Here is a 57,032-nt window from a genome sequence, read left to right as displayed (position 1 = left end):
TGCATGGCGATGTCCAGCGCCGACTGCGCCACGCCGATGGCACGGGCGGCAGTCTGGATTCGGGCCGATTCAAAGGTCTCCATCAGCTGTTTGAAGCCCTTGTTCTCCGCGCCGCCCAGCAGGTTTTCCTGCTTCACGTGGAAATTGTCGAAGCCCAGCTCGTATTCCTTCATGCCGCGGTAGCCCAGCACCTCGATCTCACCGCCGGTCATGCCGGGGGTGGGGAAGGGGGCCTCGTCGGTGCCCGGGGTCTTCTCCGCCAAAAACATCGACAGCCCGCGGTGGTCGGTGGTGTTTGGATCGGTGCGCGCCAGCAGCGTCATCACATGGGTGCGGGCGGCATGGGTGATCCAGGTCTTGTTGCCGGTGATCTTGTAATCGCCGTTCTCGTCCTTGACCGCGCGGGTCCGCAAAGAGCCGAGGTCGGAGCCGGTGTTCGGCTCGGTGAAAACGGCAGTGGGCAGGATTTCGGCGCTGGCCAGTTTCGGCAGCCAGTTGGCCTTCTGCTCCTCGGTGCCGCCGCAGAGGATCAGCTCCGCCGCAATCTCAGAGCGGGTGCCCAGCGAGCCGACACCGATATAGCCGCGCGACAGCTCCTCGGAGACCACAACCATCGAGGCCTTGGACAGGCCGAACCCGCCGTATTCCTCCGGGATGGTCAGCCCGAAGACGCCCATCTCTGCCAGCTCTTCGATCACTTCCATCGGGATCAGCTCATCCTTCAGGTGCCACTCATGGGCATTCGGCTCGACCTTCTCCACCGCGTAGCGGCGGAACTGGTCGCGGATCATTTCCAGCTCTTCCTCCAGGCCGGAGGCGCCGAACATGGTGGAACCGGCCTGTTCCTCCATCAGCTGTACCAGACGGGTGCGGGCGGCCTGGCTGTTGCCCCGCTCGCACAGCGTCATAACAGCAGGCACCATCAGCCCACGCTGGGCGTCCTGGCTCAGGCCCAGGTCCTGCAGGCGGATGATCTCGCCCTGGTTCATCTGGATGCCGCCGTAGACCTGCCACAGGTATTCGCCAAATCCGATCTGGTGCAGCAACTGCTCCATCTCGCCGAACTTGCCCTCGCCCTGCAGCTTTTCGGCCCATTTCTGCATCTGACGCAGCGAGTAGACATAAGTGGCCAGCCAGGACAGACCATGCGCCGCCACCTGGTTTTCCTCGATCAGCTTGCCGGAGACACGGCCGTCGCTGCTCACCATGTCCTTGACGGAGGCGCGCGCGGCCTCAAGCAGCTGGTCCAGCGGTTCCAGCGCGGCGCCGGTCAGCGCCAGCAGGTCGGGAATGAGAGTCGGTTTCATATGCAAGTCCTGTCCGTCGTGGGCCATGAATCAGATCCTTCTTCGGTCGCCCGGTGGTAAATCATTTTGCAGGTGCAGCGCAACAAAAATACTCACGGGTGCGTCATTTGGATCAAATCTTGCGTGTTGATTTTGCCCGTGCAGCACGCTGCGGATGTGGTAGAGCGGAGGTATGACCGCATTGTTTTCGCTTCTTTCCCCGGCAGAGCTGGCAGCGGCCTTTGGCATCGCGCTGCTGGCGGGCACGGTCAAAGGCCTGGTGGGCTTTGCCATGCCGATGATCTTCATCTCCGGCCTCAGCATGTTCCTGGCACCGGACCTGGCGCTGGCCGGGCTCATTCTTCCCACGCTGGTGACAAACGGCATGCAGGCGCTGCGCCAGGGGCCTGCGGCGGCCCTGGCCTCGATCCGCAAGTTCCACGTGTTTTTGCTGATCGGCCTTGTTTGCCTGCTGCTCAGCGCCCAGTCCGTGCGGCTGCTGCCGCAACAGGCGCTGCTCTTGGTCATTGGCCTGCCGGTTACCGTTTTTGCCTGCATCCAGCTGATGGGCAAGACATTCACCATAACCAATCCTTCCCGCCGCAGCGAGGCTGTTGTCGGCGGCATTGCGGGCCTGATTGGTGGGGTTTCCGGCGTTTGGGGACCGCCAACCGTTGCCTATCTGACTGCCTTGAATACTGAAAAGACAGAACAGATCCGGGTGCAGGGGGTGATCTACGGCCTTGGCGCGGTGGCGCTGCTGGTGGCGCATATCGGCTCCGGCGTGATCCGCACTGAGACCGCGCCCTTTTCGCTGGCGCTTGTTGTGCCGGCGGTGGCGGGCATGTGGATCGGCGGGCAGCTGCATGACCGGATCGATCAGGTGCTGTTCCGCCGCGCAACGCTGGTGGTGCTGCTGATCGCCGGTTTGAACCTGCTGCGCCGCGGCGTGCTGATGTAGCAGGGGGGCAGGGCACCATGAAGCAAAGGCTCAGCGCAGAACAACTTGCAACCGGCTCCATCCTGGTCGCGCTGGCGGTCATGGCGCTCAAGGTGGCCGCCTGGCAAATGACCGGCTCCGTGGCGCTTTTGTCGGACGCGCTGGAATCGCTTGTTAACATCGGCGGTGCGGTAATGGCATGGTTCGCGGTGCGCTATGCCCAGCGGCCCCCCGATGCAGGCCACCCCTACGGCCACCACAAGGCGGAATACTTCTCGGCGGTGATCGAGGGCATCCTGATCGTGATCGCTGCCCTGGTGATCCTGCACGAGGCGTTCACTGCGCTGTCCCGCGCAAGCGATCCCGCCTGGGGCGCTGCCGGCATGGGAGTGAACGCGCTGGCGATGCTGGTGAACCTCGCTTGGGCGCGGGTTCTGCTGCGCACGGGCACACGGTTGAAGTCCCCGGCCTTGTCCGCCGGCGGCCGCCACCTGATGAGCGATGTCTGGACCTCTGCCGGGGTGCTGGCCGGGCTGCTTCTGGCGCTTGCCACCGGCTGGGCAGTGCTTGACCCTCTCTTGGCGCTGCTGGTTGGTGTCAACATCCTGCGCGAGGGCTGGCTGGTGATCGCGGCCTCCGTGAATGGCCTGATGGACACCGCCGCCCCGGCGGAGGAGCGCATCCGGATCGAGAAGATCATTCACCGCACCGCAAACGGCGCAATGCAGGTGCATGGTCTGAAAACCCGCCGTGCAGGCCGCGCCTTGTTTGTCGAGTTCCACATGGTGGTCGACGGTGCCATGTCTGTGCGCGCTGCCCATGAAATCTGCGACCGGGTCGAGGCCGCCCTTCGTGACGCCATTCCTGATGTGCAGGCGGTGATTCACGTGGAGCCGGAGCACAAGCTGGAGCCGGCCGGGATCGAGCCGCGCTGAAGCGTTTGCATTTCCCCGCTGCCTCCCGTTTAACCGCTCTCAAACTGGCAAAGGAGCAGGCACATGGCGATGGAGTGGAACAGGCTGCTGAACCCGGGGCGGCTGTGCCGGCCGGACTTCCCCGAGGCCCCTGGGCGCGAGGCCTATCTGCAGGATTATGACCGCATCCTGTTTTCCGAGCCGTTCCGGCGGCTGGCGCAGAAGACCCAGGTGCACCCGCTCTACAGTCACGACCACGTGCATCACCGGATGATCCACAGCATGGAGACCTGCAGCGTCGGCCGCTCGCTGGGTTCCGGCGTCGGCCAGGCGCTGCTGGCCGCAGACCGCATCACTCCCGATCAGGTGCTGCGCATAGCGGGCCACGTTCAGGCCGCCTGCCTGCTGCATGACATCGGCAACCCGCCCTTTGGCCATTCCGGCGAAGACAGCATTGGCGGCTGGTTCGCCGCGCAGTTCAAGGCAGGCGCAGGGCTGGCCGCCCGGATCCCGGCAGACCGCCAGGCCGAGTTCGCGCATTTCGAAGGCAACGCCCAGGGTTTGCGTATCGCCGGCCGCCTGGAAATGGCCCGGCGCGAGGGCGGAATGCGGCTCAGTTACGCGACGCTGGGCGCCTTTTTGAAATACCCCTGCACCCGCCAGGTGCGCGATGCCGTTTGCGGCGATGGCCCGGCGCCTTATGCAGGCCTCAAGAAATTCGGCGTCTTTGCTTCCGATACCGCTTTACTCGACGAAATCTGCGCCGCCACCGGCATGATCCGCGAAAGCGCCGGCTGGTACCGCCGCCACCCGCTCGCCTTTCTGGTCGAGGCCGCGGATGACATCTGCTACCGCATCATGGATATCGAGGACGCAGGTGCAGTGGGCGATCTGGACCGCGCGGACGTGGCGGCGGTGCTGGAAGACATCACCGGCAAACCCAACCGCGAGGAAGACGCCGCTATGCCGCTGGGCGAGCGTGTCGCCCTGCTGCGCGCGCTCTCCATCGGTGCCGCCACCAGCGCTGCGGTGCAGGCCTTCCTCGACAATTACGACGCCATCATGAGCGGCGAGTTCGACGGCGACCTGATCGGCGCCTCCTCCAAGGCAGACGCCTTTGCCGAACTGCAACGCCTGTCGGTGGAACGAATCTTTGCCGCACGCCGCAAGACAGAGCTGGAGGTCGCGGGCCGCCAGGTGCTGCACCATATCCTCGGCCACTTCCAGGGGCTCTACACCGATCTGGCCGCCTGCGGCTGGGACCAGCCCGCTTTCGCAAAGCAGCACCCCCACTGGGCGCAGCTGATCCGCGCCGTCGACCTGGACCTGCGCGGGGTGGAGGACCCATATACCGCCATGCATTCGCTGGCGGATTTCGTCTCCGGCATGACCGACCGCTACGCGGTCAAGGTGCGGGACATGGTGACCGGCAGCCTGACCGTCTGACCGGCTTTCAGCACCTCAAACAAAAAAACCCGGCCACTGGCCGGGTTTTCTGTTTCCAAAGGGGAAAGCATCAGCCGATGGCTGCGGCCTTCACGTCCTCGTCGATGAACGGCAGGTACTGCTCGAAGTTGTCGGAGAACATCTGCACCAGCTTGGCCGCCTGTGCGTCATAGGCCGACTTGTCGTCCCAGGTGCGGCGCGGATCCAGCAGCAGTTCCGGCACGCCGGGCACGTTGACCGGCACGTCAAAGCCGAAGTTCACGTCCTTGCGGAATTCCGCATCCGCCAGCGAGCCGTCCAGCGCCGCGGTCAGCAGCGCGCGGGTGGCCTTGATCGGCATGCGCGAGCCGGTGCCATAGGCGCCGCCGGTCCAGCCGGTGTTCACCAGCCAGCAGGTCGCGCCATGCTGGGCGATCTTCTCGCGCAGCAGGTTGCCGTAGACCTCGGGGCGGCGCGGCATGAAGGGGGCGCCGAAGCAGGTGGAGAAGGTCGGCTCCGGCTCGGTCACGCCGCGCTCGGTCCCTGCTACCTTGGAGGTGAAGCCGGACAGGAAGTGGTACATCGCCTGCGCCGGGGTCAGCCGCGCGATCGGAGGCAGCACGCCGAAGGCATCACAGGTCAGCATGATGATGTTCTTCGGATGGCCGCCGCGGGCGCTGGACGATGCATTGGAGATGTAATGCAGCGGGTAGGCGCAGCGCATGTTGGCGGTCAGGCTGTCGTCGTTGAAATCCAGCTCTTTGGTTTCCGGGTCGAACACCATGTTCTCGATCACGGTGCCGAACTTGGAGGTGGTGGCGTAGATTTCCGGCTCAGCCTCGGCATTCAGGTTGATGGTCTTGGCATAGCAGCCGCCTTCGAAGTTGAAGGTGCCGTTGTCGGCCCAGCCGTGCTCGTCATCGCCGATCAGCACGCGGTCGGGGTCGGCGGACAGGGTGGTCTTGCCGGTGCCCGAGAGGCCAAAGAACACGGCGGTGTCGACCGGGTTGCCCTTGGCGTGGTTGGCGGAGCAGTGCATCGGCATGATGCCTTTTTCCGGCAGCAGGTAGTTCAGCAGGGTGAACACCGATTTCTTGTTTTCGCCTGCATATTCGGTGCCGCCGATCAGGATCATCTTGCGGTCGAAGTTCATCGCGATGATGGTTTCGCTGCGGCAGTCGTGCTTCTTGGGGTCGGCCTGGAAGCTGGGGCAGTTGATGACGGTGAAGTCGGCGATGAAATCATCCAGGTCTTCGCGGTCGGGACGGCGCAGCATGGTGCGGATGAACAGGTTGTGCCAGGCCAGCTCGGTCACCATGCGGACGTTGATTGCATGCGCCGGGTCGGCACCGCCCACCAGGTCCTGGACGTAGTAGTCCTTGCCCTTCATGTGCTCCAGCATGTCCGCGTAGAGCGCATCAAAGCCTTCTGCGCTCATTGCGGCGTTGTTGTCCCACCAGATGGTGTCGCGCACGCTGTCGGTTTTCACGACATGTTTATCCTTGGGCGACCGGCCGGTGAATTTGCCGGTGGTGACCAGGAAGGCGCCGCCATTGCCCAGCGTGCCTTCGCCGCGCTTCAGCGCGGCTTCGATCAGCGCCGGCTCCATGAAGTTGTAATAGACATTGCCCAGACCCTCGATGCCCTGATCCTCGAGGCGGAATTGCGGGTTAACCCGTCCAGATGTCATGCGTTTTTTCTCCTGTGGCGGCGCGGGCGGCACGCAGGCTGCGCGGCTGCGCCAGTGGGGCAATAGAAACGGCATCGCTGCCGGTGGCGCGGTCTTAACATGGCGTTTCGGGGGCTGAACAGGCCGGTTTCAGCCAGTTAGCGCCATCAAGGCGATGTTTAGCGCAACCATTGTTCTGCACCGCGGCAAGTGCCCGTCTGTTCAGCGAACGCTAAGGTATTTTTGCCCCAATTGTGTCCAAAGATCGTCCCGATTCTTCAAATGGGATTGATTCGGCGCACCAGAACGGCGATGAACATGGTAAAAACAAAACATAACAGAGCAGATTAGGGGCAAATCCGATGTCAAAGATTGCTTTGGTTGACGATGACAGGAACATCCTGACATCGGTTTCCATGACGCTTGAGGCCGAGGGCTTCGAGGTCGAAACATATAATGACGGCCAGGCCGCGCTGGATGCCTTCAACAAGAAGCTTCCGGATATGGCGGTGCTGGATATCAAGATGCCGCGCATGGATGGCATGGACCTGTTGCAGCGGCTGCGCCAGAAATCGCAGATGCCGGTGATCTTCCTCACCTCCAAGGATGATGAGATCGACGAGGTTCTGGGCCTGCGCATGGGCGCCGACGACTACGTCAAGAAGCCGTTTTCGCAGCGCCTGCTGGTGGAACGCATCCGGGCGCTCTTGCGCCGCCAGGAGGCGATCAGCAGCGACGCCGAGGGCACCGCGTCGCCGGAGGCCAAGGTGATGGAGCGCGGCAACCTGCGGATGGACCCGCTGCGCCACGCGGTCAGCTGGAAGGGCAAGGACGTGTCGCTGACGGTGACCGAATTCCTGCTGCTGCAGGCGCTGGCTCAGCGGCCCGGCTTCGTCAAAAGCCGCGACCAGCTGATGGATGTGGCCTATGACGATCAGGTCTATGTGGACGACCGCACCATCGACAGCCACATCAAGCGCCTGCGCAAGAAGATGCGCAGCGCGGATTCGGATTTCGCGGCGATCGAAACCCTCTATGGTATCGGTTACCGCTACAACGAAGAGTAAGCGGCCTATCCAAGCGGGGCCTTGTGCCCCCGGCCAGGGGAGTGGCGCGGATGCGCGATACCAGTGTTATGCAACGCCAGCAGGACGGCGATGTGGTCTTGGGCGAGGACTGGGTCACCCCGGACCAGTCGGTCACGCGGGAGATGCAGGTCAAGCGCGCCCGCCGGGGGTTCCTGCCGCTCAAGGGGTCGCCGCTGACCCGCAGGATCATCACCTTCAACCTGATCGCGCTGACCATCATGGTTGCGGGTATCCTGTACCTGAACTCGACGCGCCACAGCCTGGTGCAGCAGCGCGCCGGCGCGCTGGTGTCCGAGGCGATGCTGGCCGCCGACGTGTTCGAGGCAGAGATGCCTGCCGCCGGCGCCGTCAGCTTTGCCGCTGGTGACGGCATCCAGGTCGAGGACACGCTGGCCCGTCTCAGCCTGCGCGGCGGGGTTGAGGCTTTTGTGTTCGACACCACCGGAAATCTGATTTCCAGCATCAAGGGCGTCAATCGCAGCGATGCGCTGAACGTGCTGAATGACAGCGGTGAGCGCCGCACCCTGATCAGCGATGCGCTGTCCAGGCTCTGGGGACTGGCCGGCGGGGCTGAGCAGCAGGCGGCTGTTTCCGGCCCGGCGCTGGAGGACCGTCTCGGCGGGCTGGTGGACCGGGCGATGAACGGCGGCACCGGCGTGGAAACCGTGGTGGATACCAGCGGCAGCCGGGTGATCTCCGCCGCGACCCCGATCATGCACAACGGCACCGCCGTGGGGGTGATCGCCCTGGCCTCGCCCACCGGCGAAGTGGACGCGCTGGTGCGCAGCGAACAGGAACGGGTGCTGCAGATGTTCATCGTGGCGCTCCTGGTCTCTGTCGGCCTCAGCCTGGTGCTGGCCTCGACAATCGCGAACCCGCTGGCCGACCTGGCAGAGGCGGCTGAACTGGGCCGCGACCGCGGCAGCCGCAAATCCAATCCGGGCCGGATCCGCATCCCCGACCTGTCCGCCCGCCCCGATGAGATCGGCCGCCTCAGCCGCGCCCTGCGCGGCATGGTCAAGGCGCTCTACTCCCGCATCGACAGCAACGAGCAGTTCGCCGCGGATGTGGCGCATGAGATCAAGAACCCGCTCGCCAGCCTGCAATCCGCGGTTGGCACCCTGCGCATGGTCAAACGCGACGACCAGCGGCAAAAGCTGCTGGAGGTGATTGAACACGACGTGCGCCGCCTTGACCGGCTGGTCAGCGACATCTCCAACGCCTCGCGGCTGGATGCCGAACTGGTCAAGGAGGAAGAGGAAGAGTTCAATCTTCTGACCATGCTCGGCAACCTCAACCAGTACTTGGGAGAGGACGCGCGCGCCAAGGGCATCGACTACATCACCGATCTGCCCGCCCAGCCGGTCCTGCTGCAGGGGCTGGAGGCACGTCTGGCGCAGGTTTTTGTCAACCTGATCACCAACGCGATTTCCTTCTGCGAGGAAGGCGACGCCATCCGCGTCTGGGCGCGCCGCCGCGCCAACCGGGTGCTGATCGTGGTCGAGGATACCGGCCCCGGGATCCCCGACCAGGCGCTTTCCAAGATATTCAAACGCTTCTACTCGCAGCGCCCGGTAGAGCATTTCGGCAATAACTCCGGCCTTGGCCTGGCAATCTCCAAGCAGATCGTCGAGGCGCATGGCGGCGTGATCTGGGCTGAAAACATCCGCCCGACAGAGGCGGACGTCACTTCCGAACCGCTTGGCGCGCGATTTGTGGTAGGCTTGCCTGTCTGAAGCCGGTTTAGGTTTATCCCATGCCTGAAACACAAAGCTTGATCCTGCATGCCTCCTGCGTTGCGCTGGAGGGGCAGGGGCTTTTGATCACCGGCACCTCCGGCCAGGGCAAATCCGCGCTGGCGCTGCAGCTGATGGCCTTCGGCGCCCAGCTGGTGGCCGACGACCGGGTGCTGGTGCAGCTCTTGCACGGCGAGCTGGTTGCCAGCGCGCCGGAGCCGATCCGCGGGTTGATCGAGGCCCGCTACATGGGGCTGTTGCAGGCGCAGATCCGCAGCCCGGTGCCGGTGACGGCGCTGGTGGACCTGGACGAGGCGGAGACCGAGCGCCTGCCGGTGCGCCACACCACCCTGCTTCTGGGGCGGGAGGTGGCGCGCGTGAAACGGGTGGATGGCGCCCATTTTGCCCCGGCGCTGATGCAATACCTCAGATGCGGGGCACTGGACCCGGATGCCTGACCAGAACCAACAGGCGGTCCCGGCGGTGCTGGTCACTGGCCCGTCCGGTGCGGGCCGCACCACCGCGATCAACGTGCTGGAGGATCTCGGGTTCGAGGCGATCGACAACCTGCCGCTGCGGCTCTTGCCCGGCCTGTTCGACGCCGCCGCCGCACCGCGTCCGATGGCGCTGGGACTGGACAGCCGCAACCGGGACTTCTCGCCGCGCGCGCTTTTGGACGTGATCGACATGCTGTCAGGACGCCGCGAGCTGGAGCTGACCGTGCTCTACCTCGACGCCCAGGCCGACGTGCTGCTGCGCCGCTACTCTGAAACCCGCCGCCGCCACCCGCTGGCCCCGGCAGAATCCCCGGGCGAGGGCGTGCGCCGCGAGCTGGACCTGATGGCGCCGATCCGCGACCGGGCTGACATCCTGCTGGAAACCTCGGACATGAACGTCCACCAGCTGAAGGCCGAGATCGAGCGCTGGTTTGCCCCGGGCGGCCGCACCCTGGCGCTGTCGGTGCAAAGCTTCTCCTACAAACGCGGCATGCCGCATGGCATCGACATGGTGTTCGACTGCCGCTTTCTGGCCAATCCCTACTGGGATACGGACCTGCGCGCATTGAACGGCCAGGACCCGGCAGTGCAGGACTACGTCCGTGCCGATCCCCGGTTCCAGCCGTTCTTCGACCGGGTGCTGGACCTCACCCGGCTGCTGCTGCCGGCCTACCGGGAGGAGGGCAAATCGCATTTTTCCATCGCCTTCGGCTGCACCGGCGGCCAGCACAGATCGGTGACAATGGCACAAACCCTGGCCAAGGCCCTTGCAGAGGACGGCCTGCAAGTGTCAATTAGACACCGCGAGCTGCAAGGCCAGCAAAAGAAGTGAGAGGCCGGGTTGATCGGGATAGTGATCGTAGCGCATGGCGGACTGGCACGGGAATACCTTGCCGCGGTGGAACACGTAGTGGGTCCGCAGCCCAGCCTGATGGCCATCGCCATCGGTCCGGAGGATGACCGCGCCGCCAAGCAGGACGAGATCTGCGCCGCGGCCAACAAAGTCGACAGCGGCGGCGGCGTTGTGGTGGTGACCGACCTCTTCGGCGGCTCGCCCTCGAACCTCAGCCTCAAGGCCTGCGCGCCTGCGGACCGGCGGATTCTCTATGGCGCCAACCTTCCGATGCTGATCAAACTGGCAAAATCCCGCCACCTTCCGGTTGCCGATGCGGTTCGGCAGGCGATGGAGGCAGGGCGCAAGTACATCAACGCCCAGAACGTAAACCCTGACGGGGAGCAGGCACATTAAATGGCTCTGAAGACGCTGAAAATCATCAATGAAAAAGGGCTGCACGCCCGCGCCTCCGCCAAACTGGTGGAGGTGGTCGAAGCGTTTGACGCCACGGCAGAGGTGCTGAAGGACGGAATGTCGGCCTCCGGCGACAGTATTATGGGCCTTTTGATGTTGGCAGCCTCGAAAGGAACGACTATTGACGTCGAGACTTCGGGGCCCGATGCTGACGCGCTTGCGCATGCGCTGGAGGCTTTGGTGGCCGACAAGTTCGGCGAGGGCTACTAGGCTCCGCGCCGGCCGCGGAACGGGAAGAAGCACATTGGCGGACACCGCACAAGACAGGAAGACCGGCATCGCGCCGGACACCGCTGAGCAGACAACGGGCGAGGTCTATGACCGCCGCACCCTGACCTATGCCAACTCCTTTGACGACCGCTGGACCTCGCTGGCGATCAAGACCATCGAATGGCTGACCGGCAAGCTGAAAATCCTGCGCATGGTCAACAAGTTCGAGAAGAACAACGCCGAATACCGCGGCCAGAAGTTCTGGCGCGGCGCGCTCAACACCATGGGTATCGACCTGCAGACCCCGCAGGAGCAGATCGACAACATTCCTGCAGAGGGCCCGGTGGTGATCGTCGCCAACCATCCGCACGGCATGGTCGACGGCATGATCTTTGCCGACCTGATCGGCCGCCGCCGCCTCGATTACCGCATCCTGACCCGCTCGGTTCTGACCGGCCTGGATGAGGCCGCGACCTCCTTCATGATCCCGGTGCCCTTCCCGCATGACCCCGAAGCGCAGCGCAAGATGGTCGACATGCGCGCCAAGACCATGGCCTACCTCAAGGAGGGCGGTGCGGTGGCTCTGTTCCCCTCAGGCGTGGTGATGTCGTCAGACAGCTGGTTCGGCCCCGCGGTCGAGCGTGAATGGAATGTCTTCACCGCCCAGCTGATCCGCCGCTCCGGCGCCCGGGTGGTGCCGATCTTTTATCCCGGCTCGAACTCGCGCTGGTACCAGATCGCCTGCCAGATCTCCCCGATCCTGCGCCAGGGCCTGCTGCTGCATGAAATCGTCCGCTCCTGCAACAAGCCGCAGGCGCCGGTGGTTGGCAAGCCGCTGACCGATGAGCAGATGGAGCAGCTGCAAACCGATCCGCGCGGGTTCATGGCCTGGCTGCGCGAGCACACGCTGAGCCTTGGCAAACAGGGCTGAGCCTGCCTGATCTCACTGCTGGAAAACGAAAAAGCGCCCTGCGGGGCGCTTTCTTGTTCAGTCCAGGCTGATTACCGGGTCGGGACCGGCACCTCACCGCGGTAGTCATAGAACCCGCGCTGGGTCTTGCGGCCCAGCCAGCCGGCCTCGACGTATTTGGTCAAGAGCGGGCAGGGGCGGTACTTGGTATCCGCCAGTCCGTCGTGCAGCACGTTCATGATCGCCAGGCAAGTGTCCAGCCCGATGAAATCCGCCAGCTCCAGCGGCCCCATCGGGTGGTTCGCGCCCAGCTTCATCGATTCGTCGATCGATTTCACCGACCCGACACCCTCATACAGCGTATAGACCGCCTCGTTGATCATCGGCATCAGGATGCGGTTGACAATAAAGGCCGGGAAATCCTCGGCACTGGCTGAGGTCTTGCCAAGCCGCGCCACCACCTCCTGGCACGCGCTGAATGTCGGCTCATCGGTGGCGATGCCGCGGATCAGCTCCACCAGCTGCATCACCGGCACCGGGTTCATGAAATGGAACCCCATGAACCGCTCAGGCCGGTCAGTGCGGCTGGCCAGCCGGGTGATCGAGATCGAGGAGGTGTTGGAGGTCAGGATGGTATGCGGCTGCAGATGCGGCTGCAGGTCTTCAAAGATCGCCTGCTTCACGGTCTCCCGCTCGGTCGCTGCCTCGATCACCAGATCGGTTGCGCCCACATCCGCCAGCTTCAGCGACGGCACGATGCGCGCCAGCGCCGCCTTCACGTCAGCGTCGGAAATCTTGCCCTTGCTGGCCTGGCGCTCCATGTTCTTGTGGATGAGGCTCAGCGCGCTGTCCAGCGCCTGCTGGCTGACGTCATTCAGCACGACCTCGTACCCGGCCAGCGCCATGACATGGGCAATCCCATTGCCCATCTGACCCGCGCCGATCACTCCAACCTTCTGAATTTCCATGCCTCAGGCTCCTGAAATAGCTGCGGCAACCATACTGGCCGGGCGCGGGCAGGCACAAGGGCAGCTAGGCGGGATTTGAGGCAAATTCTCACTTTAGGGAAATTGCAATGGTTGCCCGCCAAGGTGAGTCTCGGGTGAAAAATTGGTGGTATTTATGAGCTATGAACTCAAAAGCCCGGGGGGGCTTGCGGGGGAACCAGTCCGATATGGTCAATCCAGACTGCTGGTACGGGGGCCGCGGCGGTCCCTGGACGACCCTTACGTCGCCTTCCTGGGCGGAACCGAAGTCTATGGGCGATTCGTTGAATTTCCGTTTGTGGAGTCTCTGCAGGCGCGTCTCGGCGTGGATTGCGTCAACCTGGGCAGCGTGAACGCGGGCCTCGACAGCTTTGCCTTTGATGACAGCCTGACACGCATTGCCCGCAACGCCCGGCTCACCGTGGTGCAGATGCTGGGCGCGCAGAATATTTCCAATCCCTACTACCGGGTGCATCCGCGCCGCAATGACCGGTTTCTGGCAGCCCAGCCCGCGCTCAAGACCCTGTACCCCGAGATCGATTTCACCGAATTCCACTTCAACAAGCACCTGCTGTGCTCGCTGCGGGATATCTCCGCGCAGCGGTTTGAACAGGTGCGCGAACAGCTGCAGCGCAGCTGGGTCGACCGGATGAGTAAGCTGGTGGAGGAACTGGAGGGCCGCGTCCTGCTGCTGTGGCTGCGCTATGCCCTCGATGCCGAAGCCGGCTTCCTGGAGGAGCCGGTGCTGGTCAACCGCGCCATGGCTGAGGCGCTGCGCCCCAAGGTGCAGGGTATCCTGGAGATCAAGGCCGCCTCCGCCGCCGCGGCGCAGGACATTTCCGGTATGATCTTCGGCCCGATGGAGCTGCCCGCTGCACGCCACATGATCGGCCCCAAGGAGCATATGAAAATCGCAGAGGCCCTGGCCTGCGATCTGGAACCGCTGCTGCGCGCCTGAGCCGTCAAGGTCCCGCCCCAGCCATCCGCCACCCGCAGAACGGAAAAAGGCCCGCCAATTGGCGGGCCTTCCTATTGGTCAGCTGTCCGGCTGGGCTCAGCCCAGTTTCTCGGTCAGGGCCGGGACGGCTTCGAACAGGTCGGCAACCAGGCCAAAGTCCGCAACCTGGAAGATCGGTGCTTCCTCGTCCTTGTTGATCGCCACGATGACCTTGGAGTCCTTCATGCCGGCCAGGTGCTGAATGGCGCCGGAGATGCCGACAGCGACATACAGGTCCGGTGCAACAACCTTGCCGGTCTGACCCACCTGCCAGTCGTTCGGGGCATAGCCCGAGTCGACCGCCGCGCGGGACGCGCCAACGGCGGCGCCCAGCTTGTCGGCCAGGTTCTCGATCAGTTTGAAGTCTTCCTCGGAGCCAACGCCGCGGCCGCCGGAGACAACGATGCCGGCCGAGGTCAGCTCGGGACGGTCGCTTGCGGCAACCTTGTCTTCGACCCACTCGGACAGGCCCGGGTTTGCCGCAGCCGAGATCGTTTCCACGGAAGCGGAACCGCCTTCGCCAGCAGCGTCAAACGACGCGGTGCGGAAGGAGACGACTTTCTTGGCGTCGTTCGACTTCACGGTCTGGATCGCGTTGCCGGCATAGATCGGGCGCTCGAAGGTGTTGCCGTCGACAACGCCGGACACGTCCGAGATCACCATCACGTCCAGCAGGGCTGCAACGCGCGGCAGAACGTTTTTGGCGTCGGTGGTGGCGGGCGCAACGATGTGCTCGAAGTCGGACGCCAGGCCAGCGATCAGCGCCGCGGTCGGCTCCGCCAGGCGGTGGCCCAGGGATGCGTCCTCAGCAACCAGAACCTTGGCAACGCCTGCGATCTTGGCAGCTTCTTCGCCAGCTGCGGCAGCAGAGGCGCCAGCGGCCAGAACGGTCACGTCGCCCAGCGGTGCGGCAGCGGCAACGGCTTTTGCGGTCGCGTCCAGCGCCAGCGCGCCGTCGGTCACTTCAGCAAGGAGAAGAACAGCCATTACACAGCCCCCGCTTCTTTGAGTTTCTCAACCAGCTCGTCGACAGAGCCGACGATGATGCCTGCGGCGCGTGCCGGCGGCTCTTCGGTCTTGACGATTTCCAGGCGCGGGGTGACGTCGACGCCGTAGTCGGCGGCGGTCTTCTCGTCCAGCGGCTTTTTCTTCGCCTTCATGATGTTCGGCAGCGACGCATAGCGCGGCTCGTTCAGGCGCAGGTCCACGGTGATGATGGCGGGCATCTTCACGGAGATGGTCTGCAGGCCGCCGTCAACCTCACGGGTCACCTTGGCGTTGCCGCCTTCGATGTCCAGTTCCGAGGCAAAGGTGCCCTGGGACCAGCCCAGCAGCGCCGACAGCATCTGGCCGGTTGCGTTCATGTCGTTGTCGATTGCCTGCTTGCCGCAGAGCACGACGCCGGGCTGCTCTTCCTCGACCACTTTGGCCAGGATTTTTGCAACGGCCAGCGGCTCGATGTCGGTGTGCACGTCGTCGGCAGCAACCACCAGGATGGCGCGGTCCGCACCCATCGCCAGGGCGGTGCGCAGGGTTTCCTGAGCCTGCTTGACGCCGATGGAAACCGCAACCACCTCATCAGCCTTGCCGGCTTCTTTCAGGCGGATGGCTTCTTCGACAGCGATTTCGTCGAAGGGGTTCATCGACATTTTCACGTTGGCGAGATCGACACCGCTGCCGTCCGCTTTGACGCGGACCTTCACGTTGTAGTCAATCACGCGTTTGACAGGCACGAGTACCTTCATTTTGCGTTCTCTCCTTAACAAACGGCAAGCCGCCCCAGGGCGACTCCCCCTCTATGCTCTCGCAGCGTTGATACCGGCTGGTGCGGGCTCGCAACAGGGCAAAATCGTCACGTTAGCGCACGGCGACGTCGCGTTTGCGCATTTGGAACATCATTTCCGCATGAATGTTTCCGGTGGGAAATCCGCCTGCCGCAGCGGCAGGGCGCCGGCGGCCCGGGTGACGCGTTTGGCGCCGGATTCGCAGGAATCCGGCGCCAGAGGGCGAATCAGACCGGGGCCGGATCGGGGCAGGGGGCCTCAGCGGTTGGCGCCGGGCACCCACAAAACGTCGTCCTTGCCGCCATTGTTGGCGGTGCGGGCAGCAACAAAGAACCAGTCGCTGAGGCGGTTCAGGTATTTCACGGCGGCCGGGTTCACGTCCTCGGTTGTGCTGAGGTCGGTGGCCAGCCGCTCGGCACGCCGCGCCACGGTGCGGCAGACATGCAGATGCGCGGCCAGCTTGGATCCGCCCGGCAGGATGAAGCTGCGCAGCGCTTCCAGATCCTTGTTCATCACGTCGATCTCGGCTTCCAGCCGCTCAACCTGCGCCACGGCCACCCGCAGCGGCGGGTATTCCGCAGTGGCGTCCTTTTCCATTTCCGGCCGGCACAGGTCGGCGCCCAGATCGAACAGATCGTTCTGAATGCGTGCCAGGGCGGCATCCATCTCGCCCTCCGCTTCCAGCCGTGCAACGCCGACAAAAGAGTTCAGCTCATCCGAGGTGCCATAGGCATTGACCCGCGCCGAATGCTTGGCCACCCGCTCGCCGTTCCCCAGCGCGGTCTCGCCCTTGTCGCCGGTGCGGGTGTAAATCTTGTTCAGAACGACCATCGCCCCTTATCCTCCCTGGTTGCGCAGGTAGACGTAGGTCAGCACCAGCACCACCGCAATGAATTGAAACAGGATGCGCAGCCGCATCATCTTGTTTGCGTTGCGGCGGTTGAACTCGCCGCCCTTGCCAAAGCCGCCAATGCCGATGACCAGCGCCACAACCACAGCCGCCACGGCTGCCAGTGCCAGATAATACAGCGGATCGAACATCCTGTCCCCCAAGCGCGTTTATTCCGTTGCACCCCATCTAACCCGAGCAGAGGCGGATGGCGACCCTATCCAAGCCTGACCAGGATGCGGTCAATTGCCCGGGTCGGCAGGATGCGCCGCAGGAAGCCTGCGATATGGGTGGGGGTGGTCACGTAGTAGCGCGGACGCGGCCGCCGGGATTCGCAGGCATGCGCCAGCTTGGCGGTGACGGCAGAGGCCGGCAGCTCGAACCGGTCCGGGCCGCTGCTTTCATACAGCCGCTTCAGCAGCCGCGATTCATAAAGCTCGCGCAGCGGCGAGGCCTTCCAGTCGATGAAGCGCTCGAAATGCGGGATCGACTTTTCGCGGATTTTCGACGTCACCGGCCCCGGCTCGATCAGCACCATGTGGATGCCGGTGCCCTGCAGCTCCACCCGCAGCGTATCCGTCAGCCCCTCCAGCGCGTATTTCGTCGCCACATAGGCGCCGCGCCAGGGGAAGGTCACAAACCCCAGAATCGAGGAGTTCTGCACGATCCGCCCGTGGCCCTGCCTGCGCATCACCGGAATCACCTGCCGGGTCAGCTCATGCCAGCCAAAGAAATTCGCCTCGAAGATGGAGCGCAGACCCTCGGTCGGCAGATCCTCCACCGCGCCCGGCAGCCCGTGCGCGCCATTGTTGAACAGCGCATCCAGGGTGCCGCCGGTGGCCTCCAGCACCTCCGCCAGGCCAGCGGTGATGGTTTCGGGATCGGTGTAGTCTATCCGCGGGCTCTCAAAACCTTCCGCCCGCATCCGGTCGCAGTCGCGCTGCTGCCGGCAGGAGGCAAACACCCGCCATCCCCGCTCCCGCATGCCGCGGGCCGCATCCAGGCCGATCCCGGAGGAACAGCCTGTGATCAGAATCGTTTTTTTCAAGAGAGTGCCCCTCTGCCCGGATGTCTCCGGGGCCAGTTATGGGCGTTTCTTGCTCACCAGGGAAGCGGCAATCCAGCCGACCTTGCCTTTGCCGGGTGCGCGCAGGTGCAGCCAGCCGGTGCCGCTGTCCTCGAACACGATCACCTCATCCCCGCCCAAGAGGCGGGTAATCACCGGGTAATTGGTGCCCGGCCCCTGCCGCATGTTCACGCGGGAGGCCCTGATCTGGCGGATGTCCGGCTCCGGTGCAGGCTGCGGCTCTGCCAGCGCGGCTCCCGCCGGTTCCGGCGAATCGTTTTGCGCGTCAGCCGTGGCAGAGGCCTGCTGAATAGCGGCAAGACCGCCCTCCAGCGACGCCAGCTGCAGCGGCGCACCCTCGTCCGCCACCGCCGGGAATACACTGGTGCTGTCGCCGATCGCCAGCCGGGCCTGGGTGATCTGCCGCAGCGCCACCCGCGACCGCAGTTGCGGGTCGGCAGCAGGGCGCACTGGCCGTCCGGCCTCCTGCGTGCCGGAGGCCGGGCGGAAAGTCACGTTTCTGATCAGGGATTTGGCATCCTCGCTGGCGCTGCTGCTGCGGCTGCCCTGGCGGGTCTCCTCCGGCGCGGCAAACGCGGCCTTGGCGATCTCCAGCGCGTCAGAGCGTTCCTTGCGCGGCTCGAAATCCGCACCCCCGCTGAGCTCATAGAACCCCCAGCCCAGAAATGCGAAAGAAACTAAAACAAAACGCGACATAACCCAGTCCCCCCTAGTACCACCACACATGGCGGCTGCACGAAATAGCATTGGTTTGAAAAAGAAACGCACGGCGCAGCTGCCTGGTTCCCTTCTATCTAGGGCAAGTTAACGGCGGGGAAACAGGGGAGAGTCCGCAATCTTCTCCCCCAAAACGTTGGCGCGGCGCTGCATCCGCGCGAAATTCGCGCGCGCCCGCTTTACCAATTCCGGCGGCGGCAGTATCACGATTTCATGACCGACCTGGTAGAAGATCCCGACATGCCGTCTGCCCCTGAACAGGGTGAAATCCTGGAACCGCTGCGCCGCGCCATTGGCGAGCGCTATCTGACCTATGCGCTCAGCACCATCATGCACCGGGCGCTGCCCGACGCGCGTGACGGGCTGAAGCCGGTGCACCGGCGCATTCTCTATGCGATGAACCGCCTGCGCCTCAGCTCCACCGGCGGCTTCCTCAAGTCGGCCAAGATCTCCGGCGACACCATGGGTGATTTCCACCCCCACGGCGACGCCGCGATCTATGACGCGATGGCGCGCCTGGCGCAGGACTTCAACGTCCGCTACCCGCTGGTCGACGGCCAGGGCAACTTCGGCAACATCGACGGCGACAACCCGGCGGCCTCCCGCTACACCGAGGCGCGGATGACCTTCGTGGCCGAGGCGATGCTGGAAGGGCTGAACGAGGATTCGGTCGATTTCCGCGACAACTACGATGGCCGCCTGACCGAGCCGGCGGTGCTGCCCGCGACCTTCCCGAACATTCTGGCCAACGGCGCGGCCGGCATCGCGGTCGGCATGGCGACCAACATCCCGCCGCACAACATTGCAGAGCTGATCGACGCCTGCCTGCATCTGATCAAGACGCCGGATGCCCGCGACGACACGCTCTTGAATTATGTGCCGGGCCCGGATTTCCCCACCGGCGGCATCATTGTTGAGCCCAAGGAGAACATCGCCAAGGCCTACAGCACCGGGCGCGGCTCCTTCCGCCTGCGCTGCAAGCATGAGGTCGAGGACCTGGGCCGCGGCCAATGGCAGATCGTCGTCACCGAAATCCCCTACCAGGTCCAGAAGTCCAAGCTGATCGAGAAGATCGCCGAGCTGATCCAGACCAAGAAGGTGCCGATCCTCGCCGATGTGCGCGACGAATCGGCGGATGACATCCGCATCATCCTGGAACCCAAGTCCAAGAACGTGGACCCGGAGGTTCTGATGAACATGATGTTCCGCAACTCGGACCTGGAAATCCGCTTCAGCCTCAACATGAACGTGCTGATTGACGGCGTGACCCCCAAGGTCTGCTCGATGAAGGAGGTGCTGCGCGCCTTCCTTGATCACCGCCGCGACGTGCTTCAGCGCCGCTCGCGCCACCGGATGGAAAAGATCGACCACCGGCTGGAGGTGCTCGAAGGCTTCATCATCGCCTTCCTGAACCTCGACCGGGTGATTGACATCATCCGCTATGACGAGGATCCCAAGGCCGCCCTGATCCGCGAGGACTGGAGCAAGGACCACCCGCGCGCCCTCACCGAGGCCGATTACATCACCCCGGCGCAAGGCGCGGGCGAGCTGACAGAGGTGCAGGCCGAGGCGATCCTCAACATGCGCCTGCGGTCTTTGCGCAAACTGGAAGAGATCGAACTGACCCGCGAACGCGACGCCCTGCGCGAGGAACGCGCCGGGCTGGTTGAACTGCTGGCCTCCGAGGACCTCCAGTGGTCCCGCATCTCCGAACAGCTGAAGGACACCAAGAAGCAGTTCGGCAAGGATTACGCCGGCGGCGCCCGCCGCACGCTGTTTGCCGAGGCCGGCGAGGTTGAGGACGTGCCGCTGGAGGCAATGATCGACCGCGAGCCGATCACCGTGGTCTGCTCCCAGATGGGCTGGATCCGGGCGATGACCGGCCACATCGACCTGAACCGCGAGCTGAAGTTCAAGGACGGCGACGGCCCGCGCTTCATCTTCCACGCCGAAACCACTGACCGCCTGCTGGTGTTCGGCTCCAACGGCCGTTTCTACACCCTGTCCGCTGCCAGCCTGCCGGGCGGGCGCGGCATGGGCGAACCGCTGCGCCTGATGGTGGACCTGCCGAACGAGGCAGAGATTGTCGACCTGATGATCCACAACCCCGACGGCCGCCTGCTGGTTGCTTCGGATGCGGGCAACGGCTTCATCTGCGCGGAGAAGGAAATCGTCGCCCAGACCCGCAGCGGCAAGCAGGTGCTGAACGTCAAGGACGACGAACGCGCCAGGATCTGTATCCCGGTGGAGGGCGACCATGTCGCCATCGTCTCCGAAAACGGCAAGTTCCTGGTCTTCGCGGTCGAGGAAATGCCCGAGCTGACCCGCGGCAAGGGCGTGCGCCTGCAGAAATACAACATGGCCCGCGGCAAGCAGGGCTCGCTGGAATTGGACGGCGGCCTCTCCGACATCACCACGTTCAACTGGGAAGAGGGCCTCAAGTGGGAAATGGGCGGCGGCAAGACCCGCCACGAGGCCGACCTCAGCCAGTGGCTCGGCAAGCGGGCCGGGGTGGGCAAACGCCCGCCGCACGGCTTCCCGCGCAACTACAAGTTCAGGTAAGGCAGCAGAAACCTGCCGCCTGCCTGTGCCCCCCGCGCCACCCGCGCGGGGGTTGCTGTTTCCGGGCCTTTACCCTGCCCGCTGCCCCCGGCTATCTGGGCGGGACAGACTTTTTCTTGGGGGATTTCCATGATCCGCGTTCTTTCCATGCTGGCTGCGCTGGCCCTGCTCACCGCCTGCGGCGAAACCCAGCTGAACGAGGCACCGGAGGATCTGGGCGCCTTCCAGGCCCGGGTGACCCACGTCTACACCGACAAGGCGCTGCAATGGCCGCTGTCTCGCGATGCCGAGCACAGCGAATGGACCGCGCCGATCGAAAACGCGCTGAACACCCGCCTGCGCCGCTACCAGGGGGCTCAGGAATACGACGTCGCAGTGACGCTCGAGGGGTTCATGCTGGCGCCGCCGGGCGTGCCGGTGCTGTTCTCCCCCAAAAGCGCGGTGGTGGTGAACGTCTTTGTCTATGACGTCGCGCAGAAGAAATTCCTGGCGAAGAAACACCAGATGGAAATCTTCGAAAGCACCACCGGCGAAAGCGCCCTCCTGGGATCCGGCCATGCCCGCACCAAGGAGGAGCAGATCCAGGGCCTCGCCATCAATATCGCCGACAAGGTCGAGGAATGGATGGCCGAGCAGCATGAAGCGGAAGGCTGGTTTGCCCCGCGTGCGGCGGCGGATTCCAGCGCCGGCACAGGCGCGGCTGCGGCAGAGGCGCAACCGGCTGGCTGAGGCTCGGGAAAACCGCCCCTGTCAAGCAGGAACGGGTTGATTTTTGCCGGCAAACCAAATAATCCGCCGGCGCAGAGGAAACCGGGTCGGCAAGCGACCCCTCATTTCAAAAGGGCGCCTAAGCAATGGCTAAGGAAAAGTTTGAACGCAATAAACCGCACGTCAACATCGGCACCATCGGCCACGTTGACCACGGCAAGACCACTCTGACCGCGGCTATCACCAAATACTTCGGTGACTTCAAAGCCTACGACCAGATCGACGGCGCACCGGAAGAAAAAGCCCGCGGCATCACCATCTCGACCGCGCACGTCGAGTATGAGACCGAGAACCGCCACTACGCGCACGTCGACTGCCCCGGCCACGCCGACTATGTCAAGAACATGATCACCGGCGCGGCGCAGATGGACGGCGCGATCCTGGTTGTGAACGCAGCCGACGGCCCGATGCCGCAGACCCGCGAGCACATCCTGCTGGGCCGCCAGGTTGGCATCCCGAAGATGGTCGTGTTCATGAACAAGGTTGACCAGGTCGACGACGAAGAGCTGCTGGAGCTGGTGGAAATGGAAATCCGCGAGCTGCTGTCCTCCTACGACTACCCGGGCGACGATATCCCGATCATCGCAGGCTCCGCGCTGGCGGCGATGGAAGGCCGCGACGACGCGATCGGCTCCGAGAAAATCAAAGAGCTGATGGCGGCTGTCGACGAGTACATCGACACCCCGGCGCGTGCGGTTGACCAGCCGTTCCTGATGCCGATCGAAGACGTGTTCTCGATCTCCGGCCGCGGCACCGTTGTGACCGGCCGTGTCGAGCGCGGCGTGATCAACGTCGGCGACTCGATCGAGATCGTCGGCATCCGCGACACCCAGACCACCACCTGCACCGGCGTGGAAATGTTCCGCAAGCTGCTGGACCGCGGTGAAGCGGGCGACAACATCGGCGCGCTGCTGCGCGGCATCGACCGTGAAGGCGTTGAGCGCGGCCAGGTTCTGTGCGCGCCGAAATCGGTGAAGCCGCACACCAAGTTCGAAGCCGAGGCCTATATCCTGACCAAGGAAGAAGGCGGTCGCCACACCCCGTTCTTCGCGAACTACCGTCCGCAGTTCTACTTCCGCACCACCGACGTCACTGGCACCGTGACCCTGCCGGAAGGCACCGAGATGGTGATGCCGGGCGACAACCTGAAGTTCGGCGTTGAGCTGATCGCGCCGATCGCGATGGAAGACGGCCTGCGCTTCGCCATCCGCGAAGGCGGCCGCACCGTCGGCGCTGGCGTTGTGTCGAAGATCATCGAGTAATTCGCATCAGCGAATGTTCGAACGGAAAGGGCGCCCTTGCGGCGCCCTTTTTGTTTGAACGCGATGATCCCGAGACGCGCGCACTAAGACTGTGTCGAAAATCATTGAATAATGATTTTGAAACGGTGGGCGGCAGGCGGTTTTCGTTAGAAAACCGCTGAGAGCCCACACGGTTCTGATCTAAGAAAGGGCCTCCTCCGGGAGGCCCTTTTTCCATGCGGCAACCCGGAAACCGGCGCGGTTTCCGGCCATGAAAAATCGGTTTTTCATGGCCGTTTTTCGCGGCGAAAAACGGCGGAGACCTACGGATAGAGCAGGGGCCGGCCTGGGGCCGGAGGCCGTCTTGCAAAAGTTCCAGCGGAGCTTTTGAGGCCGCAGGGAGCGCCAGCTCCGGGTGCGATGCAATCGCGCCCGCCCGTTTTGCCTGAGGCAAACCTCAAGTTAGGCGCAGGTCGACCGCGCCCGAACGCGGGGCGTCCGGGCGGAAAAAAGTTTCCCTCAATGGCAAAGGGGTGATGGACCGGCAGGAACAAGCATCTACAGTGTAATAAATTGCAGTCCGATCAATCCAAATTTACTGGTCGCAATCTGTGATCTTCGTGCAAGATACTTGAGGTGCTCTTGCACAGATCACGTCGACGACGTGGTCTGTGCAAACTACGGCGAAATGCTGCAGTGGAGCGTCTTGAACCTGCATTGCAATTGTTGACTCAGTAATAAACCTGAGAAACGCGGAGCTGGTGTATGTTCTTAATTTTCTGGAGAAGTCTTCTCCTGGTTCCGGGTCGACATAACCTGCATCCCTTATTGAAAATCCAATATAGTTTTGAAAAATGACCGTGAAAGAAGAATAATCGGGCAAACTGACAACGGAGCGGGCTTCTCCAAGAATGGAATCCAAGCGTTCGTTTCCAGTGTCAAATTTGGACGGGGTGGTTTCAGCCCGCGCTTCCTGAACTACCAGCTTGAGATCCAGAGTGTCAGGTGCCTCTTCGTAACGTGTCAATTGAAGGTGCTGACACGCGTCCAGTGCAGCAATCTGTTCTTCTTGTGTCATCAGAAATCCTCCCTCAAAGCGTGAAGTTTGAGTTGAAACGCGTCTTGTTCCAAGGGGGGCAAGCCCTGAACGCTCGGAAGGCCGTAAATGCAACCGTTTCTTGGCGGCGTGTGATCAGGATTTGGCGGACTTCTGACTTGCACCGCCCCGCCCGGCTGCCGCGTCCGCCGCGTCCGTTATCGCATCCAGCGATGCCTCCAGGCTTTGCCGCAGCATCTCCACCTGTTCGTCGCTCGGCTTTTTCGGCACTTCGTCCGTCCATTCCCGGCACATCAGCACGCCGTGGGAAAACGGCATCGGCAGCATCTGCTGGTCCCAGGTCGGCAGTTTCACCACTTTTTTCTCGGCAAAGGCGACGGTGAACACCCGGCAGCCGGTCATCCGGGCCCAGACCACCGGCACGGTGGAGGAGACCCGTGCAGGCCCGCGCGGACCGTCGGCGGCAATGCCGATGGAGCAGCCGTCTTTGGTGCGGCGCAGCACCTCGCGGGACAGGGCGACGTGGCGCTTGTGGCTCGACATCGGGATGGTCTCAAACCCCAGCCGCACCAGGATCTGCCCCGCCAGCCGCCCGGCGCGCGCAGCCGAGGTCAGGGCGCAGATGCGGCCCAGCGAGGTGTCGAACAGATAGGGCGCCATGATCAGCCGCTGGTGCCAGAGCACGAAAATAACCGGCTCGCCGCGGCGCACGCAGGCGTCCATTTCCTCGAACCCGGTGCGGGTCCAGCGGGAGGTGCGGAAGGCGAATCGCACATAGGCGGCAAACAGCCCCTCCACGGCGCGGTTGACCTTTGGGCTGTCGGCGATTTTCTTTCTGAGGCTCACGGGGCTCGGGCTCATTCCTGCAGGGGGCACAGGGGCTTGGCCCCGGTATTTGCACCGTCATACTGCATGGCTGCGCCGGGGCAAAGCCCGCCGCTTGCAAACCATCCGGGACGCGCAAGAAAATGCGCTTTTCCCTCTTGCCTCTGCAGCGCGCCTGCCGTAGGACATGCCGCACCACAGGGGTATAGCTCAGTTGGTAGAGCGACGGTCTCCAAAACCGTAGGTCGCGGGTTCGAACCCTGCTGCCCCTGCCATTTCCCAGCACATTGCCGGTTCAGCGCTGCCCGTTCGGGCAGGCCGTGTCGCGTGTCCGGTTACTCCAGATCCAGATGGGCCGGTGCCAGCCCCTGCTGCTGGCGGCCGCAAGCCGCGTCCAAGGCGCGCTCCACCCCGCGGGCCAGACGCTCGGGGCTGAACAGCGCGGCGGTCTGCTGCTGGGTACGGAGCTTGCCGCGCAGGCTGGCCGCGGCAGCGCTGTCTGCCGCCAGTTCCGCGGCCTTGGCCTCATAGTCCTGCATGCTTTCGGCAATCATTTCCGGCAGTCCGGCGGATTGCAGCAGGCTGGCGGAGGTGCGGGCGGCGGATTGCTGGCCGGGCAGGGTGAGGACCGGCAGGCCGGCGGCCAGGGCGTCGCGGGCCGGGGCGGCGGCGTTCACGGTGAAGCTGTCCAGGAACAGATCCGCCAGCGGCTGGCGGGCCAGATGGTCCGCACGGCTGGCCGCCGGGGCAAAGACCAGACGGTCCGGATCAACCCCGCGGGCCGCGGCGGCGCGGCGCAGGTTGGACGTGGAGTGATCGCCGTTATCTGCCAGCCAAAGCACGCTGTCCGGGGCGCCGTGCAGCAGGCGCATCCAGATATCGAATTCCTGCGGCGTGATGCGGCTGCCGCTGGCAAAGCTGCAGAACACGAAGCCTTGCGCGGGCAGGCCGCAGGCGGCGCGGTCCGGCGTTGCGGAGGCCGCAGACGGGGGCACGGCCTGGTGGCCGCCGGACAGGCGCAGCAGGTGTTCGTTGTGATAGCGCTCGCTGCCGGGCGGGCAGGCGGCGGCATCGCTGATCAGGTAATCATAGGCAGCGGTGCCCATGGTGCCGGGATAACCGGGGAACAGGATGTGCAGCGGCGCCAGGCGGGCGGCAAACAGCGGCAGCGCACCGCCGCCTGAATAGCCGGAGAGATCCACCGCGGCGTCCAATTGGTCTGCCTTCACTGCCTCGGCCATCTGATCCGGAGCGCTGGCGTCCAGTATCCTCAGACCGTCGAATTTCTGCGCCGCGCTGTCCGGCAGGCCGGCGCCAACCGCATAGATACGGATGTCAAAGCGCCCCTGGTCGTGGGCGGCAAGCATCGCGCCGTGCTGGTCCAGCACCGCCGCGGCGTCGCGGGCGGCGAAGAAATAGCCGATCCGCAGCCGCGCGGGGCGCTGGCCTGCGGGCGGGGTGCTGTTCAGCTCTGCCGCACCGAACAACTCGCTGGCATAGGACTGGGCGCGGGCGCGCAGGAGGTCGGGGTTGTCCTCCATCAGCATCAGGGCGCTGGGGTCGCAGCCCGGACCGCGCAGGCCCAGCTGGCGGCGGTAATCGCCGTATTCCGGCAGCCATTTCCAGTCGCACAATTCCGCCAGCACATGCAGCCGCTGGGTGCGGGCGCGGTCATCGGCAGGATTGGCCAGCAGCACCTTGTCGAAACAGGGCAGGGCCGCGGCAAAGGCGCCCTCGGCCTTCAAGAGCAGGCCAAGCTGGTAGCGGGCCTCTGTCAGGGCGGGGTTCAGGCGGACGGCCTGGGTATAGTGTTCCTTGGCATCCTGGGCATTGCCCTGCTGGTTCAGCAGCCCGGCCAGCGTGACATGCAATGCGGCGTCATGCGGCGCCAGCTTCACCGCCTTGCGCAGCATGGTTGCGGCCCGCTGGCTCTGGCCTTGTTTGATCAGCACCTCTGCCTTGCCGTGCAGCGCCTGCAGGCTGCCGGCGGTCAGCATCAGCGCCTTGTCAAACAGCGCCATGGCATTGTCCAACTCGCCGCGGGCGGCCTTCACCCGGCCCATGGCGGCATAGCTGCCGGCCGCGCGGGGATTGATCCCGATCGCCTTGTTGAGGCAGGTGGCGGCATTGTCCAGATGGCCGGCAGCCAGGTGGCAGCGGCCCAGGAAATCCCACAGGAAATGCGATTCGCGGAAGGTCTTGAGCAGTGCGCCGCAGTTTTCGGCGGCCTCGAAATGGCGGCCCTGCGCCAGCGCCTCCTCCAGCCCGGCCTGATGCACCGGCGACGGATCGGTCTGCGAGTCCAGCCGTTTGCGCAGCCCCTCCAGCGCCGATTGGGCGCGCTTGTTGCGGGGGTTGCGGGACAGGATGCCGGCATAGGCCATGGCGGCATCTTCAAACTTGGCTTCGCGTTCGAACTGTTCGGCCTCGGACAGGGAATTGGCTGGTGTCATGGTGGTCTGCCTCAATCAATCACACAGTCCGGCCCCCTGGCAGCCGGGAGGCCGCAGGGAACCGCTTTCGAGTCATTTTAGCCATTAGTGGATTAAAATTAGATTGACCGGGCGTTCGCTGCCCGCGCAACAGCCGCAACAGGCCGGGCAGGAGGGCCGCAGGGCTTGAATTCACGGGCCGCTCCGGTTACATCGCCCTGACTGCTAGCAGAGAGACACCCCCAGTATGGCAACTATCAACCCCGTTCAGTTCATCCAGCAGGTCCGCGCCGAAGTCTCCAAGGTCGTTTGGCCGACCCGCCGCGAAGTGCTGCTGACCACGGTCATGGTGTTCATCATGGCGGCGCTGACGGCGCTGTTCTTTGCACTGGTGGACCTGCTGATCCGCTTTGGCCTGCAAGGGCTTCTGGGGATGTTCGGCTAAGCCCGCAGCGGTACTGAGGCTCCCTTCGCGGATGCCGCGCAGGCCTTGATCTTGGCGGCGATGGGCGGTAGGTGAGCCGGAACTATTGAGGCGGGCGTGCAGCGATTCGGTTTGCACGCCGCTTTTTGTTGGAGAGCGCAGCATTTAGCTGTATCGGGATGATGAAGCAGAGGCGCGGCACTGGCCCGCCCGGCAGAACAAGGACAACGGTTCATGGCGAAACGGTGGTATTCGGTCAGCGTTCTTTCGAACTTCGAAAAGAAAATCGCAGAGCAGATCCGCACCTCGGTCGCAGAACAGGGCCTTGAGGACGAGATCGACGAGGTTCTGGTCCCCACCGAAGAGGTGATCGAGATCCGCCGCGGCAAGAAGGTCTCGACCGAGCGCCGCTTCATGCCCGGCTACGTGCTGGTGCATATGGAAATGTCCGACCGCGGCTATCACCTGATTTCCTCGATCAACCGGGTCACCGGCTTCCTGGGCCCGCAGGGCCGCCCGATGCCGATGCGCGACGCAGAGGTGCAGGGCATCCTGGGCCGCGTCGAGGAGGGCGTCGAGGCACCGCGCACCCTGATCCACTACGAGATCGGCGAGAAGGTGAAAGTGAACGACGGCCCGTTCGAGGATTTCGACGGCATGGTCGAAGAGGTCGACGAGGACAATCAGAAGCTCAAGGTCACCGTGTCGATCTTCGGCCGCGAGACCCCGGTGGAGCTGGACTTTACCCAGGTGACCAAGCAGGGGTGATAGGCTCCGTTGGTGGAATTCATGGCGCCGCGTTGGGTTCAACGCGGCGTTTTTTGTTTGGGGGCTTAGGAGGAAACTGCCTTATAGTCTTATTCCGCTTCGACCGTTGTAAGCACCGGAAGCGCAGCATAGAGCATCCTGGTTTCCTTCTCGGCTCTGCTTGAAAAATCGCGATAAACTGACCGAGTGCTGTTCAAGATGTATCCAGCCAGATCCACTAGTTCATTCACCGTTTCGGTTAATCCCACAAGATCGTTTAGGGTTGCTCTCTCCGGCTTGGTCTCGGGAACAATGTTGTGGGCCAGGGTGTAATCGCGCAATGATCTCAGTTTGTCTTGTGTTTTGTTACCCTTCAATGCTCGTCTGACTTCCACAAATCTCGATCTGGCGGAGAAGTAAGCTTCAAGCTCGCAGCGTACTCCCTCCTCTTTCATTCGAGTGTTGTGGTACGTCTCAATCTCTTGCTCAGTCGGAAGTTTGCGGGCCAACTTGTGTATTGTAACGGTATCGGGCTGTGAATCGAACATCCGTGTATTGAACAAAATTAGGGCATTTGTGATTTCACTATTGCCTAGCAACAAAACCCGCCCTGACATTGAGCCGTCAACGACCCTAATCCAGTCGTCATTTTCGATCAGTCCTTTCAGATGGCCAAGGTGCCTACAGTAGTAGCGGCACTGCTTGTCGAGCTCGTTATGTATGCGAGAAAATTCCTCCATTTTATGGTCTTCTCCTCAGTTCATGGGAAATGTATTTCGAGGCCACTCGATCGAAAAGCGCGGTGCGGTGCAAGGTGAATGGTGTAAGCGGTGGGCTCGAAGCAACCAACCCGGTTTGCGAAGTTCACCCACTTGCCAACCCCCGCATTCCCCTGTAAACGCCGCCTCTATCGTCTTCGGGCGAGATTCTCTCGTGGGAGATCAAGGGATCGCGATCCTGAAATCGGACCACGCAACATTCTCCGGGCGGAACGCGTTCCGTCCTCGTTGAAAGGAAAACCAAATGGCTAAGAAGCTTGTTGGTTCGATGAAGCTGCAGGTTCCTGCAGGTCAGGCAAACCCCTCTCCGCCCGTCGGCCCGGCCCTGGGTCAGCGCGGCATCAACATCATGGAATTCTGCAAGGCGTTCAACGCCAAGACCGCAGACATGGAGCCCGGCGCGCCGTGCCCGACCGTGATCACCTACTATCAGGACAAGTCCTTCACCATGGACATCAAGACGCCGCCCGCGTCTTACTACCTGAAGAAGGCGGCCAAGGTGAAATCCGGCGCGAACAACCCGAGCCGGGAAACCGTCGGCACCGTGACCGTGGCCCAGGTGAAAGAAATCGCCGAAGCCAAGATGAAAGATCTGAACGCCAACGACATCGACGGCGCAATGCAGATCATCCTGGGCTCCGCCCGCTCCATGGGCATCGAGGTGAAGTAAGATGGCAAAGCTCGGTAAACGCACCCGCGCCGCGCGCGAAGCTTTCGCTGGCAAGGAAAACCTGTCCGTGGAAGAAGCAGTTGCCCTGGTGAAAGCCAACGCAACCTCGAAGTTCGACGAAACCGTCGAGATCGCCCTGAACCTGGGCGTTGACACCCGCCACGCAGACCAGATGGTCCGCGGCGTGGTCGGCCTGCCGAACGGCACCGGCAAAGACATGCGCGTTGCAGTCTTCGCCCGCGGCCCGAAAGCGGACGAAGCCACCGCGGCTGGCGCAGACATCGTCGGCGCAGAAGACCTGATGGAAGCGATCCAGGGCGGCAAGATCGACTTTGACCGCTGCATCGCCACCCCGGACATGATGCCGGTCGTCGGCCGTCTGGGCAAAATCCTGGGCCCGCGCAACCTGATGCCGAACCCGAAAGTCGGCACCGTGACCATGGACGTGAAAGCGGCCGTGGAAGCAGCCAAGGGCGGCGAAGTCCAGTTCAAAGCGGAAAAAGGCGGTGTCGTGCACGCCGGCGTCGGCAAAGCGTCCTTTGACGAAGCCAAGCTGGTCGAGAACGTCCGTGCCTTCGTGTCGGCCGTGGCCAAAGCCAAGCCGTCGGGCGCAAAAGGCGCCTACATGAAAAAGATCAACCTGTCCTCGACCATGGGTCCGGGCATCACGGTTGACGTGGACAACGCTGTCACCGAGTAATCGGACGCACAGCTGATGTCAGGAGGCCCGGCGGATCCGATCCTGCCGGGCCTTCTTTTTTGTTTTGCTTCTTACTTTGATGTCATTTTGACCTCTTCCAGCCTGGAGGAGGGTCGGGTGGGGATCTGATGGCTGGGCTTGTAATAATCTTGTCGGTTGCGGCCCTGTGCGCCGGAACCATTCTGGGCATTGCCGCGCTCAGCAGGCGGCAATTTCTGAAGGCCGCTGAACCGGCGCTGGTGCATGTTGCGCAAGTGCGTGTCCGGTGGGCTGAGAGGGCAGATAGCGAGGGGGACTTGGAGCGCTACCGGCAGTATCAGCCGGTGCTGCAGGTGCATGGTGCTGAGGGGGCTTCGCAAAGCTATGCTTCGCATGCCTGGCGGAACTCTTGCCCGCACCGTGCGGGTGATGTGGTTCCGGGGTATATCTGCAGGGTGACGGGGCGGATCGAGACCGAAGAGCTGCTGAACAGCGGCGGAGGGTTCCGCCTGATCTGCCGCGTGATCCTGGCTGCGGCGCTGGCGGGTCTGGCTGCCTGTGCGCTCTCGCCCTTGTGGCTGTGACCGCAGGCATCCGGGACCGCAGGTGCCGGCCGCCGCCTGGACGCGCGGGAAATTGCCGGCTGAGGCGGATTTGCCCCTTGGAAATCTCCGTCAATGGGGCTAACTACGGCCTTGAGATAAAGCGTGCGATTCGTCGTGCGCTTTATTTCATTTCGTCCAAGATGGTGGGTGGCCTCCGATCGGCCTTAATTTCCCTCCTGAGACGGGTACAGACCAAGAAAGATCGGGGGTTTTCAATCCCTCGGGCGGATTTGGCTCATCCCGTAAAACGGACCTGAACGCCGGGCCATCTGGTTCGGCAAATATGAGCCGGGGTGTGCAAGCATCCCTAACTTGGAGAGAACTGTGGATAGAGCCCAGAAAGAGAAAGTGGTCGAGGAACTCGGCCAGATCTTCGAAAGCTCTGGCGTCGTGGTGGTAGCTCACTACGCCGGTCTGACAGTTGCTGAGATGCAGGATCTGCGCGCACGTGCCCGTGACGCGAACAGCTCCGTGCGTGTTGCCAAGAACAGGCTCGCCAAAATCGCCCTCGAGGGTAAGCCGTGTGCAAGCATGGCCGACCTGCTGACAGGGATGACCGTTCTGACCTACTCCGAAGATCCCGTGTCCGCTGCTAAAGTGGCCGAGGATTTCGCCAAGGAAAACAAAAAGTTTGAGATCCTTGGCGGCGCAATGGGTGAGAACGCTCTGGACCGCGCAGGCGTCGAAGCTGTGTCCAAAATGCCGTCCCGCGACGAGCTTATCGCTCAGATCGCAAGCTGCATTGGCGCACCTGCTTCCAACATCGCCGGCGCAATTGGCGCACCTGCAAGCAACATCGCAAGCATCCTTTCGACCATCGAAGAGAAGGCGGAAGCTGCGTAAGCGGTTGGCACTGAACGGCCGGCGTGGGGCAAAAGCCCGCACGTTGGAACACACATACTGTAAACGGAAAGAGCTGATAAAATGGCTGATCTGAAAGCACTCGCAGAAAGCATCGTGGGTCTGACCCTGCTGGAAGCACAAGAACTGAAAACCATCCTGAAAGACGAATACGGCATCGAGCCCGCAGCAGGCGGCGCAGTTGTCATGGCAGCTGGCGGCGACGCCGGCGGTGCAGCTGAAGAAGAAAAGACCGAATTCGACGTCGTTCTGAAGAACGCCGGCGCTTCCAAGATCAACGTGATCAAAGAAGTCCGCGGCATCACCGGCCTGGGCCTGAAAGAAGCCAAAGAGCTGGTCGAAGCTGGCGGCAAGATCAAAGAAGGCGTGTCCAAGGACGAAGCAGAAGACATCAAAGGCAAGCTGGAAGCAGCTGGCGCCGAAGTCGAGCTGGCCTAAGCACTGCCTCTGGTGCATTTCTGATGCATCGGAAATTTGGCTGGGTCCGGAATTTTCCGGGCCCAGCCGAACCTGTCTTAGAAAGGGCCTCATCCAAGAGGCGTTTTCTCAGGCGGAGTTCAAGGGATCGGGAGGCTGCCTTCGGGACGGTGGCCATGAATTGATCCGAACGCGCTGTCTCGTATGGGCAAGGAGCCGGGGCCCGGCGGCTTCCTTGACCGGTGAGAACTCGAAAGGTGACATCTGACATGGCTCAATCGTTCCTTGGCCAGAAACGTCTACGCAAATACTACGGCAAAATCCGCGAAGTGCTGGAGATGCCGAACCTCATCGAGGTGCAGAAATCTTCTTATGACCTTTTCCTGCGCTCCGGCGATGCAGCTGAGCCGCTGGACGGCGAAGGCATCAAGGGTGTGTTCCAGTCGGTGTTTCCGATCAAGGATTTCAACGAAACCTCCGTTCTGGAGTTCGTGAAATACTCGTTCGAGAAGCCGAAGTACGACGTCGAAGAATGCATGCAGCGCGACATGACCTACAGCGCGCCGCTGAAGGTCACCCTGCGCCTGATCGTGTTCGATGTCGATGAGGACACCGGCGCGAAGTCGGTGAAGGACATCAAGGAACAGGACGTCTTCATGGGCGACATGCCCCTGATGACCCCGAACGGCACCTTCATCGTGAACGGCACCGAGCGTGTGATCGTGTCCCAGATGCACCGCTCGCCCGGCGTGTTCTTCGACCACGACAAAGGCAAGACCCACTCCTCGGGCAAGCTGCTGTTTGCCTGCCGCATCATCCCGTACCGCGGCTCCTGGCTGGACTTCGAGTTCGACGCCAAGGACATCGTCTTTGCCCGTATCGACCGCCGCCGCAAGCTGCCGGTGACCACCCTGCTCTATGCCCTGGGCCTGGACCAGGAAGGCATCATGGATGCCTATTACAACACCGTCTCCTTCAAGCTGGAGAAATCCCGCGGCTGGGTTGCCCCGTTCTTCCCGGAACGCGTGCGCGGCACCCGCCCGACCTATGACCTGGTGGACGCTGCCACCGGCGAGATCATCTGCGAAGCCGGCAAAAAGGTCACCCCGCGCGCCGTCAAGAAGATGATCGAGGAAGGCTCCATCACCGAGCTGCTGGTTCCGTTCGAGCACATCGTCGGCAAATATGTCTCCAAGGACATCATCAACGAAGACAACGGCGCGATCTATGTCGAGGCCGGTGATGAGCTGACCCTGGAATACGACAAGGACGGCGAGCTGATCGGCGGTTCCCTGAAGGAGCTGCTGGACGCGGGCATCACCGACATTCCGGTTCTGGACATCGACAACGTCAACGTCGGCCCGTACATGCGCAACACCATGGCGGCTGACAAGAACCTGGACCGCAACGGCGCGCTGATGGACATCTACCGCGTGATGCGCCCGGGCGAGCCGCCCACCGTCGAGGCAGCGTCGGCGCTGTTCGACACGCTGTTCTTCGATTCCGAGCGTTACGACCTGTCCGCTGTGGGCCGCGTGAAGATGAACATGCGCCTGGCGCTGGACGCCGAGGACACCCAGCGCACCCTGCGCAAGGAAGACATCGTCGCCTGTATCAAGGCGCTGGTCGACCTGCGCGACGGCCGCGGCGATGTCGACGACATCGACCACCTGGGCAACCGCCGCGTGCGTTCCGTCGGCGAGCTGATGGAAAACCAGTACCGCGTCGGCCTCTTGCGCATGGAGCGTGCGATCAAGGAGCGGATGTCCTCCGTCGAGATCGACACCGTGATGCCGCAGGATCTGATCAACGCGAAACCGGCTGCTGCCGCGGTGCGTGAATTCTTCGGCTCCTCGCAGCTGTCGCAGTTCATGGACCAGACCAACCCGCTGTCGGAAGTCACCCACAAACGCCGCCTGTCGGCGCTTGGCCCGGGCGGCCTGACCCGCGAGCGCGCCGGCTTTGAGGTCCGCGACGTGCACCCGACCCACTATGGCCGGATGTGCCCGATTGAGACCCCGGAAGGCCCGAACATCGGTCTGATCAACTCACTGGCGACTTTTGCGCGCGTCAACAAATACGGCTTCATCGAAACCCCCTACCGGGTGGTGAACGAAGGCCAGGTGACCGACGAAGTGCACTATATGTCGGCAACCGAAGAGATGCGCCATACCGTGGCGCAGGCGAACGCGACCCTGGATGAGAACGGGAAGTTCATCAACGATCTGGTCTCGACCCGTCAGTCCGGCGACTACACCCTGGCGCCGCGCGAAAGCGTGGACCTGATCGACGTGTCGCCGAAACAGCTGGTCTCCGTTGCGGCCTCGCTGATCCCGTTCCTGGAAAACGACGACGCCAACCGCGCTCTGATGGGCTCGAACATGCAGCGTCAGGCGGTTCCGCTGCTGCGTGCAGAGGCGCCGCTGGTCGGCACCGGCATCGAGGAAAAGGTTGCGATCGACTCCGGCGCGGCGATCCAGGCGAAACGCGCAGGCATCATCGACCAGGTCGATGCGCAGCGTATCGTTATCCGGGCCACCGAGGACCTGGAACTGGGCGATGCGGGCGTCGACATCTACCGTCTGCGTAAGTTCCAGCGTTCCAACCAGAACACCACCATCAACCAGAAGCCTCTGGTCAAGGTGGGCGACACCGTTGCCAAGGGCGAGGTTATCGCTGACGGCCCGTCGACCGATATGGGCGAACTGGCACTGGGCAAGAACGTGGTCGTCGCGTTCATGCCGTGGAACGGCTACAACTACGAAGACTCCATCCTGATCTCCGAGCGCATCGCGCGTGACGACGTCTTTACCTCGGTCCACATCGAGGAATTCGAAGTCGCCGCCCGTGACACCAAACTGGGGCCGGAAGAGATCACCCGCGACATCCCCAACGTCGGCGAGGAAGCCCTGCGCAACCTCGACGAGGCGGGCATCGTCTACATCGGTGCCGATGTGGAGCCGGGCGACATTCTGGTCGGCAAGATCACTCCGAAGGGCGAAAGCCCGATGACCCCGGAAGAAAAGCTGCTGCGCGCCATCTTTGGTGAAAAAGCATCTGACGTGCGCGACACCTCGCTGCGCGTGAAGCCGGGCGATTACGGTACTGTGGTCGAGGTGCGCGTCTTCAACCGCCACGGCGTGGAGAAAGACGAGCGCGCGCTGCAGATCGAGCGTGAGGAAGTCGAGCGTCTGGCCCGTGACCGGGACGACGAGCTGGCGATCCTGGACCGCAACATCTATGCCCGTCTGCACGGCATGCTGCTGGGTAAAGTGGCGGTCAAGGGCCCGAAAGGCGTGCGCGCGGGGTCCCCGATCGACCAGGACCTGCTGGACAGCCTGTCCCGCGGCCAGTGGTGGATGCTTGCCCTTGAGGATGAGCAGGACGCCCAGGTTGTGGAGGCCCTGAACGAGCAGTACGAGGCGCAGAAGCGCGCCCTGGACGCCCGTTTCGAGGACAAGGTCGAGAAGGTCCGCCGCGGCGACGACCTGCCGCCGGGTGTGATGAAGATGGTCAAGGTCTTCATCGCGGTGAAGCGCAAGCTGCAGCCGGGCGACAAGATGGCCGGCCGTCACGGCAACAAAGGTGTGATCTCGAAAGTGGTGCCGATGGAGGACATGCCGTTCCTCGCCGACGGTACCCCGGTCGACTTCTGCCTCAACCCGCTGGGCGTGCCGTCGCGTATGAACGTCGGTCAGATCCTGGAGACCCACATGGGCTGGGCCGCGCGCGGCCTCGGCATCAAGGTGGACGATGCGCTGCAGGAATACCGCCGCTCGGGCGACCTGACCCCGGTCCGTGAAGCGATGCACCACGCCTATGGCGACGATGTCTACGACGAAGGCATCGCCAGCATGGACGAGGACACGCTGATCGAAGCTGCAGGCAACGTGACCCGCGGTGTGCCGATTGCGACCCCGGTCTTTGACGGCGCCAAGGAAGGCGACGTGAACGACGCGCTGAAGCGTGCGGGCTTTGACACCTCGGGCCAGTCGATCCTGTTCGACGGCCGCACCGGCGAGCAGTTCGCGCGTCCTGTGACCGTTGGCATCAAGTACCTGCTGAAGCTGCACCACCTGGTGGACGACAAAATCCACGCGCGTTCCACCGGCCCGTACAGCCTCGTCACCCAGCAGCCGCTGGGCGGTAAGGCGCAGTTCGGCGGTCAGCGCTTTGGTGAGATGGAAGTCTGGGCTCTGGAGGCCTATGGCGCCGCCTACACCCTGCAGGAGATGCTCACCGTGAAATCGGATGACGTCGCCGGCCGGACCAAGGTCTATGAGTCGATCGTCAAGGGCGAGGACAACTTCGAGGCGGGCGTGCCGGAATCGTTCAACGTTCTGGTCAAAGAAGTCCGCGGCCTCGGCCTGAACATGGAACTCCTGGATGCGGAGGTAGATGAGTGACGCAGAGGCGCGCTTTGAAACTGATTGCGATAGTTGCTGTGTTGCTAATCACGAGCGCAGCCACTTTCGTTGCTGGTTGGTATTCTGGCCAAGCAGCGCAGTTTCAAGTGAGCCTGGAAATAGATGCGACCGGTGACGCTGCCGGTCGTATTGCAGCCTACGAAAGTGGTTGGGACGCTTTTGAGGTTGCTTCGGCAATTTGCGAAACTCACTCCGAAATGAGTGGCTTCCATCACACATACGCAATTACCGGCTCCGGACAGCATTTCATGTTCACATGCCGTGATAGTGGAAAGGATACCTGATGAACCAGGAAATCACCAACAACCCGTTCAACCCGCTGACGCCGCCGAAGGTCTTTGACGAAATCAAAGTCTCGCTGGCCAGCCCGGAACGGATCCTGTCGTGGTCCTATGGCGAGATCAAAAAGCCCGAGACCATCAACTACCGGACCTTCAAGCCGGAGCGCGACGGCCTGTTCTGCGCCCGCATCTTTGGCCCGATCAAAGATTACGAATGCCTCTGCGGCAAATATAAGCGGATGAAGTACCGCGGCGTCGTTTGTGAAAAATGCGGCGTCGAAGTCACCCTGCAGAAAGTGCGCCGCGAGCGCATGGGCCACATCGAACTGGCGGCACCTGTCGCGCACATCTGGTTCCTGAAGTCGCTGCCCAGCCGCATCGGCCTGATGCTGGACATGACCCTGCGCGACCTGGAACGGGTTCTGTACTTTGAAAACTACGTCGTCATCGAGCCGGGCCTGACCGACCTCTCCTATGGTCAGATGATGACCGAAGAAGAGTTCATGGACGCCCAGGATGCCTATGGCATGGACGCCTTCACCGCCAACATCGGCGCTGAGGCAATCCGTGACATGCTGGCTCAGATCGACCTGGAATCGGAAGCCGAAACGCTGCGCGCCGAACTGGCCGAGGCGACCGGCGAACTGAAGCCCAAGAAGATCATCAAGCGCCTGAAAGTCGTGGAGTCCTTCCTGGAATCGGGCAACCGTCCGGAATGGATGATCATGACCGTGATCCCGGTCATTCCGCCGGAACTGCGCCCGCTGGTTCCGCTGGACGGCGGCCGTTTTGCGACCTCCGACCTCAATGACCTGTACCGCCGCGTGATCAACCGGAACAACCGCCTGAAGCGGCTGATCGAACTGCGCGCGCCGGACATCATCGTCCGCAACGAAAAGCGGATGCTGCAGGAATCGGTGGACGCGCTGTTCGACAACGGCCGCCGCGGCCGCGTCATCACCGGCGCCAACAAGCGTCCGCTGAAGTCGCTGTCCGACATGCTGAAAGGCAAGCAGGGCCGCTTCCGCCAGAACCTTCTGGGTAAGCGCGTCGACTTCTCCGGCCGTTCGGTGATTGTGACCGGTCCGGAACTGAAGCTGCACCAGTGCGGCCTGCCCAAGAAGATGGCGCTGGAGCTGTTCAAGCCCTTCATCTACTCGCGTCTGGAGGCCAAGGGCCTGTCCAGCACCGTGAAGCAGGCGAAGAAGCTGGTCGAAAAAGAGCGTCCCGAAGTGTGGGATATCCTCGATGAGGTGATCCGCGAGCACCCGGTGATGCTGAACCGCGCACCGACGCTGCACCGTCTGGGGATCCAGGCGTTCGAACCCACGCTGATCGAAGGCAAGGCCATCCAGCTGCACCCGCTGGTCTGCTCGGCGTTCAACGCGGACTTCGACGGCGACCAGATGGCTGTGCACGTCCCGCTGAGCCTTGAGGCCCAGCTGGAAGCGCGCGTCCTGATGATGTCGACCAACAACGTTCTGTCGCCCGCCAATGGCGCGCCGATCATCGTTCCCTCGCAGGATATGATCCTGGGTCTCTACTATGTGACCCTGGAGCGCGAAGGCATGCCGGGCGAAGGCAAGATCTTTGGCACCATCGACGAGGTTCAGCACGCGCTGGACGCCGGCGAAGTGCATCTGCACACCAAGATCACCGCGCGGATCACCCAGATCGACGAGGAAGGCAACGAGGTTCTCAAGCGTTTCGAGACCACCCCGGGCCGTGTCCGTCTGGGCGCGCTGCTGCCGAAGAACGCCAAGGCGCCGTTTGAACTGGTCAACCGCCTGCTGCGGAAGAAAGAGGTTCAGCAGGTCATCGACACCGTCTACCGCTACTGCGGCCAGAAGGAGTCGGTCATCTTCTGCGACCAGATCATGACCATGGGCTTCCGCGAAGCGTTCAAGGCCGGCATTTCGTTCGGCAAGGACGACATGGTGATCCCGGACACCAAGTGGACCATTGTCGACGAGACCCGCGATCAGGTGAAAGACTTTGAACAGCAGTACATGGACGGCCTGATCACCCAGGGCGAAAAGTACAACAAAGTTGTCGATGCCTGGTCGAAGTGTAACGACAAGGTCACCGAAGCGATGATGGGCACCATCTCCGCTGACAAGCGGGACGAGAACGGTGCCGTGATGGAGCCGAACTCGGTCTACATGATGGCCCACTCCGGTGCGCGTGGCTCGGTTACTCAGATGAAGCAGCTGGGCGGCATGCGCGGCCTGATGGCCAAGCCGAACGGCGACATCATCGAGACCCCGATCATCTCGAACTTTAAAGAAGGCCTGACCGTTCTGGAGTACTTCAACTCCACCCACGGTGCCCGTAAGGGTCTGTCGGATACCGCGCTTAAGACGGCGAACTCGGGTTACCTGACCCGCCGTCTGGTGGACGTGGCGCAGGACTGCATCGTTCGTGAGATCGACTGCGGCACCGAGCGTGCGATCACCGCAGAAGCGGCTGTGAACGACGGCGAGGTCGTGGCGTCTCTGGGCGAGCGCATCCTGGGCCGTGTGGCTGCGGATGACATCAAGAAGCCCGGCACCGAAGAGATCATCGTGGCCGCAGGCCAGCTGATCGACGAGCGCATGGCCGACGCAGTGGAAGAGGCCGGCGTGCAGTCGACCCGGATCCGCTCGCCGCTGACCTGTGAAAGCGAAGAAGGCGTCTGCGCCATGTGCTATGGCCGTGACCTGGCCCGCGGCACCCGCGTCAACACCGGCGAAGCCGTCGGCATCATCGCGGCGCAGTCGATCGGTGAACCCGGTACCCAGCTGACCATGCGGACCTTCCACATCGGCGGCGTTGCCCAGGGCGGCCAGCAGTCGTTCCTGGAAGCAAGCCAGGAAGGCAAGATCGTCTTCGAGATGCCGAACACCCTGGAGAACGCCAATGGCGAGACCCTGGTTGTCGGGCGCAACATGAAGCTGATCATCCAGGACGAGCACGGTGAAGAGCGCGCCAGCCACAAGCTGGGCTACGGCTCCAAGCTGTTCGTCAAGGAAGGCCAGACCGTTGCCCGCGGCGACAAGCTGTTCGAGTGGGACCCCTATACCCTGCCGATCATCGCCGAGAAGCCGGGTACCGCCAAGTATGTCGACCTGGTTTCGGGCCTGGCTGTCCGCGACGAGACCGACGAAGCCACCGGCATGACCCAGAAGATCGTGATCGACTGGCGTACGGCTCCGAAGGGCTCTGACCTGAAGCCGGAAATCATTCTGGTGGACAGCAACGGCGAGCCGGTGCGCAGCGATGCGGGCAACCCGCTGACCTACCCGATGTCCGTGGACGCCATCCTGTCGGTCGAAGACGGCCAGCAGATCATGGCCGGTGACGTTGTCGCGCGTATCCCGCGTGAAGGCGCCAAGACCAAGGACATTACCGGTGGTCTGCCGCGCGTTGCGGAACTGTTCGAAGCCCGCCGTCCGAAAGATCACGCAATCATCGCCGAAATTGATGGTTACGTGCGCTTTGGCCGCGACTACAAGAACAAGCGCCGTATCGCGATCGAGCCGTCGGACGAGTCGATGGAGGCCGTCGAATACATGGTGCCCAAGGGCAAGCACATTCCGGTTCAGGAAGGTGACTATGTCCAGAAGGGCGACTACATCATGGACGGCAACCCGGCGCCGCATGACATCCTGTCCATCATGGGTGTCGAGGCTCTGGCGAACTACATGATCGACGAGGTCCAGGACGTCTACCGCCTGCAGGGTGTGAAGATCAACGACAAGCACATCGAGGTGATCGTCCGCCAGATGCTGCAGAAGTGGGAGATCTCCGACTCTGGCGATACCACGCTGCTGAAAGGCGAACACGTGGACAAGCAGGAGTTCGACGCCGCCAACGAGAAGGCCCTTGCCCGCGGCAAGCGCCCCGCTCAGGGCGAACCGATCCTGCTGGGTATCACCAAGGCGTCCTTGCAGACCCGCTCCTTCATCTCGGCGGCCTCCTTCCAGGAGACCACCCGGGTTCTCACCGAGGCCTCGGTGCAGGGCAAGAAGGACAAGCTGGTCGGCCTCAAGGAGAACGTCATCGTGGGCCGCCTGATCCCGGCCGGCACCGGCGGCGCCACCCAGCGGGTGCGCCAGATCGCCCAGGGCCGCGACAACGTGGTGCTGGAAGCCCGCCGCGAAGAAGCCGAAGCCGCTGCAGCCCTGGCTGCGCCGGTGATCGACGAGGACGTGATGGACGCAGGTCTCGACACCCTGGTCGATACCCCGGAAAGCCGCGACTAAGACCGGCGGTCTGATACAGAAACAGGGAAGCCCCCGCATGGCGACATGCGGGGGCTTTTCCGTTCCTGCGTCCGGGTCTATCAGTTGCGGGGCAGGGAGGAGGCAGGGATGGATATGTTCATGGCAGGGCGGCGATGACCCCGAACCAGACAGGCGCGCTGCTGATGACCGGGGCGATGGCGGCCTATACGTTCAATGATGCGCTGGTCAAGCTGATCGGCGGCGCGCTGCCGCTGGCGCAGATCCTGACCATCCGCGGCATCGCTGCCAGTTTCCTGATCTATCTGCTGGCCCGCCGCATGGGCGGGCTGCACCTGCGGCTGCCGCCGCGCGCCTGGGGCATGATCGCCCTGCGCTGCGCAGGCGAGGTCTCGGCCACCTATCTGTTCCTGACCGCGCTGATGCGCATGCCGATTGCCAATGTGACCGCGGTTTTGCAGGTGCTGCCGCTGGCGGTGACGCTGAGCGCGGCGCTGTTCCTGCGCGAGCCGCTGGGCTGGCGGCGGATGGCGGCGATTGCCGCAGGTTTTTGCGGCATGCTGCTGATCGTGCGGCCGGGGCCGGAGGGGTTCAGCGAGGGCGCGCTTTATGCGCTGGCCTCGGTCGCCTGCATCACCGCCCGCGACCTGGTCACCCGGCGGATGCCGCCGGAGGTGCCGTCGATGACCGTGACGCTGGCGTCGTCGCTGTCGGTGCTGGGGTTCGGCATTGCCCTGTCCACCGCGGTTCCGTGGCAGCCGGTGACGGGAATGGATCTGCTGATCCTGACCGGCGCGGCGCTGTTCATCTTTGCGGGTTACCTGTGTTCGGTGATGACCATGCGGGTGGGCGAGATCGCGGTGATCGCGCCCTTGCGCTACAGCGGGCTCTTGTGGGCGCTGCTGCTGGGCTGGCTGGTGTTCGGCGAATGGCCGGACCTGCTGACGCTGGCGGGCGCGGCGGTGGTTGCCGGAGCCGGGATCTTCACCTTTTACCGGGAGCGGCAGATCAGCCGCAGGATCCGCTCAGCTGGGGTGTGAAGACCGCGCGCACATGGGCGGCCTTGATGCCGAACATGGTTTCGAACTCCCGCTCCTGTTTCGGGGTCAGCGGTTCCAGTGCCTCGGCGCCTGCATTGCGCTGGCGGGAGTCGTTATAGGTGTTGTGGCTGCGCACCCACATCGGCACATCGGTGATGGTGACAGACGGCATGTGGTGGTGAATGCGGTGGTGGCCGAAGTTCATGATGGTCTGGCGCACGCCGCCGCCTGCATACATCCCCAGCGCCGCGGTGAAATAGGACCGCACCGCCGGTTCAGAGGCCGTGATCCCTTCGGCGCCGAACTCGGCGATGTAGCCCCGGTTGAAGTCGATGGCGGCGGTGGGGGTCTTTTCCAGCAGCCCGGCGCAATCGGCCGCGGTTTCCCGCAGCCGCTGGACAAATTCGGCCGCCACCGCGTCGTCGTCATCGGCGCGGAACTGCAGGCAGGGCTGGTCCGGGTTGCGGCGGGCGGCGTTCAGGATCTCTTTCATCACCTGCCGGTGGCGGCGCGGCGGCTCTGCCACGATCCGCACCTGCGGCATATCCGCGGTCAGATCGTGCAGGCGGTCGCGGTGCTGCCGGGGCAGGCTGTCGCCGGTCACGATGATCAGGTCGAAATCGGCGTCGGTCTGCGCCCGCAGCGAGGGCAGGGCGACGGTCTCGAACAGCCGGAAGCGTTCCTCCATCCGGTCCTCGGCGTAGAGATAGGCAATCCGCTCCGCCACGGTGTCATGCTCAACCTGAAACCCGCCAAGCGCCGGGTAGGAAAACCGGCACAGCCCGATGACCTGCATATCGAAAATCCGTGTATTGCCAATGCCTGCACCGGCAACTATGGCGGGTGGCGCGCAGGCTGGCAACCGTTGTGCAAGGCGCGCCTGCCATTGATACGGGCGCGCTGCGCCCGGCTGCTGTTGACAACCCCCGCGACTCCCCATATACGCGCGCCTATCCGGCACCCGGAGTGTATTCTTCGTCAGCCGAATTCAAAATTGCAGTGGCTCAAGGTCCGGGCACTTTTACCACCCGGATCCTCTGTAAACACACCGCGTCGTCTCACCTCGGAATGGGAGCGATTGCGGTTTTTGCGCTTGTGGACGCACAGGTGCAGCGAAATCACCCGCACGCGCCGGCGTGCATGACAAGTTGCTAAACGGGGAATACCTGAATGCCAACGATCCAGCAGCTGATCCGCAAGCCGCGTCAGCCGAAGCGTAAAGTTTCGAAGTCCCAGCACCTCGAGCAGTGCCCGCAGAAGCGCGGCGTCTGCACCCGCGTGTACACCACCACTCCGAAGAAACCGAACTCCGCTATGCGGAAAGTTGCGAAGGTCCGCCTGACCAACGGTTTCGAAGTGATCTCCTACATCCCCGGTGAAAGCCACAACCTTCAGGAACACTCCGTGGTTCTGATCCGCGGCGGCCGTGTAAAAGACCTTCCGGGTGTCCGTTACCACATCCTGCGCGGTGTTCTGGATACCCAGGGCGTCAAAGACCGTAAGCAGCGCCGCTCGAAGTACGGCGCGAAGCGTCCTAAGTAAGAAGGAGAGGCTGATATGTCACGTCGTCACGCCGCTGAAAAACGCGAAGTTCTGCCCGACGCCAAGTTCGGCGACCGCGTTCTGACCAAATTCATGAACAACCTGATGATCGACGGCAAGAAGTCGGTCGCAGAGCGTATCGTTTACAACGCATTCGACCGCGTCGAAGGCAAGATCAAGCGCGCTCCGGTTGAAGTCTTCCACGAAGCTCTGGACAACATCAAACCGTCCGTCGAGGTCCGCTCCCGCCGTGTTGGCGGTGCAACCTACCAGGTTCCGGTTGAAGTCCGCCCCGAGCGCCGCGAAGCGCTGGCCATCCGCTGGCTGATCGCTGCCGCCCGCAACCGCAACGAAAACACCATGGAAGAGCGCCTCGCAGGCGAGCTGCTGGACGCCGTCCAGTCCCGTGGCACCGCGGTCAAGAAGCGCGAAGACACCCACAAGATGGCCGAGGCGAACAAAGCCTTCAGCCACTACCGCTGGTAAGCCGGAGGACATAGACCTATGGCACGCGAATATCCCCTCGACCTGTACCGTAACTTCGGTATCATGGCGCACATCGATGCGGGCAAGACCACCTGCTCCGAGCGCATCCTGTATTACACCGGCAAATCCCACAACATCGGTGAGGTGCACGACGGTGCAGCCACCATGGACTGGATGGAGCAGGAGCAGGAACGCGGCATCACCATCACCTCGGCTGCGACCACCACCTTCTGGGAACGCACCGAGGACGGTCAGACCGCTGACACCCCGAAGCACCGCCTGAACATCATCGACACCCCCGGCCACGTTGACTTCACCATCGAAGTCGAGCGTTCGCTGGCGGTTCTCGACGGTGCCGTCTGCGTTCTCGACGCAAACGCCGGTGTTGAGCCCCAGACCGAAACCGTGTGGCGTCAGGCTGACCGCTACAAGGTTCCGCGCATGGTGTTCGTCAACAAGATGGACAAGATCGGCGCCGACTTCTTCAACTGCGTCCGCATGATCGAAGACCGCACCGGCGCCCGCGCGGTTCCGGTTGGTATCCCGATCGGCGCAGAGAACGAGCTGGAAGGCCTGATCGACCTGGTCACCATGAAAGAGTGGCTGTGGCAGGGTGAAGACCTGGGCGCCTCCTGGGTCCACGCCGAGATCCGCGACGAGCTCAAGGACATGGCCGAAGAGTGGCGCGGCAAGATGATCGAGGCCGCCGTCGAAGAAGACGACGACGCCATGGAAGCCTACCTGGAAGGCGAAGAGCCCGACGTGCCGACCCTGCGCGCTCTGCTGCGCAAGGGCACCCTGGCGCTGCACTTCGTGCCGGTTCTGGGCGGTTCCGCGTTCAAGAACAAAGGTGTGCAGCCGCTGCTGAACGCCGTGATCGACTATCTGCCCAGCCCGCTGGACGTTGTCGACTACATGGGCTTCAAGCCGGGCGACGAGAACGAAGAGCGTAACATCGCCCGCCGCGCGGACGACGATATGGCCTTTGCGGGCCTGGCGTTCAAAATCATGAACGACCCGTTCGTCGGCTCCCTGACCTTCACCCGGATCTACTCCGGCGTGATGAACAAGGGCGACACCCTGCTGAACTCGACCAAAGGCAAGAAAGAGCGCGTTGGCCGGATGATGATGATGCACTCGAACAACCGTGAGGAAATCACGGAAGCGTTCGCAGGCGACATCATCGCGCTGGCAGGCCTGAAGGACACCACCACCGGTGACACCCTCTGCGCCGTCAACGACCCGGTCGTTCTGGAAACCATGACCTTCCCCGATCCGGTGATCGAGATCGCGGTTGAGCCGAAAACCAAGGCCGACCAGGAGAAGATGTCCCAGGGCCTGCAGCGTCTGGCTGCCGAGGACCCGTCCTTCCGCGTCGAAACCGACATCGAGTCGGGCCAGACCATCATGAAGGGCATGGGCGAACTTCACCTGGACATCCTGGTGGACCGCCTCAAGCGCGAGTTCAAGGTTGAGGCGAACATCGGTGCGCCGCAGGTGGCCTACCGCGAGACCATCTCCAAAGAGGTCGAGCATTCCTACACCCACAAGAAACAGTCGGGTGGTTCGGGCCAGTTCGCCGAGGTGAAACTGATCATCTCCCCGACAGAGCCGGGCGAAGGCTACTCCTTCGAATCCCGTATCGTCGGCGGTGCGGTTCCGAAGGAATACATCCCGGGTGTTGAAAAAGGCATCCAGTCGGTCATGGACTCCGGTCCGCTGGCAGGCTTCCCGGTGATCGACTTCAAGGTTGCCCTGATCGACGGTAAGTTCCACGACGTGGACTCCTCGGTTCTGGCCTTTGAAATCGCCGCCCGCATGGGCATGCGTGAAGGCATGCGCAAAGCTGGCGCGAAACTGCTCGAGCCGGTCATGAAGGTTGAGGTGATCACCCCGGAAGAATACACCGGCGGCATCATCGGCGACCTGACCTCCCGCCGCGGCCAGGTGTCCGGCCAGGAGAACCGCGGCAACGCCATCGCCATCGACGCCTTCGTGCCGCTGGCCAACATGTTCGGCTACATCAACACCCTGCGTTCGATGAGCTCGGGCCGCGCCCAGTTCACCATGCAGTTCGATCACTACGATCCGGTGCCGCAGAACATCTCGGAAGAGATCCAGGCGAAATACGCGTAAGCGTCAGTAAATACGGGGGCTCGCAAACTGTGCGGGCCTCCCTCGAAACAAAAGGAGGCCATCATGGCTAAGGAAAAGTTTGAACGCAATAAACCGCACGTCAACATCGGCACCATCGGCCACGTTGACCACGGCAAGACCACTCTGACCGCGGCTATCACCAAATATTTCGGTGACTTCAAAGCCTACGACCAGATCGACGGCGCACCGGAAGAAAAAGCCCGCGGCATCACCATCTCGACCGCGCACGTCGAGTATGAGACCGAAGCGCGCCACTACGCGCACGTCGACTGCCCCGGCCACGCCGACTACGTGAAGAACATGATCACCGGCGCGGCGCAGATGGACGGCGCGATCCTGGTTGTGAACGCTGCTGACGGCCCGATGCCGCAGACCCGCGAGCACATCCTGCTGGGCCGCCAGGTCGGCATCCCGAAGATGGTCGTGTTCATGAACAAGGTTGACCAGGTCGACGACGAAGAGCTGCTGGAGCTGGTGGAAATGGAAATCCGCGAGCTGCTGTCCTCCTACGACTACCCGGGCGACGATATCCCGATCATCGCAGGCTCCGCGCTGGCGGCGATGGAAGGCCGCGACGACGCGATCGGCTCCGAGAAAATCAAAGAGCTGATGGCGGCTGTCGACGAGTATATCGACACCCCGGCGCGTGCGGTTGACCAGCCGTTCCTGATGCCGATCGAAGACGTGTTCTCGATCTCCGGCCGCGGCACCGTTGTGACCGGCCGTGTGGAGCGTGGCGTGATCAACGTGGGCGACTCGATCGAGATCGTCGGCATCCGCGACACCCAGACCACCACCTGCACCGGCGTGGAAATGTTCCGCAAGCTGCTGGACCGCGGTGAAGCGGGCGACAACATCGGCGCGCTGCTGCGCGGCATCGACCGTGAAGGCGTTGAGCGCGGCCAGGTTCTGTGCGCGCCGAAATCGGTGAAGCCGCACACCAAGTTCGAAGCCGAGGCCTATATCCTGACCAAGGAAGAAGGCGGTCGCCACACCCCGTTCTTCGCGAACTACCGTCCGCAGTTCTACTTCCGCACCACCGACGTCACTGGCACCGTGACCCTGCCGGAAGGCACCGAGATGGTGATGCCGGGCGACAACCTGAAGTTCGGCGTTGAGCTGATCGCGCCGATCGCGATGGAAGACGGCCTGCGCTTCGCCATCCGCGAAGGCGGCCGCACCGTCGGCGCTGGCGTTGTGTCGAAGATCATCGAGTAATTCGCATCAGCGAATGTTCGAACGGAAAGGGCGCCCTTGCGGCGCCCTTTTTGTTTGAACGCGATGATCCCGAGACGCGCGCACTAAGACTGTGTCGAAAATCATTGAATAATGATTTTGAAACGGTGGGCGGCAGGCGGTTTTCGTTAGAAAACCGCTGAGAGCCCACACGGTTCTGATCTAAGAAAGGGCCTCCTCCGGGAGGCCCTTTTCTGTTGTGGCAGATAAGTTTCTTGGAAATAACTGTATTTGTCTTTTCCTTCATCGTGGAACGGTCTTTACTCACGACGCTGAACTCTATTGGGGAGCTTAGTTCTATTTGGGGTGTTGGGCATCAGGGTCGAAGCATCCAGCCAACTATGCTGATCTCTTCCAATTTTCATAAGTGGGTCCAATGGATACAAACGTTCAATCAATTGTTCTGACCATCCTCACTGCGGGAGGGGGCGGAGCAGTTGTCGCTTTCGCTGTTTTTAAAGCCCTTGCGGCAGGTTGGCTGGAAGCGCAGTTTTCAAAGCAGCTTGAAGCGTTCAGACACGATAAGGCGAAAGAGTTAGAGCATCTTCGAGCAGAAATTGATGGTGCGCTACGCGCTCGAATTCGTCTTCAAGAAAGGCAGTTCGAAGCGATGCTCAGTGTTTGGGAAGCATTAAAGAGTGCTCAAGAAAAGTTGCTTATTTCGATCTCTCCTCTTCAGCAGTATTCTGATCTGAGTAGAATGGATCAAGCGGCTAGAGAGGAGTATCTGCAGTCGTTTGATCTTCAAGTCTGGCAAATGAGGGAGATTTTGGCGTCGTCTGATGTTCAAAAGAGTTTCTCACGGATGGTGGATCGAAAGAGGTTTGCAGAAGCGGCCACAGCTTTCAGCGAGTTAGATCGAGTAACACGATCAAAAGAACTGTTCTTTGAAACAGATACTTTCGAGCTGGTTCGGTCGGTTTGCGACAAATTACATGGCTCACTCATTAGCAGAGAAATGGCGATTGATGAGCCTGCCGAGAGAAGTTTTCGCAGGGAAGCTTGGAACGAATACGATAAAGAGTGTGTGCCTTTAATAAAGAAGCTTGTTTCCGAATTTCGAGGGAAGATGGCCAACTGAACTAATAGTTTAGTTGGAAGGAGGAACTATCGCGTTCTGCAAGGCGGTCTTTGTATGCTGGGTGATCTACCTACCACTATTGTCCCTTAACCTCTCCTAACAATCCCCAAACGCACCGTTCTCCCCAAACGCAACGGTTTCGCGGCGAAACCCCTTGCCTCATCGGGTCATAGCGCGTATAGGGCGCGAGTTCGCCAAGTGCGAATTGGGGCGGGATGATTCCCGCCTTTTGGGTTCGATGAGGGGTTGCGGTGGTCGCAGGCCCTCCTCTCAACCCCAACGCCTGACTAAAAGGCTGTACGATGCAAAGCCAAAACATCCGTATCCGGCTGAAGGCATTTGACTATCGCGTGCTGGATGCGTCCACGCAAGAGATCGTCAACACTGCCAAGCGGACCGGCGCGCAAGTGCGCGGCCCGATCCCGATGCCGAACAAGATCGAGAAATTCACTGTTCTGCGTGGCCCCCACGTGGACAAGAAATCCCGCGACCAGTTCGAGATCCGCACCCACAAGCGCCTTCTCGACATCGTCGACCCGACCCCGCAGACCGTGGACGCGCTGATGAAGCTCGACCTGGCTGCCGGCGTTGACGTCGAAATCAAGCTGCAGTCGTAAGTTCGGAGGGTATAGATTATGCGTTCCGGAATTATCGCTAAGAAAGTGGGCATGACCCGCCTGTTCATGGAAGACGGCAAGCAGATCCCTGTGACCGTTCTGTCCCTGGACGGCCTGCAGGTCGTTGCTCAGCGCACCGAGGAAAAAGACGGCTACACCGCTGTTCAGCTGGGTGCTGGCTCCGCCAAGGCAAAGCGCACCTCGCAAGCCATGCGCGGCCACTTCGCAGCTGCCAAGGTCGAACCCAAGCGCAAGCTGGTCGAATTCCGCGTTCCCGCGGACGGCCTGATCGAAGTCGGCGCCGAGATCTCGGCCGAACACTTCCTGGCTGGCCAGAAAGTGGACGTGACCGGCACCTCGATCGGTAAAGGTTTCGCCGGTGCCATGAAACGGCACAACTTCGGCGGCCTGCGCGCCTCGCACGGTGTGTCGATCTCGCACCGTTCGCACGGTTCGACCGGTCAGTGTCAGGACCCGGGCAAGGTCTTCAAAGGCAAGAAAATGGCCGGCCACATGGGCGCAGCCCGCGTGACCACCCAGAACCTGGAAGTGGTGAAAACCGACGCCGAGCGCGGCCTGGTCTTCATCAAGGGCGCCGTACCGGGCCCGAAATCCGGCTGGGTTACCGTCAAGGACGCCGTGAAGAAGAAAGCTCCCGAGGGCCTGCCGTTCCCGGCCGCTCTGAAAACTGCGGAAGTTGCCGCGGAAGGTGGTGAAGCATGAAACTTGACGTGATCAAACTGGACGGCGGCAAAGCGGGCGACATCGAACTGTCCGAAGACCTGTTCGGCCTGGAGCCGCGTGCGGACATCCTGCACCGCGTGGTCCGCTGGCAGCGCAACAACGCGCAGGCCGGCACCCACAAGGTGAAGACCCGCTCGGAGACCTCCTATTCGACCAAGAAGATCTACCGCCAGAAGGGCACCGGCGGCGCACGCCACGGTGACCGCAACGCGCCGATCTTCCGCAAGGGTGGTATCTACAAGGGTCCGACCCCGCGTTCGCACGGCCACGAGCTGACCAAGAAGTTCCGCAAGCTGGGCCTGCGCCACGCGCTGTCCGCCAAAGCCAAAGCGGGCGAACTGGTCATCATCGAGGACGCTGCTTCCGAAGGCAAGACTGCCGCTCTGGCCAAGCAGGTGAAAAACCTGGGCTGGAAACGCGCGCTGATCATCGACGGCGCAGCGGTCAACGAAGGCTTCCTGCAAGCGTCGCGCAACATCGAAGGTCTGGACATCCTGCCGACCATCGGTGCCAACGTCTATGACATCCTGAAGCGTGACACCCTGGTGATCACCAAGGCGGGTGTCGAAGCACTGGAGGCTCGTCTGAAATGAGCGTGAAGGCAGAACACTACGACGTGATCCGCAAGCCGATCATCACCGAGAAATCCACCATGGCGTCTGAGAACGGCGCAGTGGTGTTCGAAGTGGCAATCGACTCCAACAAGCCGATGATCAAGGAAGCTGTCGAGGCTCTCTTTGGCGTCAAGGTGAAAGCGGTCAACACCACCGTCACCAAGGGTAAGGTCAAGCGTTTCCGCGGCCAGATGGGCAAGCGGAAAGACGTGAAAAAAGCCTATGTCACTCTGGAAGAAGGCAACACCATCGACGTGTCCACCGGACTCTGAGATTTGCCTCTCTGACAAATTGGAAGGCCCTCGCGCAAGCGGGGGCCTTTTTCGTTGGGGCCATCCTTGATGGGGCAAAGGGCGACTGGTGTGAGTGCGGGCATGGCGGGGTCCTTTTCGAAGGTCTCCGGTCCTGTATAGCCGCTGGCGGTTAAGATCCGGGAAGCGGGGCGTACGGTGGGGACGCAACGGGTGGCTTGGGCGGACCCAAATGACCGGCGAGCCAAGTTCCCAAAGCGCGGCAGAGGAGCCTGGACCCCGGCGCGGAATCAAGGCCGCAGGTCGCCGCGAGGAAGCCGCTGGGGTTGTTAGGGAAGCTGGCTCGCCGTCAAAGCCCTTGTGCATGCAAGAGCATTTTTTGACAGAGGTGGACAAGCATCTGAATTGTAGTGGATTTCAGTGGGATATCGTCATAGCTTCTGCCGGAAGGCACTAATGGCACAGGTGAATAAGCTTGAAAACATCCAACATCTCCGTTGAGGAATTCGAGGCAATCGCAGACCGCGAAGAAAGTCACTTTTTTGATCACAAGGCCAAGAAGATTGATGGACGTGGAATACAAAAGATTGCGGTTGCATTCGCGAATGCGGATGGCGGCGAGTTCGTTGTTGGTATCAAGGACAAGAGTGAAGCCGAAGATGCCATAGACCGGTGGGATGGGTTCTCCGAGATCGAGGCAATGAACTCCGGTCTGCAAGCAGTCTTTGACATCAAACCTGCTGTGAACGTGCGCTATGAGCTACTTACGTGTGACATTGCAGAGGGCTATCTACTACGACTCACGATAGAAAAATCCGCGGAAGTTCTTTCGACTTCTGATGGGCGGGTCGTGGTACGCCACGGAGCTCAATCCATCACCATTAAGGATCCAGGCAGAATCCAGGAACTTGCATTTTCGAAAGGGGCCACATCTTTTGAGGACAGCGTTCTGGCTGGCCTGCCGACAGAACTAATCACAGAGGCACCGGAGGTGGTCAAATTTCTTGGTGACTACTCGCCAAAGACTGACTCTTTGGAATTTATTATCAACCAAAATCTAGTCGACTACAAAACCTGGGAAGTTAGGGCCGCGGCGGCATTGCTCTTTCATCCTGTGCCTAGCGCTGTAATGCCACGTAAGTGCGCTGTGAAAATTTCCCGATACGAGACTAGAGAAGACGATCCTGAACGGGAACATCTCGCTGAGCAGATCACGCTTGAAGGACCGCTCTATGAGCTGATCAGCCAATCTGCAGGCGCGGTGACGGAGATGATGTCCAAAGTCAAGGTGTGGACAGCGGATGGGATTGGAACGCTCGAATACCCTCCCGAAGCAGTGTGGGAAACTGTCGCCAATGCGATTATTCACAGGGACTATTCGATCTCTGACGACGTCCAGATTTATATCTTTGATGACAGAATCGAGATTCATAGTCCTGGAAAGCTTCCTGGTTATGTGACCGTAGAAAACATTCTGGATGCTCGTTTTTCGCGTAATCCTAAGATTGTTCGAACACTAAACCGCTACAAAGAACCGCCAAACAAGGACCTCGGGGAAGGGCTCAACACAACTTTTCAGAAGATGAAAGAGTTCGGTCTAAAAAGCCCAGAAATTTTTGAGGAAGGGAACTACGTAGTGGTTCGCCTCCCACATGCCCCTCTGGCAACTCCAGGTGAGGCGATTATGACCTTTCTCGAAAGTCATGATCGGATAACCAATCGACAGGCAAGGGAAATTACAGGGATAAAATCTGAAAACCTTGTGAAGATCGAATTCTACAAGCTTCGGGATGCCGGAATGCTGGAGCAAATCCCTGAATTGAAAGGGCCTAAATCTGCTTGGCGGAAACCCTCCTAATAACTTTAGGATCTGATCTTCAGAAAGTTATCGTAGCCACCAAGCTTTTCAGGCCATATTCGCTCCTTGGAGCCTTCAGGCCCCGGATCACCTCCGGGGCCTCTGCATTTCTCAGGACTGTTTCCGCCTCAAGCCAGCCGCTCACCCCTCCCGCAGGTCCTCCGGCAGCAGCGCCTCCGGAATGTTCTGGTAGCACACCGGGCGCAGGAAGCGGCGGATGGACAATGTGCCCACCGACGTCGCGCCGAAGTTGGTGGAGGCCGGGTAGGGGCCGCCGTGGACCATGGTGTCGGAAACCTCAACCCCGGTGGGGAAGCCGTTGGCCAGCACCCGGCCCGCCTTGCGCTCCAGCACCGGCAGCAGGGCCTGGCCCTGGGCGGTGTCAGCCTGATCCAGATGCAGGGTGCAGGTCAGCTGGCCCTGCAGCGCGCGGGCGATTTCCAGCATCTCGGCGTCGCTCCCGGCAGTGATCACCAGACCCAGCGGGCCAAAGACCTCCTCGGCCAGGATCTCGTTCTCCAGCCAGGTGCGGGCCTCAGTCACATAGAGGTAGGGCGCGGCGGTGCGGGTGTTGCAGCTGGTGGTCAGCAGTTCGCGCACGCCCGCGGTGGCGGCGACGCGGCGCTGGCCGTCCTGGTAGGCGCTGGCGATGCCTTCGGTCAGCATGGTCTGGGGGGCGACCGCTGACAGGGAGGCGGTGGCGGTGTCGATGAAACGGTCGGCCTCGGCGCCGGCGCGCAGCACGGCGATGCCGGGGTTGGTGCAGAACTGGCCCGCGCCCATGGTCAGCGAGGCGGCCCAGCCGGTGGCGATTTCCGCGCCGCGATTGGCGAGCGCGGCGGCGAGGATGAACATCGGGTTCACGGACCCGAGTTCACCGAAGAAGGGGATCGGCTCGGGCCGGGCGGCGCAGAGGTCAAAGAGGGCGCGGCCGCCTGCGAGGGAGCCGGTGAAGCCCACCGCCTTGATCAGCGGGTGCTGCACCAGCGCCGCGCCGACCGCGCGGCTGCCGCCCTGGATCAGGCTGAAGACGCCGGGGTGGATGTTGCATCTGGTGATCGCGGCAAGCACGGCTTCGGCGACGATCTCGCCGGTGCCGGGGTGGGCGCTGTGGCCCTTGACCACCACCGGGCAGCCCGCCGCCAGTGCCGCGGCGGTGTCGCCGCCGGCGGTGGAGAAGGCGAGCGGGAAGTTGGAAGCGCCGAAGACCGCGACAGGCCCCAGCGGGCGCTGCATCATCCGCAGGTCGGGGCGGGGCAGGGGGCCGCGGTCCGGCAGCGCGGCGTCATAGCGGCGGTCGAGGTAGTCACCCTTCAGGATATGTTCGGCAAAGGTGCGCAGCTGGCCCGTGGTGCGCCCGCGTTCGCCCTGCAGGCGGGCCTCGGGCAGACCGGTTTCCTGGGTGCCGATGGCGGTGATGTCTTCCGCGCGGGCCTCAATCTCATCGGCGATGGCGTTGAGGAATGCGGCGCGGTCGGCCCGGCTGGTGTTGCCGTAGCTGGCAAAGGCGTCCTCTGCCGCCGTGACCGCGGCGCTGACGTCGCTGATGCGGCCAACCGAGAAATCGTGGCTGGGGCCGCTGGCGGGGGCGGAGGCGAAGCGGGTGTCGCCGGGCACCCAGGCGCCAGCAATCAGGTGGTTTCCGTGCGGTGTGAACATGGGTGGGCCTCTGTCTGATGCTGCCGGGCAGCGGGTAAATATTTATACAGGATAATGGATACAAAATACGGATTGTGCAAGATGCAGGCCGGAGAAAACCGGGCAGACCGGGTGTCAAAAGCCGGGAAAGGGCGGGTTAGCTGTCGGCAGTGGCGCGGTGTTCTGCGACCAGCGACAGCAGTTCCTCCTTGGTGCGGGAGATGTGATGGGTCAGCGCGGCGCAGGCGCCCTCCACATCGCGGGCCTGGGCCAGGTCCAGGAGGTCGCGGTGCTCCTTCTTGGCGGGCTCGCGCTGCTGCATCACGCTGAGGTGCATCCGGATGAAGCGGTCAGAGTGCAGGCTGATGCCCTGCAGCACCTCGTTAGTGAGCTTGCGGTCCGCCGCGGCATAGAGTGCTGAGTGGTACTTGTGATTGAGTGCGCCCCATTTGGCCACGTCGTTGGCGTCATAAGACGCGTCCATGTCATCGAGGATCCGGGTGCAGCGGGTGAAATCCTGTGCCGTCATCGCCGGGATCGCCCGGCGGAACAGGTCCACCTCCAGCAGGATGCGCAAGTCAAAGATCTCGGCAATCTCGCGCAGCGAATGCTTGGTGACAGAGGCGCCGCGGTTGTTGGTGAATTGCACCAGGCCCTCGGCGTCCAGCCGTTTCAGCGCCTCGCGGATCGGCATGCGGGAGACGGCGTATTCTTCTGCCAGCGCTTCCTGCCGGATGGTTTCGCCCTCTGCCAGTTCACCGCTCAGGATGCGTTCGCGCAGGTCGTTGGCAATCACTTCCGGGAGGGAGCTGCGGGTAACGGCGCGTTTGCCTGCCATGGGGGCCTCGTGAAATCAGTTGATCGTATTTTGGATACGCTAGAGGGTCCGTCCCGTTTCTTCAAGCAATTGGCCCGGTTTTGCACCGGGAATGGCCGCTGCGGCCCCGCAGCCGGTTTTTGTATCCAAAAACCGGACCGTCAGGCGCCCCAGGTGTCGCTGAGGCGGTAGCCGCCGGGCCAGGGGTCGTCCGGGTCCAGCATGTGCTGGTGGATGCCGGTGATCCAGCCGCGGCCGCTGAGTTCCGGAATGATCGCCGCGCGCCCGCCGACGGTGGTCTGTTCCACGATCCGTCCGGCAAAGCGGGAGCCGATGATGGATACGGCCTCAAAGGCCTGGTCCGGCGTCATCTGCCCTTTGGCCAGCATCAGCGCCATGCGGGCAGAGACCGCGGTGCCGGTGGGGGAACGGTCCACCTTGCCCGGCTGGATAGCGACAGCGGAGCGGCTGCTGAGGCCGGTCTCCGTCTGTTCCAGCGGGCCGCAGAAGGCGCAGAAGGAGATGTGGTTCCAGTCCGGGTTCTCCGGGTGACTGAAGCCGAGCTGCGTGTTGGCGGCCTCTAGAATGCGGGTGCCGAGCTGGGCGATCTGTTTGGCGTTTGCCTCTGTGATTTCCAGCCCCAGATCGGCGGCCTGAACCACCACGAAACTGTCGCCGCCATAGGCGGTGTCCACTGTCAGGGTGCCGATGCCCGGCAGCTCCAGCGACGCGCCAATCTCTCCGGCGAAGCTGGGCACGTTCTGCACGAAGATCCGTTCTGTCTTGCCGTTCCTGCATTCGGCGCGCACCCGCACCAGACCGCCGGGGGCCTCCAGTACCAGATGGGTTTCCGGCTCCTGCATCGGCAGGATGCCCCCGTCCAGCAGAACGGTGGAGACGCAGATCGAATTGGAGCCGGACATCGGCGGGGTGTATTCCGGCTCCATGATGATGAAGCCCATGTCGGCCTCCGGGTGCTTGGGCGGCACCAGGAGGTTCACATGGCGGAACACGCCGCCGCGGGGTTCGTTCAGGACGAAGTTGCGCAGGGTCTGGTCGCGGTCGATGAAGGAGCGCTGCTCCCACAGGGTGTCTCCGGGTGGTGGGGCGACGCCGCCGACAATGACATCGCCCACCTCACCCTCTGCATGGGCAGAGATCACATGGATGGTTTTGCTGCTGCGCATCCGCAGGCCTCCTCAGGAATAGCGGGCAACCGGTTCACCCAGGGCCTCGAAGATCGGGGTCACTCCCAGGCCGGGTTCATCGGGGGCGGTCATCCGCCCGTTCACACGCTTGGGCGCGCCGCGGGCAATGTCAACGGTGCCATAGCTGTTGAAGTCGGTGGCGGAGAAGGTGAACTCCTCCGGGGTGGAGCGGGCCAGATGGGCAATGGCGGCGGTGGTGATGTCGCCGCCCCAGGTGTCCTCTATGGTCATCGGAATGCCATGCGCCACGCAGAGATCGCGCATCAGCCTTGCTTTGCTCAGGCCGCCGACCTTGGAGATT

At 62.5% G+C, this 57,032-nt stretch carries 53 protein-coding genes and 1 tRNA gene (2 of these 54 running past the window's edge); 36 read left to right on the top strand and 18 right to left on the bottom strand.

What is annotated here, in order from left to right; translation table 11 throughout:
- Window positions 1-1,334 carry the 5' portion of an acyl-CoA dehydrogenase family protein gene (locus tag K3725_RS16080; RefSeq protein WP_260016284.1) on the bottom strand. Its footprint begins 352 nt before the window's first position, so the window shows 1,334 of its 1,686 coding nt (coding positions 1-1,334); the start codon lies at window positions 1,332-1,334; the stop codon falls past the left edge of the window.
- Between the two features lie 145 nt (window positions 1,335-1,479).
- Here K3725_RS16080 and K3725_RS16075 point away from each other — a divergent pair, with 145 nt between their 5' ends.
- The 3 genes from K3725_RS16075 to dgt all read left to right on the top strand — a co-directional run bounded on the left by K3725_RS16075 (window position 1,480) and on the right by dgt (window position 4,586).
- On the top strand, window positions 1,480-2,247 hold the full coding sequence (locus K3725_RS16075) for a sulfite exporter TauE/SafE family protein (protein ID WP_260016283.1): 768 nt from the start codon (window positions 1,480-1,482) through the stop codon (window positions 2,245-2,247).
- 17 nt (window positions 2,248-2,264) lie between these two features.
- Window positions 2,265-3,161, top strand: coding sequence for a cation diffusion facilitator family transporter (locus tag K3725_RS16070; protein WP_260016282.1), 897 nt, complete (start codon window positions 2,265-2,267; stop codon window positions 3,159-3,161).
- A 63-nt stretch (window positions 3,162-3,224) separates the two neighbouring features.
- Entirely contained in the window at window positions 3,225-4,586 is a 1,362-nt protein-coding gene (dgt, locus tag K3725_RS16065; RefSeq protein ID WP_260016281.1) for a dGTP triphosphohydrolase, read from the top strand.
- 70 nt (window positions 4,587-4,656) lie between these two features.
- Here the strand turns inward: dgt and K3725_RS16060 are convergent, their stop codons facing one another.
- Window positions 4,657-6,255, bottom strand: a complete 1,599-nt coding sequence (locus K3725_RS16060; RefSeq protein ID WP_260016280.1) for a phosphoenolpyruvate carboxykinase — start codon at window positions 6,253-6,255, stop codon at window positions 4,657-4,659.
- Window positions 6,256-6,596: 341 nt separating this feature from the next.
- On the opposite strand from K3725_RS16060, the gene K3725_RS16055 reads away from it, so the two are divergent.
- From K3725_RS16055 to K3725_RS16025, 7 genes are read left to right on the top strand one after another with little or no spacing between them, the layout of a single operon-like run.
- A complete protein-coding gene (locus K3725_RS16055) occupies window positions 6,597-7,301 on the top strand; it encodes a response regulator transcription factor (RefSeq protein ID WP_039186681.1) in 705 nt (234 codons plus the stop codon).
- 50 nt (window positions 7,302-7,351) lie between these two features.
- Complete coding sequence (locus K3725_RS16050; RefSeq protein WP_260016279.1) at window positions 7,352-9,058, top strand: sensor histidine kinase; 1,707 nt, start codon at window positions 7,352-7,354, stop codon at window positions 9,056-9,058.
- A 20-nt stretch (window positions 9,059-9,078) separates the two neighbouring features.
- Window positions 9,079-9,516 (top strand): HPr kinase/phosphorylase, encoded by a 438-nt coding sequence (locus tag K3725_RS16045; protein ID WP_260016278.1) that lies wholly within the window; start codon window positions 9,079-9,081, stop codon window positions 9,514-9,516.
- Window positions 9,509-10,387, top strand: a complete 879-nt coding sequence (rapZ, locus tag K3725_RS16040; protein WP_260016277.1) for an RNase adapter RapZ — start codon at window positions 9,509-9,511, stop codon at window positions 10,385-10,387. The genes K3725_RS16045 and rapZ overlap by 8 nt, the downstream gene beginning before the upstream one ends.
- 9 nt (window positions 10,388-10,396) lie before the next feature.
- The gene (locus K3725_RS16035) at window positions 10,397-10,804 is read left to right on the top strand and encodes a PTS sugar transporter subunit IIA (protein WP_039186673.1); all 408 of its coding nucleotides are present in this window, start codon (window positions 10,397-10,399) and stop codon (window positions 10,802-10,804) included.
- On the top strand, window positions 10,805-11,074 hold the full coding sequence (locus tag K3725_RS16030) for an HPr family phosphocarrier protein (RefSeq protein WP_019296580.1): 270 nt from the start codon (window positions 10,805-10,807) through the stop codon (window positions 11,072-11,074). It begins immediately after the preceding gene.
- Between the two features lie 34 nt (window positions 11,075-11,108).
- Window positions 11,109-12,005, top strand: a complete 897-nt coding sequence (locus K3725_RS16025; protein ID WP_260016276.1) for a lysophospholipid acyltransferase family protein — start codon at window positions 11,109-11,111, stop codon at window positions 12,003-12,005.
- 71 nt (window positions 12,006-12,076) lie between these two features.
- On the opposite strand, the gene K3725_RS16020 is transcribed toward K3725_RS16025, so the two are convergent.
- Window positions 12,077-12,952, bottom strand: coding sequence for a 3-hydroxybutyryl-CoA dehydrogenase (locus tag K3725_RS16020; RefSeq protein WP_260016275.1), 876 nt, complete (start codon window positions 12,950-12,952; stop codon window positions 12,077-12,079).
- A 154-nt stretch (window positions 12,953-13,106) separates the two neighbouring features.
- On the opposite strand from K3725_RS16020, the gene K3725_RS16015 reads away from it, so the two are divergent.
- Entirely contained in the window at window positions 13,107-13,928 is an 822-nt protein-coding gene (locus tag K3725_RS16015; protein ID WP_260016274.1) for a DUF6473 family protein, read from the top strand.
- 96 nt (window positions 13,929-14,024) lie between these two features.
- Here the strand turns inward: K3725_RS16015 and K3725_RS16010 are convergent, their stop codons facing one another.
- The 6 genes from K3725_RS16010 to K3725_RS15985 form a co-directional block, all read right to left on the bottom strand.
- A complete protein-coding gene (locus K3725_RS16010) occupies window positions 14,025-14,954 on the bottom strand; it encodes an electron transfer flavoprotein subunit alpha/FixB family protein (RefSeq protein WP_260016273.1) in 930 nt (309 codons plus the stop codon).
- Window positions 14,954-15,712, bottom strand: coding sequence for an electron transfer flavoprotein subunit beta/FixA family protein (locus K3725_RS16005; protein WP_039186665.1), 759 nt, complete (start codon window positions 15,710-15,712; stop codon window positions 14,954-14,956). The genes K3725_RS16010 and K3725_RS16005 overlap by 1 nt, the downstream gene beginning before the upstream one ends.
- A 297-nt stretch (window positions 15,713-16,009) precedes the next feature.
- The gene (locus tag K3725_RS16000; protein WP_260016272.1) at window positions 16,010-16,582 is read right to left on the bottom strand and encodes a cob(I)yrinic acid a,c-diamide adenosyltransferase; all 573 of its coding nucleotides are present in this window, start codon (window positions 16,580-16,582) and stop codon (window positions 16,010-16,012) included.
- A gap of 6 nt (window positions 16,583-16,588) precedes the next feature.
- Window positions 16,589-16,792: a twin transmembrane helix small protein gene (locus K3725_RS15995; RefSeq protein ID WP_039186659.1), complete on the bottom strand. Its 204-nt coding sequence runs from the start codon at window positions 16,790-16,792 to the stop codon at window positions 16,589-16,591.
- Window positions 16,793-16,857: 65 nt separating this feature from the next.
- Window positions 16,858-17,688 carry an SDR family NAD(P)-dependent oxidoreductase gene (locus tag K3725_RS15990; RefSeq protein WP_260016271.1) on the bottom strand — a complete coding sequence of 277 codons (831 nt, stop codon included), beginning with the start codon at window positions 17,686-17,688 and terminating at the stop codon, window positions 16,858-16,860.
- Window positions 17,689-17,724: 36 nt separating this feature from the next.
- Window positions 17,725-18,423 (bottom strand): SH3 domain-containing protein, encoded by a 699-nt coding sequence (locus tag K3725_RS15985; RefSeq protein WP_260016270.1) that lies wholly within the window; start codon window positions 18,421-18,423, stop codon window positions 17,725-17,727.
- A gap of 234 nt (window positions 18,424-18,657) precedes the next feature.
- Here K3725_RS15985 and parC point away from each other — a divergent pair, with 234 nt between their 5' ends.
- The 3 genes from parC (at window position 18,658) to tuf (K3725_RS15970) (ending at window position 23,036) form a co-directional block, all read left to right on the top strand.
- Entirely contained in the window at window positions 18,658-21,006 is a 2,349-nt protein-coding gene (gene parC / locus K3725_RS15980; RefSeq protein ID WP_260016269.1) for a DNA topoisomerase IV subunit A, read from the top strand.
- A gap of 129 nt (window positions 21,007-21,135) precedes the next feature.
- On the top strand, window positions 21,136-21,735 hold the full coding sequence (locus tag K3725_RS15975) for a hypothetical protein (RefSeq protein WP_260016268.1): 600 nt from the start codon (window positions 21,136-21,138) through the stop codon (window positions 21,733-21,735).
- 125 nt (window positions 21,736-21,860) lie between these two features.
- Complete coding sequence (gene tuf / locus K3725_RS15970; RefSeq protein WP_260016267.1) at window positions 21,861-23,036, top strand: elongation factor Tu; 1,176 nt, start codon at window positions 21,861-21,863, stop codon at window positions 23,034-23,036.
- A 574-nt stretch (window positions 23,037-23,610) separates the two neighbouring features.
- On the opposite strand, the gene K3725_RS15965 is transcribed toward tuf (K3725_RS15970), so the two are convergent.
- Window positions 23,611-24,093, bottom strand: coding sequence for a hypothetical protein (locus K3725_RS15965; RefSeq protein WP_260016266.1), 483 nt, complete (start codon window positions 24,091-24,093; stop codon window positions 23,611-23,613).
- A 114-nt stretch (window positions 24,094-24,207) separates the two neighbouring features.
- Window positions 24,208-24,918 carry a lysophospholipid acyltransferase family protein gene (locus tag K3725_RS15960; protein ID WP_260016265.1) on the bottom strand — a complete coding sequence of 237 codons (711 nt, stop codon included), beginning with the start codon at window positions 24,916-24,918 and terminating at the stop codon, window positions 24,208-24,210.
- 178 nt (window positions 24,919-25,096) lie between these two features.
- Between K3725_RS15960 and K3725_RS15955 the strand changes: the two genes are divergently transcribed.
- A tRNA-Trp gene (locus K3725_RS15955) sits at window positions 25,097-25,172 on the top strand.
- Between the two features lie 60 nt (window positions 25,173-25,232).
- Here the strand turns inward: K3725_RS15955 and K3725_RS15950 are convergent.
- Complete coding sequence (locus K3725_RS15950; protein WP_260016264.1) at window positions 25,233-27,350, bottom strand: glycosyltransferase family 41 protein; 2,118 nt, start codon at window positions 27,348-27,350, stop codon at window positions 25,233-25,235.
- Window positions 27,351-27,576: 226 nt separating this feature from the next.
- On the opposite strand from K3725_RS15950, the gene secE reads away from it, so the two are divergent.
- A complete protein-coding gene (gene secE, locus K3725_RS15945; protein WP_019298606.1) occupies window positions 27,577-27,774 on the top strand; it encodes a preprotein translocase subunit SecE in 198 nt (65 codons plus the stop codon).
- Between the two features lie 213 nt (window positions 27,775-27,987).
- Complete coding sequence (gene nusG, locus K3725_RS15940; RefSeq protein WP_260016263.1) at window positions 27,988-28,521, top strand: transcription termination/antitermination protein NusG; 534 nt, start codon at window positions 27,988-27,990, stop codon at window positions 28,519-28,521.
- Window positions 28,522-28,610: 89 nt separating this feature from the next.
- On the opposite strand, the gene K3725_RS15935 is transcribed toward nusG, so the two are convergent.
- Window positions 28,611-29,240 (bottom strand): hypothetical protein, encoded by a 630-nt coding sequence (locus K3725_RS15935; protein ID WP_260016262.1) that lies wholly within the window; start codon window positions 29,238-29,240, stop codon window positions 28,611-28,613.
- A gap of 283 nt (window positions 29,241-29,523) precedes the next feature.
- On the opposite strand from K3725_RS15935, the gene rplK reads away from it, so the two are divergent.
- The 9 genes from rplK (at window position 29,524) to K3725_RS15890 (ending at window position 42,482) form a co-directional block, all read left to right on the top strand.
- Window positions 29,524-29,949: a 50S ribosomal protein L11 gene (gene rplK / locus K3725_RS15930; protein WP_260016261.1), complete on the top strand. Its 426-nt coding sequence runs from the start codon at window positions 29,524-29,526 to the stop codon at window positions 29,947-29,949.
- A gap of 1 nt (window position 29,950) precedes the next feature.
- The gene (gene rplA / locus K3725_RS15925) at window positions 29,951-30,649 is read left to right on the top strand and encodes a 50S ribosomal protein L1 (protein WP_260016260.1); all 699 of its coding nucleotides are present in this window, start codon (window positions 29,951-29,953) and stop codon (window positions 30,647-30,649) included.
- Between the two features lie 128 nt (window positions 30,650-30,777).
- On the top strand, window positions 30,778-31,212 hold the full coding sequence (locus K3725_RS15920; protein ID WP_260016259.1) for a hypothetical protein: 435 nt from the start codon (window positions 30,778-30,780) through the stop codon (window positions 31,210-31,212).
- Window positions 31,213-31,557: 345 nt separating this feature from the next.
- A complete protein-coding gene (rplJ, locus tag K3725_RS15915; RefSeq protein ID WP_260016258.1) occupies window positions 31,558-32,076 on the top strand; it encodes a 50S ribosomal protein L10 in 519 nt (172 codons plus the stop codon).
- 81 nt (window positions 32,077-32,157) lie between these two features.
- On the top strand, window positions 32,158-32,532 hold the full coding sequence (rplL, locus tag K3725_RS15910; RefSeq protein ID WP_058286637.1) for a 50S ribosomal protein L7/L12: 375 nt from the start codon (window positions 32,158-32,160) through the stop codon (window positions 32,530-32,532).
- A 248-nt stretch (window positions 32,533-32,780) separates the two neighbouring features.
- Window positions 32,781-36,917, top strand: coding sequence for a DNA-directed RNA polymerase subunit beta (gene rpoB, locus K3725_RS15905; RefSeq protein WP_260016257.1), 4,137 nt, complete (start codon window positions 32,781-32,783; stop codon window positions 36,915-36,917).
- A 14-nt stretch (window positions 36,918-36,931) separates the two neighbouring features.
- A complete protein-coding gene (locus K3725_RS15900) occupies window positions 36,932-37,222 on the top strand; it encodes a hypothetical protein (RefSeq protein WP_260016256.1) in 291 nt (96 codons plus the stop codon).
- Window positions 37,222-41,463, top strand: coding sequence for a DNA-directed RNA polymerase subunit beta' (rpoC, locus tag K3725_RS15895; protein ID WP_260016255.1), 4,242 nt, complete (start codon window positions 37,222-37,224; stop codon window positions 41,461-41,463). The genes K3725_RS15900 and rpoC overlap by 1 nt, the downstream gene beginning before the upstream one ends.
- A gap of 134 nt (window positions 41,464-41,597) precedes the next feature.
- On the top strand, window positions 41,598-42,482 hold the full coding sequence (locus tag K3725_RS15890) for a DMT family transporter (RefSeq protein WP_260016254.1): 885 nt from the start codon (window positions 41,598-41,600) through the stop codon (window positions 42,480-42,482).
- Here the strand turns inward: K3725_RS15890 and K3725_RS15885 are convergent.
- A complete protein-coding gene (locus K3725_RS15885; RefSeq protein ID WP_260016253.1) occupies window positions 42,451-43,278 on the bottom strand; it encodes a putative rhamnosyl transferase in 828 nt (275 codons plus the stop codon). The genes K3725_RS15890 and K3725_RS15885 overlap by 32 nt on opposite strands.
- A 374-nt stretch (window positions 43,279-43,652) precedes the next feature.
- Here K3725_RS15885 and rpsL point away from each other — a divergent pair, with 374 nt between their 5' ends.
- From rpsL to K3725_RS15835, 10 genes are all read left to right on the top strand, one after another.
- Window positions 43,653-44,024, top strand: a complete 372-nt coding sequence (rpsL, locus tag K3725_RS15880; RefSeq protein ID WP_008204009.1) for a 30S ribosomal protein S12 — start codon at window positions 43,653-43,655, stop codon at window positions 44,022-44,024.
- 15 nt (window positions 44,025-44,039) lie between these two features.
- Complete coding sequence (gene rpsG, locus K3725_RS15875; protein WP_019298618.1) at window positions 44,040-44,510, top strand: 30S ribosomal protein S7; 471 nt, start codon at window positions 44,040-44,042, stop codon at window positions 44,508-44,510.
- 18 nt (window positions 44,511-44,528) lie between these two features.
- The gene (gene fusA, locus K3725_RS15870) at window positions 44,529-46,646 is read left to right on the top strand and encodes an elongation factor G (RefSeq protein WP_260016252.1); all 2,118 of its coding nucleotides are present in this window, start codon (window positions 44,529-44,531) and stop codon (window positions 46,644-46,646) included.
- Between the two features lie 63 nt (window positions 46,647-46,709).
- Entirely contained in the window at window positions 46,710-47,885 is a 1,176-nt protein-coding gene (tuf, locus tag K3725_RS15865; protein WP_260016251.1) for an elongation factor Tu, read from the top strand.
- Window positions 47,886-48,279: 394 nt separating this feature from the next.
- Window positions 48,280-48,984 carry a hypothetical protein gene (locus tag K3725_RS15860; RefSeq protein WP_260016250.1) on the top strand — a complete coding sequence of 235 codons (705 nt, stop codon included), beginning with the start codon at window positions 48,280-48,282 and terminating at the stop codon, window positions 48,982-48,984.
- A 302-nt stretch (window positions 48,985-49,286) separates the two neighbouring features.
- Window positions 49,287-49,601 (top strand): 30S ribosomal protein S10, encoded by a 315-nt coding sequence (rpsJ, locus tag K3725_RS15855; protein WP_019298501.1) that lies wholly within the window; start codon window positions 49,287-49,289, stop codon window positions 49,599-49,601.
- 18 nt (window positions 49,602-49,619) lie between these two features.
- Window positions 49,620-50,324: a 50S ribosomal protein L3 gene (rplC, locus tag K3725_RS15850; protein ID WP_260016249.1), complete on the top strand. Its 705-nt coding sequence runs from the start codon at window positions 49,620-49,622 to the stop codon at window positions 50,322-50,324.
- The gene (gene rplD / locus K3725_RS15845; protein WP_019298499.1) at window positions 50,321-50,938 is read left to right on the top strand and encodes a 50S ribosomal protein L4; all 618 of its coding nucleotides are present in this window, start codon (window positions 50,321-50,323) and stop codon (window positions 50,936-50,938) included. Before rplC ends, rplD begins: the two co-directional genes overlap by 4 nt.
- The gene (locus K3725_RS15840; protein WP_039188990.1) at window positions 50,935-51,231 is read left to right on the top strand and encodes a 50S ribosomal protein L23; all 297 of its coding nucleotides are present in this window, start codon (window positions 50,935-50,937) and stop codon (window positions 51,229-51,231) included. Before rplD ends, K3725_RS15840 begins: the two co-directional genes overlap by 4 nt.
- Window positions 51,232-51,685: 454 nt before the next feature.
- The gene (locus tag K3725_RS15835) at window positions 51,686-53,068 is read left to right on the top strand and encodes an ATP-binding protein (protein WP_260016248.1); all 1,383 of its coding nucleotides are present in this window, start codon (window positions 51,686-51,688) and stop codon (window positions 53,066-53,068) included.
- A 141-nt stretch (window positions 53,069-53,209) separates the two neighbouring features.
- Here K3725_RS15835 and K3725_RS15830 read toward each other — a convergent pair whose 3' ends face one another.
- The 4 genes from K3725_RS15830 to K3725_RS15815 all read right to left on the bottom strand — a co-directional run.
- The gene (locus tag K3725_RS15830; protein WP_260016247.1) at window positions 53,210-54,727 is read right to left on the bottom strand and encodes an aldehyde dehydrogenase (NADP(+)); all 1,518 of its coding nucleotides are present in this window, start codon (window positions 54,725-54,727) and stop codon (window positions 53,210-53,212) included.
- Between the two features lie 136 nt (window positions 54,728-54,863).
- Window positions 54,864-55,544, bottom strand: a complete 681-nt coding sequence (locus tag K3725_RS15825) for a GntR family transcriptional regulator (RefSeq protein ID WP_260016246.1) — start codon at window positions 55,542-55,544, stop codon at window positions 54,864-54,866.
- Window positions 55,545-55,684: 140 nt separating this feature from the next.
- Window positions 55,685-56,710 (bottom strand): trans-3-hydroxy-L-proline dehydratase, encoded by a 1,026-nt coding sequence (locus K3725_RS15820; protein ID WP_260016245.1) that lies wholly within the window; start codon window positions 56,708-56,710, stop codon window positions 55,685-55,687.
- Between the two features lie 12 nt (window positions 56,711-56,722).
- A protein-coding gene (locus K3725_RS15815; RefSeq protein WP_260016244.1) for a cis-3-hydroxy-L-proline dehydratase crosses the window boundary here: on the bottom strand, window positions 56,723-57,032 show its 3' portion. Its footprint extends 794 nt past the window's final position; 310 of the gene's 1,104 nt are visible here — the last part of the coding sequence; the start codon falls outside the window, past its right edge; it ends in the stop codon at window positions 56,723-56,725.

It is taken from the genome of Leisingera sp. S132 (assembly GCF_025144465.1).
Classification (GTDB): Bacteria; Pseudomonadota; Alphaproteobacteria; order Rhodobacterales; family Rhodobacteraceae; genus Leisingera.
The sequence above is the reverse complement of the archived record's forward strand: the minus strand, read 5'-3'. Positions and strand labels throughout refer to the sequence as shown.

Bases quoted from the DNA above. Each gene is read 5' to 3' on its own strand.
- K3725_RS16075 (WP_260016283.1), top strand. From the start codon at position 1,480: ATGACCGCATTGTTTTCGCTTCTTTCCCCGGCAGAGCTGGCAGCGGCC.
- K3725_RS16070 (WP_260016282.1), top strand. From the start codon at position 2,265: ATGAAGCAAAGGCTCAGCGCAGAACAACTTGCAACCGGCTCCATCCTG.
- dgt (WP_260016281.1), top strand. From the start codon at position 3,225: ATGGCGATGGAGTGGAACAGGCTGCTGAACCCGGGGCGGCTGTGCCGG.
- K3725_RS16060 (WP_260016280.1), bottom strand. From the start codon at position 6,255: ATGACATCTGGACGGGTTAACCCGCAATTCCGCCTCGAGGATCAGGGC.
- K3725_RS16055 (WP_039186681.1), top strand. From the start codon at position 6,597: ATGTCAAAGATTGCTTTGGTTGACGATGACAGGAACATCCTGACATCG.
- K3725_RS16050 (WP_260016279.1), top strand. From the start codon at position 7,352: ATGCGCGATACCAGTGTTATGCAACGCCAGCAGGACGGCGATGTGGTC.
- K3725_RS16045 (WP_260016278.1), top strand. From the start codon at position 9,079: ATGCCTGAAACACAAAGCTTGATCCTGCATGCCTCCTGCGTTGCGCTG.
- rapZ (WP_260016277.1), top strand. From the start codon at position 9,509: ATGCCTGACCAGAACCAACAGGCGGTCCCGGCGGTGCTGGTCACTGGC.
- K3725_RS16030 (WP_019296580.1), top strand. From the start codon at position 10,805: ATGGCTCTGAAGACGCTGAAAATCATCAATGAAAAAGGGCTGCACGCC.
- K3725_RS16020 (WP_260016275.1), bottom strand. From the start codon at position 12,952: ATGGAAATTCAGAAGGTTGGAGTGATCGGCGCGGGTCAGATGGGCAAT.
- K3725_RS16015 (WP_260016274.1), top strand. From the start codon at position 13,107: ATGAGCTATGAACTCAAAAGCCCGGGGGGGCTTGCGGGGGAACCAGTC.
- K3725_RS16010 (WP_260016273.1), bottom strand. From the start codon at position 14,954: ATGGCTGTTCTTCTCCTTGCTGAAGTGACCGACGGCGCGCTGGCGCTG.
- K3725_RS16005 (WP_039186665.1), bottom strand. From the start codon at position 15,712: ATGAAGGTACTCGTGCCTGTCAAACGCGTGATTGACTACAACGTGAAG.
- K3725_RS16000 (WP_260016272.1), bottom strand. From the start codon at position 16,582: ATGGTCGTTCTGAACAAGATTTACACCCGCACCGGCGACAAGGGCGAG.
- K3725_RS15995 (WP_039186659.1), bottom strand. From the start codon at position 16,792: ATGTTCGATCCGCTGTATTATCTGGCACTGGCAGCCGTGGCGGCTGTG.
- K3725_RS15985 (WP_260016270.1), bottom strand. From the start codon at position 18,423: ATGTCGCGTTTTGTTTTAGTTTCTTTCGCATTTCTGGGCTGGGGGTTC.
- parC (WP_260016269.1), top strand. From the start codon at position 18,658: ATGACCGACCTGGTAGAAGATCCCGACATGCCGTCTGCCCCTGAACAG.
- K3725_RS15975 (WP_260016268.1), top strand. From the start codon at position 21,136: ATGATCCGCGTTCTTTCCATGCTGGCTGCGCTGGCCCTGCTCACCGCC.
- tuf (WP_260016267.1), top strand. From the start codon at position 21,861: ATGGCTAAGGAAAAGTTTGAACGCAATAAACCGCACGTCAACATCGGC.
- K3725_RS15965 (WP_260016266.1), bottom strand. From the start codon at position 24,093: ATGACACAAGAAGAACAGATTGCTGCACTGGACGCGTGTCAGCACCTT.
- K3725_RS15950 (WP_260016264.1), bottom strand. From the start codon at position 27,350: ATGACACCAGCCAATTCCCTGTCCGAGGCCGAACAGTTCGAACGCGAA.
- secE (WP_019298606.1), top strand. From the start codon at position 27,577: ATGGCAACTATCAACCCCGTTCAGTTCATCCAGCAGGTCCGCGCCGAA.
- nusG (WP_260016263.1), top strand. From the start codon at position 27,988: ATGGCGAAACGGTGGTATTCGGTCAGCGTTCTTTCGAACTTCGAAAAG.
- K3725_RS15935 (WP_260016262.1), bottom strand. From the start codon at position 29,240: ATGGAGGAATTTTCTCGCATACATAACGAGCTCGACAAGCAGTGCCGC.
- rplK (WP_260016261.1), top strand. From the start codon at position 29,524: ATGGCTAAGAAGCTTGTTGGTTCGATGAAGCTGCAGGTTCCTGCAGGT.
- rplA (WP_260016260.1), top strand. From the start codon at position 29,951: ATGGCAAAGCTCGGTAAACGCACCCGCGCCGCGCGCGAAGCTTTCGCT.
- K3725_RS15920 (WP_260016259.1), top strand. From the start codon at position 30,778: ATGGCTGGGCTTGTAATAATCTTGTCGGTTGCGGCCCTGTGCGCCGGA.
- rplL (WP_058286637.1), top strand. From the start codon at position 32,158: ATGGCTGATCTGAAAGCACTCGCAGAAAGCATCGTGGGTCTGACCCTG.
- rpoB (WP_260016257.1), top strand. From the start codon at position 32,781: ATGGCTCAATCGTTCCTTGGCCAGAAACGTCTACGCAAATACTACGGC.
- rpoC (WP_260016255.1), top strand. From the start codon at position 37,222: ATGAACCAGGAAATCACCAACAACCCGTTCAACCCGCTGACGCCGCCG.
- K3725_RS15890 (WP_260016254.1), top strand. From the start codon at position 41,598: ATGACCCCGAACCAGACAGGCGCGCTGCTGATGACCGGGGCGATGGCG.
- K3725_RS15885 (WP_260016253.1), bottom strand. From the start codon at position 43,278: ATGCAGGTCATCGGGCTGTGCCGGTTTTCCTACCCGGCGCTTGGCGGG.
- rpsL (WP_008204009.1), top strand. From the start codon at position 43,653: ATGCCAACGATCCAGCAGCTGATCCGCAAGCCGCGTCAGCCGAAGCGT.
- rpsG (WP_019298618.1), top strand. From the start codon at position 44,040: ATGTCACGTCGTCACGCCGCTGAAAAACGCGAAGTTCTGCCCGACGCC.
- fusA (WP_260016252.1), top strand. From the start codon at position 44,529: ATGGCACGCGAATATCCCCTCGACCTGTACCGTAACTTCGGTATCATG.
- tuf (WP_260016251.1), top strand. From the start codon at position 46,710: ATGGCTAAGGAAAAGTTTGAACGCAATAAACCGCACGTCAACATCGGC.
- K3725_RS15860 (WP_260016250.1), top strand. From the start codon at position 48,280: ATGGATACAAACGTTCAATCAATTGTTCTGACCATCCTCACTGCGGGA.
- rpsJ (WP_019298501.1), top strand. From the start codon at position 49,287: ATGCAAAGCCAAAACATCCGTATCCGGCTGAAGGCATTTGACTATCGC.
- rplC (WP_260016249.1), top strand. From the start codon at position 49,620: ATGCGTTCCGGAATTATCGCTAAGAAAGTGGGCATGACCCGCCTGTTC.
- rplD (WP_019298499.1), top strand. From the start codon at position 50,321: ATGAAACTTGACGTGATCAAACTGGACGGCGGCAAAGCGGGCGACATC.
- K3725_RS15840 (WP_039188990.1), top strand. From the start codon at position 50,935: ATGAGCGTGAAGGCAGAACACTACGACGTGATCCGCAAGCCGATCATC.
- K3725_RS15830 (WP_260016247.1), bottom strand. From the start codon at position 54,727: ATGTTCACACCGCACGGAAACCACCTGATTGCTGGCGCCTGGGTGCCC.
- K3725_RS15825 (WP_260016246.1), bottom strand. From the start codon at position 55,544: ATGGCAGGCAAACGCGCCGTTACCCGCAGCTCCCTCCCGGAAGTGATT.
- K3725_RS15820 (WP_260016245.1), bottom strand. From the start codon at position 56,710: ATGCGCAGCAGCAAAACCATCCATGTGATCTCTGCCCATGCAGAGGGT.